This is a genomic window from Nocardia elegans NBRC 108235, assembly GCF_001612845.1.
GTDB classification, from domain to species: Bacteria; Actinomycetota; Actinomycetes; order Mycobacteriales; family Mycobacteriaceae; genus Nocardia; species Nocardia nova.
This window is the reverse complement of record NZ_BDBF01000039.1, coordinates 1-56,539: the sequence shown is the minus strand read 5'-3', so window position 1 is coordinate 56,539 and position 56,539 is coordinate 1. Positions and strand designations below refer to the sequence as shown.

At 68.2% G+C, this 56,539-nt stretch carries 54 protein-coding genes, 1 tRNA gene and 1 pseudogene (1 of these 56 cut by a window edge); 27 read left to right on the top strand and 29 right to left on the bottom strand.

Annotated elements, in window-relative coordinates; translation table 11 throughout:
* The 4 genes from NE2_RS25345 to mnhG form a co-directional block, all read left to right on the top strand.
* A protein-coding gene (locus tag NE2_RS25345; RefSeq protein WP_063030053.1) for a Na+/H+ antiporter subunit D crosses the window boundary here: on the top strand, positions 1–1,152 show its 3' portion. The gene continues 465 nt to the left of window position 1, outside the view; 1,152 of the gene's 1,617 nt are visible here — the last part of the coding sequence; its start codon lies off the left edge, out of view; the stop codon is at positions 1,150–1,152.
* On the top strand, positions 1,149–1,664 hold the full coding sequence (locus NE2_RS25340; protein ID WP_063030051.1) for a Na+/H+ antiporter subunit E: 516 nt from the start codon (positions 1,149–1,151) through the stop codon (positions 1,662–1,664). The genes NE2_RS25345 and NE2_RS25340 overlap by 4 nt, the downstream gene beginning before the upstream one ends.
* Positions 1,665–1,734: 70 nt before the next feature.
* Positions 1,735–1,995, top strand: a complete 261-nt coding sequence (locus NE2_RS25335; protein ID WP_063030049.1) for a monovalent cation/H+ antiporter complex subunit F — start codon at positions 1,735–1,737, stop codon at positions 1,993–1,995.
* A complete protein-coding gene (mnhG, locus tag NE2_RS25330) occupies positions 1,992–2,348 on the top strand; it encodes a monovalent cation/H(+) antiporter subunit G (RefSeq protein ID WP_063030047.1) in 357 nt (118 codons plus the stop codon). Before NE2_RS25335 ends, mnhG begins: the two co-directional genes overlap by 4 nt.
* 9 nt (positions 2,349–2,357) lie before the next feature.
* Here mnhG and NE2_RS25325 read toward each other — a convergent pair whose 3' ends face one another.
* Entirely contained in the window at positions 2,358–3,704 is a 1,347-nt protein-coding gene (locus NE2_RS25325) for a phosphatase PAP2 family protein (protein WP_084494325.1), read from the bottom strand.
* Positions 3,705–3,852: 148 nt separating this feature from the next.
* Between NE2_RS25325 and NE2_RS25320 the strand changes: the two genes are divergently transcribed.
* The 3 genes from NE2_RS25320 (at position 3,853) to NE2_RS25310 (ending at position 5,557) form a co-directional block, all read left to right on the top strand.
* Complete coding sequence (locus tag NE2_RS25320; RefSeq protein ID WP_030516580.1) at positions 3,853–4,143, top strand: hypothetical protein; 291 nt, start codon at positions 3,853–3,855, stop codon at positions 4,141–4,143.
* 93 nt (positions 4,144–4,236) lie between these two features.
* Complete coding sequence (locus NE2_RS25315) at positions 4,237–5,013, top strand: alpha/beta fold hydrolase (RefSeq protein WP_063030045.1); 777 nt, start codon at positions 4,237–4,239, stop codon at positions 5,011–5,013.
* Between the two features lie 139 nt (positions 5,014–5,152).
* Positions 5,153–5,557, top strand: coding sequence for a hypothetical protein (locus NE2_RS25310; RefSeq protein WP_063030043.1), 405 nt, complete (start codon positions 5,153–5,155; stop codon positions 5,555–5,557).
* A 1-nt stretch (position 5,558) separates the two neighbouring features.
* On the opposite strand, the gene NE2_RS25305 is transcribed toward NE2_RS25310, so the two are convergent.
* From NE2_RS25305 to napA, 4 genes are all read right to left on the bottom strand, one after another.
* Positions 5,559–6,704 (bottom strand): glutamate--cysteine ligase, encoded by a 1,146-nt coding sequence (locus NE2_RS25305; protein WP_063030041.1) that lies wholly within the window; start codon positions 6,702–6,704, stop codon positions 5,559–5,561.
* A gap of 13 nt (positions 6,705–6,717) precedes the next feature.
* Positions 6,718–7,407, bottom strand: coding sequence for a superoxide dismutase[Cu-Zn] (sodC, locus tag NE2_RS25300; RefSeq protein WP_030516585.1), 690 nt, complete (start codon positions 7,405–7,407; stop codon positions 6,718–6,720).
* Between the two features lie 116 nt (positions 7,408–7,523).
* Positions 7,524–8,081, bottom strand: a complete 558-nt coding sequence (locus tag NE2_RS25295; RefSeq protein WP_063030039.1) for a LytR C-terminal domain-containing protein — start codon at positions 8,079–8,081, stop codon at positions 7,524–7,526.
* 54 nt (positions 8,082–8,135) lie between these two features.
* Complete coding sequence (gene napA / locus NE2_RS25290) at positions 8,136–8,513, bottom strand: nucleoid-associated protein NapA (RefSeq protein WP_030516587.1); 378 nt, start codon at positions 8,511–8,513, stop codon at positions 8,136–8,138.
* 126 nt (positions 8,514–8,639) lie between these two features.
* Here napA and NE2_RS25285 point away from each other — a divergent pair, with 126 nt between their 5' ends.
* From NE2_RS25285 to NE2_RS25275, 3 genes are read left to right on the top strand one after another with little or no spacing between them, the layout of a single operon-like run.
* Entirely contained in the window at positions 8,640–9,230 is a 591-nt protein-coding gene (locus tag NE2_RS25285; protein WP_063015231.1) for a peptide deformylase, read from the top strand.
* Complete coding sequence (locus NE2_RS25280) at positions 9,220–10,209, top strand: N-acetylglutamate synthase, CG3035 family (RefSeq protein WP_063030037.1); 990 nt, start codon at positions 9,220–9,222, stop codon at positions 10,207–10,209. Before NE2_RS25285 ends, NE2_RS25280 begins: the two co-directional genes overlap by 11 nt.
* 22 nt (positions 10,210–10,231) lie before the next feature.
* Positions 10,232–11,098, top strand: a complete 867-nt coding sequence (locus tag NE2_RS25275; protein ID WP_063030035.1) for an exodeoxyribonuclease III — start codon at positions 10,232–10,234, stop codon at positions 11,096–11,098.
* On the opposite strand, the gene NE2_RS25270 is transcribed toward NE2_RS25275, so the two are convergent.
* Together NE2_RS25270 and NE2_RS25265 are read right to left on the bottom strand one after the other, a co-directional pair.
* Positions 11,079–11,717, bottom strand: a complete 639-nt coding sequence (locus NE2_RS25270; RefSeq protein ID WP_063030033.1) for a hypothetical protein — start codon at positions 11,715–11,717, stop codon at positions 11,079–11,081. The genes NE2_RS25275 and NE2_RS25270 overlap by 20 nt on opposite strands.
* 111 nt (positions 11,718–11,828) lie before the next feature.
* A complete protein-coding gene (locus NE2_RS25265) occupies positions 11,829–13,655 on the bottom strand; it encodes an acyl-CoA dehydrogenase (RefSeq protein WP_063030031.1) in 1,827 nt (608 codons plus the stop codon).
* A gap of 300 nt (positions 13,656–13,955) precedes the next feature.
* Here NE2_RS25265 and NE2_RS25260 point away from each other — a divergent pair, with 300 nt between their 5' ends.
* The 5 genes from NE2_RS25260 (at position 13,956) to thiC (ending at position 20,882) form a co-directional block, all read left to right on the top strand.
* Positions 13,956–14,582 carry a TetR/AcrR family transcriptional regulator gene (locus NE2_RS25260; RefSeq protein ID WP_063030029.1) on the top strand — a complete coding sequence of 209 codons (627 nt, stop codon included), beginning with the start codon at positions 13,956–13,958 and terminating at the stop codon, positions 14,580–14,582.
* A gap of 124 nt (positions 14,583–14,706) precedes the next feature.
* The gene (locus tag NE2_RS25255) at positions 14,707–15,915 is read left to right on the top strand and encodes a homogentisate 1,2-dioxygenase (protein WP_063030028.1); all 1,209 of its coding nucleotides are present in this window, start codon (positions 14,707–14,709) and stop codon (positions 15,913–15,915) included.
* Positions 15,873–17,093, top strand: coding sequence for a fumarylacetoacetate hydrolase family protein (locus NE2_RS25250; RefSeq protein WP_084494324.1), 1,221 nt, complete (start codon positions 15,873–15,875; stop codon positions 17,091–17,093). Before NE2_RS25255 ends, NE2_RS25250 begins: the two co-directional genes overlap by 43 nt.
* Before the next feature lie 8 nt (positions 17,094–17,101).
* Positions 17,102–19,033, top strand: coding sequence for an AMP-dependent synthetase/ligase (locus NE2_RS25245; protein ID WP_307617956.1), 1,932 nt, complete (start codon positions 17,102–17,104; stop codon positions 19,031–19,033).
* Between the two features lie 217 nt (positions 19,034–19,250).
* Entirely contained in the window at positions 19,251–20,882 is a 1,632-nt protein-coding gene (thiC, locus tag NE2_RS25240; protein ID WP_030516597.1) for a phosphomethylpyrimidine synthase ThiC, read from the top strand.
* Between the two features lie 112 nt (positions 20,883–20,994).
* Here the strand turns inward: thiC and NE2_RS25235 are convergent, their stop codons facing one another.
* Positions 20,995–21,633, bottom strand: a complete 639-nt coding sequence (locus NE2_RS25235; RefSeq protein WP_063030024.1) for a TetR/AcrR family transcriptional regulator C-terminal domain-containing protein — start codon at positions 21,631–21,633, stop codon at positions 20,995–20,997.
* An 88-nt stretch (positions 21,634–21,721) separates the two neighbouring features.
* Between NE2_RS25235 and NE2_RS25230 the strand changes: the two genes are divergently transcribed.
* Positions 21,722–23,209, top strand: a complete 1,488-nt coding sequence (locus NE2_RS25230) for an FAD-dependent monooxygenase (protein ID WP_106958683.1) — start codon at positions 21,722–21,724, stop codon at positions 23,207–23,209.
* Between the two features lie 9 nt (positions 23,210–23,218).
* On the opposite strand, the gene NE2_RS25225 is transcribed toward NE2_RS25230, so the two are convergent.
* Entirely contained in the window at positions 23,219–23,866 is a 648-nt protein-coding gene (locus NE2_RS25225; protein WP_063030020.1) for a TetR/AcrR family transcriptional regulator, read from the bottom strand.
* Between the two features lie 86 nt (positions 23,867–23,952).
* Here NE2_RS25225 and NE2_RS25220 point away from each other — a divergent pair, with 86 nt between their 5' ends.
* On the top strand, positions 23,953–25,086 hold the full coding sequence (locus tag NE2_RS25220) for an epoxide hydrolase family protein (RefSeq protein ID WP_063030018.1): 1,134 nt from the start codon (positions 23,953–23,955) through the stop codon (positions 25,084–25,086).
* 44 nt (positions 25,087–25,130) lie between these two features.
* Here the strand turns inward: NE2_RS25220 and NE2_RS36440 are convergent, their stop codons facing one another.
* Positions 25,131–25,268, bottom strand: coding sequence for a hypothetical protein (locus NE2_RS36440; protein WP_167356779.1), 138 nt, complete (start codon positions 25,266–25,268; stop codon positions 25,131–25,133).
* A 90-nt stretch (positions 25,269–25,358) separates the two neighbouring features.
* Here NE2_RS36440 and thiD point away from each other — a divergent pair, with 90 nt between their 5' ends.
* The 3 genes and pseudogenes from thiD to NE2_RS25205 all read left to right on the top strand — a co-directional run.
* Positions 25,359–26,204 (top strand): bifunctional hydroxymethylpyrimidine kinase/phosphomethylpyrimidine kinase, encoded by an 846-nt coding sequence (gene thiD, locus NE2_RS25215; RefSeq protein WP_030516602.1) that lies wholly within the window; start codon positions 25,359–25,361, stop codon positions 26,202–26,204.
* A 112-nt stretch (positions 26,205–26,316) separates the two neighbouring features.
* Positions 26,317–27,588, top strand: coding sequence for a bifunctional glycosyltransferase family 2/GtrA family protein (locus NE2_RS25210; RefSeq protein WP_233429877.1), 1,272 nt, complete (start codon positions 26,317–26,319; stop codon positions 27,586–27,588).
* Between the two features lie 20 nt (positions 27,589–27,608).
* Positions 27,609–28,072: pseudogene (locus tag NE2_RS25205) on the top strand (glycosyltransferase family 39 protein); the annotation flags it as partial.
* A gap of 57 nt (positions 28,073–28,129) precedes the next feature.
* On the opposite strand, the gene NE2_RS25200 reads toward NE2_RS25205, so the two are convergent.
* The 9 genes from NE2_RS25200 to NE2_RS25165 all read right to left on the bottom strand — a co-directional run bounded on the left by NE2_RS25200 (position 28,130) and on the right by NE2_RS25165 (position 37,712).
* Positions 28,130–28,202, bottom strand: a tRNA-Glu gene (locus tag NE2_RS25200).
* An 86-nt stretch (positions 28,203–28,288) separates the two neighbouring features.
* Positions 28,289–28,426, bottom strand: a complete 138-nt coding sequence (locus NE2_RS36435) for a hypothetical protein (protein ID WP_167355071.1) — start codon at positions 28,424–28,426, stop codon at positions 28,289–28,291.
* A gap of 84 nt (positions 28,427–28,510) precedes the next feature.
* The gene (locus tag NE2_RS25195) at positions 28,511–29,125 is read right to left on the bottom strand and encodes a TetR/AcrR family transcriptional regulator (RefSeq protein WP_063030014.1); all 615 of its coding nucleotides are present in this window, start codon (positions 29,123–29,125) and stop codon (positions 28,511–28,513) included.
* 7 nt (positions 29,126–29,132) lie between these two features.
* Complete coding sequence (locus tag NE2_RS25190; protein WP_063030083.1) at positions 29,133–29,921, bottom strand: enoyl-CoA hydratase family protein; 789 nt, start codon at positions 29,919–29,921, stop codon at positions 29,133–29,135.
* 112 nt (positions 29,922–30,033) lie between these two features.
* Positions 30,034–31,194 (bottom strand): acyl-CoA dehydrogenase family protein, encoded by a 1,161-nt coding sequence (locus tag NE2_RS25185; protein WP_030516607.1) that lies wholly within the window; start codon positions 31,192–31,194, stop codon positions 30,034–30,036.
* Between the two features lie 23 nt (positions 31,195–31,217).
* Positions 31,218–33,239: an acetyl/propionyl/methylcrotonyl-CoA carboxylase subunit alpha gene (locus tag NE2_RS25180; protein WP_063030012.1), complete on the bottom strand. Its 2,022-nt coding sequence runs from the start codon at positions 33,237–33,239 to the stop codon at positions 31,218–31,220.
* An 8-nt stretch (positions 33,240–33,247) separates the two neighbouring features.
* Positions 33,248–34,852: an acyl-CoA carboxylase subunit beta gene (locus NE2_RS25175; RefSeq protein ID WP_063030010.1), complete on the bottom strand. Its 1,605-nt coding sequence runs from the start codon at positions 34,850–34,852 to the stop codon at positions 33,248–33,250.
* Positions 34,849–36,045 carry an acyl-CoA dehydrogenase family protein gene (locus NE2_RS25170; RefSeq protein ID WP_063030008.1) on the bottom strand — a complete coding sequence of 399 codons (1,197 nt, stop codon included), beginning with the start codon at positions 36,043–36,045 and terminating at the stop codon, positions 34,849–34,851. Before NE2_RS25170 ends, NE2_RS25175 begins: the two co-directional genes overlap by 4 nt.
* A complete protein-coding gene (locus tag NE2_RS25165) occupies positions 35,997–37,712 on the bottom strand; it encodes an acyclic terpene utilization AtuA family protein (protein ID WP_063030006.1) in 1,716 nt (571 codons plus the stop codon). The genes NE2_RS25170 and NE2_RS25165 overlap by 49 nt, the downstream gene beginning before the upstream one ends.
* 269 nt (positions 37,713–37,981) lie before the next feature.
* On the opposite strand from NE2_RS25165, the gene NE2_RS36430 reads away from it, so the two are divergent.
* Positions 37,982–38,134, top strand: a complete 153-nt coding sequence (locus NE2_RS36430) for a CG2302 family histidine operon protein (protein ID WP_167332006.1) — start codon at positions 37,982–37,984, stop codon at positions 38,132–38,134.
* Between the two features lie 12 nt (positions 38,135–38,146).
* Here the strand turns inward: NE2_RS36430 and NE2_RS37280 are convergent, their stop codons facing one another.
* From NE2_RS37280 to thiO, 7 genes are all read right to left on the bottom strand, one after another.
* A complete protein-coding gene (locus NE2_RS37280; RefSeq protein WP_036525326.1) occupies positions 38,147–38,911 on the bottom strand; it encodes an adenylate/guanylate cyclase domain-containing protein in 765 nt (254 codons plus the stop codon).
* Positions 38,912–39,314: 403 nt separating this feature from the next.
* Positions 39,315–40,505: an RNA-guided endonuclease InsQ/TnpB family protein gene (locus NE2_RS25155; protein WP_233429874.1), complete on the bottom strand. Its 1,191-nt coding sequence runs from the start codon at positions 40,503–40,505 to the stop codon at positions 39,315–39,317.
* Positions 40,506–40,812: 307 nt separating this feature from the next.
* The gene (locus tag NE2_RS25150; RefSeq protein ID WP_063030002.1) at positions 40,813–41,574 is read right to left on the bottom strand and encodes an ABC transporter permease; all 762 of its coding nucleotides are present in this window, start codon (positions 41,572–41,574) and stop codon (positions 40,813–40,815) included.
* Positions 41,574–42,539, bottom strand: coding sequence for an ABC transporter ATP-binding protein (locus tag NE2_RS25145; RefSeq protein WP_030516614.1), 966 nt, complete (start codon positions 42,537–42,539; stop codon positions 41,574–41,576). Before NE2_RS25145 ends, NE2_RS25150 begins: the two co-directional genes overlap by 1 nt.
* Positions 42,540–42,673: 134 nt before the next feature.
* A complete protein-coding gene (locus tag NE2_RS25140) occupies positions 42,674–43,459 on the bottom strand; it encodes a thiazole synthase (protein ID WP_063030000.1) in 786 nt (261 codons plus the stop codon).
* Positions 43,452–43,688, bottom strand: coding sequence for a sulfur carrier protein ThiS (thiS, locus tag NE2_RS25135; protein WP_051756561.1), 237 nt, complete (start codon positions 43,686–43,688; stop codon positions 43,452–43,454). The genes NE2_RS25140 and thiS overlap by 8 nt, the downstream gene beginning before the upstream one ends.
* On the bottom strand, positions 43,685–44,779 hold the full coding sequence (thiO, locus tag NE2_RS25130; protein WP_063030081.1) for a glycine oxidase ThiO: 1,095 nt from the start codon (positions 44,777–44,779) through the stop codon (positions 43,685–43,687). Before thiO ends, thiS begins: the two co-directional genes overlap by 4 nt.
* Before the next feature lie 147 nt (positions 44,780–44,926).
* Between thiO and thiE the strand changes: the two genes are divergently transcribed.
* Entirely contained in the window at positions 44,927–45,631 is a 705-nt protein-coding gene (gene thiE, locus NE2_RS25125) for a thiamine phosphate synthase (protein ID WP_030516618.1), read from the top strand.
* A 47-nt stretch (positions 45,632–45,678) separates the two neighbouring features.
* On the opposite strand, the gene NE2_RS25120 is transcribed toward thiE, so the two are convergent.
* Entirely contained in the window at positions 45,679–46,350 is a 672-nt protein-coding gene (locus NE2_RS25120) for an NUDIX hydrolase (protein ID WP_063029998.1), read from the bottom strand.
* A 146-nt stretch (positions 46,351–46,496) separates the two neighbouring features.
* Between NE2_RS25120 and NE2_RS25115 the strand changes: the two genes are divergently transcribed.
* The 3 genes from NE2_RS25115 to NE2_RS25105 are packed head-to-tail and all read left to right on the top strand — an operon-like array spanning position 46,497 to position 51,418.
* Positions 46,497–47,846: a GlnX family signal transduction membrane protein gene (locus NE2_RS25115; RefSeq protein ID WP_063029996.1), complete on the top strand. Its 1,350-nt coding sequence runs from the start codon at positions 46,497–46,499 to the stop codon at positions 47,844–47,846.
* Positions 47,843–48,814 carry a glutamate ABC transporter substrate-binding protein gene (locus NE2_RS25110; protein WP_063029994.1) on the top strand — a complete coding sequence of 324 codons (972 nt, stop codon included), beginning with the start codon at positions 47,843–47,845 and terminating at the stop codon, positions 48,812–48,814. Before NE2_RS25115 ends, NE2_RS25110 begins: the two co-directional genes overlap by 4 nt.
* Positions 48,815–48,817: 3 nt before the next feature.
* Positions 48,818–51,418 (top strand): serine/threonine-protein kinase, encoded by a 2,601-nt coding sequence (locus tag NE2_RS25105; protein WP_084494320.1) that lies wholly within the window; start codon positions 48,818–48,820, stop codon positions 51,416–51,418.
* Positions 51,419–51,425: 7 nt separating this feature from the next.
* Here NE2_RS25105 and NE2_RS25100 read toward each other — a convergent pair whose 3' ends face one another.
* Together NE2_RS25100 and pta are read right to left on the bottom strand one after the other, a co-directional pair.
* Complete coding sequence (locus NE2_RS25100) at positions 51,426–52,622, bottom strand: acetate kinase (protein WP_063029992.1); 1,197 nt, start codon at positions 52,620–52,622, stop codon at positions 51,426–51,428.
* Positions 52,623–52,837: 215 nt separating this feature from the next.
* Entirely contained in the window at positions 52,838–54,919 is a 2,082-nt protein-coding gene (pta, locus tag NE2_RS25095) for a phosphate acetyltransferase (RefSeq protein ID WP_063030079.1), read from the bottom strand.
* A gap of 176 nt (positions 54,920–55,095) precedes the next feature.
* On the opposite strand from pta, the gene NE2_RS25090 reads away from it, so the two are divergent.
* Together NE2_RS25090 and NE2_RS25085 are read left to right on the top strand one after the other, a co-directional pair.
* Positions 55,096–55,887: an LLM class flavin-dependent oxidoreductase gene (locus tag NE2_RS25090; protein WP_063029990.1), complete on the top strand. Its 792-nt coding sequence runs from the start codon at positions 55,096–55,098 to the stop codon at positions 55,885–55,887.
* A 51-nt stretch (positions 55,888–55,938) separates the two neighbouring features.
* On the top strand, positions 55,939–56,448 hold the full coding sequence (locus tag NE2_RS25085; protein ID WP_063029988.1) for a nitroreductase/quinone reductase family protein: 510 nt from the start codon (positions 55,939–55,941) through the stop codon (positions 56,446–56,448).
* Positions 56,449–56,539: the final 91 nt, after the last annotated feature.

The window sequence follows — 56,539 nt, the reverse complement described above, 5'->3', positions numbered from 1 at the left end:
GTCCTGCTCACGCTGGGCGCGAGCGCCGACCGGGTCCGGGCCGGGGTGTCGTATGTGATGGTGTCGATGGTGTCGTCGCTGATCTTCCTCACCGGCATCGCCCTGGCGTACGCGGCGACGGGCACCCTGAATCTGGCCGATATGTCGGTGCGGATGGGCACCGTGCCGCTGGGCGTGCGCAGCGCGATCTGCGCGGTGCTGCTGGTGGCGTTCGGCATCAAGGCCGCGGTGTTCCCGCTGTCGAACTGGCTGCCGGATTCGTATCCGACCGCCCCCGCACCCGTCACCGCGGTCTTCGCGGGTCTGCTGACGAAAGTCGGTGTGTACGCCATCATCCGGGTGCACGCGCTGCTGCTGCCGGCCGGCACCTTCGACAACGTGCTGCTGGTGTGCGGTCTGCTCACCATGGTGATCGGCATCCTGGGTGCGATCGCGCAGAGCGATATCAAACGTCTGCTGTCGTTCACCCTGGTCAGCCATATCGGCTATCTGATGTTCGGGGTGGGGCTGGGTTCGGTCGGCGGCACCACCGGCACGGTTTTCTATGTGGTGCACCACATTCTGGTCCAGACCACCCTGTTCCTGGTGGTGGGCCTGATCGAGCGGCAGGCCGGGTCGGCGTCGCTGAGCCGATTGGGCGGATTGCTGGCGGCGAGTCCGGCGCTGGCCCTGCTGTTCGGCATTCCGGCGCTCAATCTCGGTGGTATTCCGCCGTTTTCCGGCTATATCGGCAAGGTGCGGCTGTTGCAGGCGGGCGCCGCCGACGGGAGCGTGCTGTCCTGGATGCTGATCGCCGGCGCGGTGACGACCAGCCTGCTCACGCTGTACGTCATGGCGCGAGTGTGGAGTAAAGCGTTCTGGCGCCCGCGCGTACAGGCCCCGGAGGGCGAACTGGCCGATGCCGCCCCCTCGGCGCTGATCGACGAATCCACCGATGTGCTGTTCGACGACCGCGTCGATCCCGGCCGCATGCCCCGGCTGATGGTGGCTCCGACGGCGGCGTTGATCGTGGTAGCGCTCGCGCTGACGGTATTCGCCGGGCCGATCCTGGGTATCTGCCAACGCGCGGCCGAAGATCTCAACGATCCGCACCGATATCTGGGCACCGTGCTCGGCCCGCCGGAGACGTGGCAGTCGGGAGGAAACCGATGACGCGGGAACGACTGGTTCGCATCGGCGTGCTGATCTGGCTGGCCGTCCTCTACACCGCGCTGTGGGGTAATGCCAGCATCGCCAATCTGCTCGCCGGGCTGGTGGTCGGCATCCTGATCATGGTGCTGCTGCCGCTGCCCCGGGTTCCGGTCAAGGGCGGGCTGCGGGTGTTGCCGCTGATCGAATTGGTCGTGCTCACCGCCTATTACGCGATCGAATCCAGTCTTCAGATCGCGTGGTTCGCGGTGCGGCCCGCCGGTGCGCCGGTCTCGGGGGTGCTGCGGGTGCGGCTCGCGATCGACTCGGATCTGGTGATGGTGCTGTGCGCCGATGTGCTCAATCTGATCCCCGGCACGATGGTGCTGGAACTGGATCGGGTGGCCGGGGTCGCGTGGGTGCACGTACTCGATGTCGGCAGCGACGACGCGGTCGAGAAGTTCTACTACATCACCCGCCGGTTGGAAGGCCTGCTGATCAGGTCCTTCGAAGGCAACAAACAGGAGGCAGCGTGAGCGACCATCGCGTAGCGGCTCGCGCCGCCGACCGGGTGCGGGTGTCCCGCAAATTACAGGAGGCAGGTTCATGACCTTTGTCGCGATCGTGGCGGGCATACTCCTGGCGACCGCCGCGGCTTTCACTTCCTTCCGGGTGCTGACCGGTCCCGGCACCCTGGACCGGGTCGTCGGCATCGATTCGCTGGTCGGCATCGCGGCGGCGGGGTTGGCGGTGTGGGCCGCCTACAGCGACGACACCACGGTGGTGCCGGGCATCGTCGCGCTGTCGCTGGTCGGCTTCCTGGGATCGGCAGCGGTTACCCGTTTCCGGGTGCGGGACGACACATGAGCGGCATCTTCCATACCGCGCTGATCTGGTTGTCGTACGCGACCATCCTGCTCGGGGCGTTCCTCGCCGCCACCGCCGCGGTCGCGATCGTGCGCTTCCCCGACACCCTCTCGCGCATGCACGCGGCGACGAAACCTCAAGTCGTCGGCCTGGTTCTGATGCTGACCGGTTCGGCGATCCAGCTGCGCGGCCATCCCAACGTCTGGATGTTGGTGCTCGTCGGCCTGTTCACGCTCGTCACCGCACCGGCCATCGCCCATCTGGTCGGCCGGACGGCCTATCGGGAGCAGCGCCACCGCGACGGACTGCTGCTGATCAACGAGATGGGTGACGAGGACCTTCCCGACGACTGACCGTACCCGCTACACCGCGACCGGTTCGGGCACATCCGCGGCCGTGCGCGCGAACCAGGTGCGATAGAACGCCGACACGAATCCGGCGAACAGACCGAGCGCGATGATCCCCGCGGGCAGCGGATATTCGGCCATCCACACCGCCAGATACCGGTAGGCGAGCAGCAATCCGATCAGCAGCGTGAATCCGGCGGCGACCAGCAGTGCGCGCGCCCGGTCCCAGCCGCGCTCGGGGGCGCGAAGCACCGATTCGAGGGTCAGGGCCAGCACCGCACCCGCCAGCAGGTCGGCGCCGTAGTGATAGCCGAAACCCAGAGTCGCCGACAGCGTCGCGAGCAACCAGAACGTCCCGGCCCAGCGCACCCAGCGGGGTGCGGGCGCACCGTCGTTGTCGCGGCGGGTGTGCAGGAAAACCGCGGTCGCCCAGGCGGTGTGCATGGAGGGCATGCAGTTGCGCGGCGTGTAGCGGTCGAACGGCATGGGCTTCGGGTGGTAGTCGGTCGGTGGCACGACGTGGGGCCAATAGTCGCCGATCTGCAGACCGTGCCCATCCGGTCCGTAGGCGAACATCGGCCCGACCACCGGGAAGATCAGGTAGATCACCGGGCCGACCAGGCCCAGCACCAGGAAGGTGCGCACCAGATAGTGCCGGGGCCACACCCCGGTGCGCACCACCTTGCGCAGCTGCCAGACCGCCACCACCATCGCGGCCACCGGCAATTCGATGTAGACCCAATGCAATACGCCGTAGACCACCGGCCCCAGGGCGTCGATCACCCGGCCCATCACCCATGCGGGCTCACCGAAGGCGTGATCGGCCAGCACCAGATAGCGGTCGCGGACCTCCGGCCCGGCCACCACCGTGAAGTGCAGCCACACGTCACCGACCTTGGTGGCGATGATCAGCAGCGATCCCAGCGCCGCCGCGTGCAGGGCGTTGCGTTTGGGCACACCCTCCCAGCCGAGCCAGGCGATCAGCACCACCGCGGTGAGGGCGATGACCGCACCGTTACCGATGGTGAGCGGGCCGCCGAGAAGCACCCGGATCGACGCACCGACGGCATCGACGATCACCGCCACGCCCACGGTGATGAACCGCCACCGCCACGACAACCCGACCAGCGCCAGTGCCAGCCCCGCCCACGGCACGGAGACCGATTTGGGTGTCCCGGCGAAATCCTCCCAGAGGCTGTGCAGCGGGCCCTCGAAGTTGTTGCGCACGGCCACTGTCTGCAACACGACCAGCAGCGCCGGCACCGCGGTGACCAGCACCCAGGCCGCGTAGTGCGGCGACAGGTTCCGGAACCGTCCACGGCGAGCGTCACCGAAGTCGGAACGCGGATCATCGAGCAGCACCCGATCATCGTAAACAGGCGATGAACGCCGCCCCTCGCACAGCGGAAACGTCGGCGACGGATGTGATCTGCGCCATTGTCGCGGCGGGCCCGGCCGCGACAACCTTTCCGTAAGCGATCACCAGGGGCGCGCTGCCAGAGTTCGAGCCATGTTCACTTGGTATGTCGCACTGCTCGCGATCAGCGGGATCGTCATGATCGCCATGGCGTCGGTGAAGCAGGGGCAGAGCAGCGCGTCACGATCCTTCAACGGCATCTTCGGCGGCATCTTCCTCGGCTACGCCTTCTACCTCGCCTTTCTCTTCGACGGCGGCTCGTACCTGATCTTCTTTCACGCGTTCATCGTTCCGGTGACGATGGTGGTGAACTTCTTCCGCAACCGCACGCCCCGCCCGAAGCTCACCGACACCCAGAAGGCCTGGCGCGAATTCCACCGCTGACCGAAAGGCGTTGCCGTGGCTCCGAACCGGTGAGATACGTCGCAAGCTGGGCAGGCGCGAGACGCGCGCGGGCCCTCGGGCCAGACTGCACGCATGGGTGAATACATCGACGCGGGCGGGTTGCGGACCTACTACGAGGTGCACGGGGACGGTGAGCCGGTGGTGTTGTTGCACGGTGGGCTCGGGACGGCCGAATCGTGGGGACAGCAGGTGGGCGAGCTGGCTCGGCACTATCGGGTGTACGTGCCGGAGCGGCGCGGACACGGCAGGACCGCCGATGTGCCCGGGCCGATCACCTATGCGGCGATGGCCGAGGATACGACCGCCTGGCTGGACGCCATGGCGCTGCGCGGTGCCCATCTGATCGGGTGGAGCGACGGGGGCGCGGTGGCGGCGCTGGTTGCCATCGCGCGACCGGAGCTGGTCGGCAAATTGGTGGTGATCGGCCAGTATTTGTCACTGGACGGCGAGTGGCCGTCGTCGCGGGCGGCATTGGACGATCTTGCCGAGGACGCCGGCACCCGTGCCATGTTCGAAGGGTTGCACGCACCGCTGTCCCCGGACGGCCCGGACCACTTCCCCGTGGTCTACGACAAGATCATGCGAATGTGGCGCGAGGAGCCGGAGATTCCCCTCGGCGACATCGCCCGCATCACGGCACCGACACTTTTCCTGCAGGGTGACGGCGATTGGGTGCGAGTCGAGCACAGCGCACTGCTCGCCCGCACCGTCGCCGATGCGCAACTGGCCGTCGTTCCCGGGACTTCGCACGCTCTACCTCTGGAAAAGCCCGAGCTGGTGAACCGGTTGCTGCTCGACTTTCTCGCCGACGAGCAGGTCGCCCGCTTCCTACCGGTCGGACACGAATAGCTGCTGTCTCGAAAGGTGCTGTCGGGGAGGCGATTCGAGGGCAGGAATTGGTCAGCGTCGGGCGGATATCAGGTCTGGAGCGAACGAATTCAGGCCCATTCCTTTGTATTTCGAGACCAGCTTGCGGTAGCGGCGCCGGTTGCGCGCCAAGGCTGTATCGGTCACCGCGGGACCGGATCTGCACGAACAGGTCCGTGCCGCCGCCGATGCCGCGCTCGGATTCCTCGCCGCGGACCCGCGACGCCAAGCGCTGGTGCTGGCGTCCCATTCCGATGCCGCATTGCAGAGCGGCCGGCTCAGCACTCAGCGCGACATCGCGGCCGCCATGGCCGCGGTGGTGCGGGAACTACGCCCGCCCGACCCGGCCGCCGCCCCGCTCGACCTGGATATGACCGCCTACGCCGTCGTCAGCGGCACGCTGGAGCTGGTAGCGGCGTGGATTCGTGGCGAATTCCGCGCCACCCGTACCCATCTCACCGAATTGATCGCCGCCCTGCTGCTGGCCGGCACCGCCATCACCCCGGCCGCGCCGGAGGACCGCTGACTCAGCTGTTCAATTCCTTGACCAGCGCGTCCACCACCGCGACCAGATCGCCCTGCGCGGCCGCCGCCACTCGCCGCTGCCGCTGATACGACGCCCCGCGTTCGACGATATCGGGCACCCGCGCGAGCTCGTTCTCACACTGCAGCAGCTTCGCGGTGGGCTGCAACCGATCCAGCAGATCCATCAGATCGTCGGTGACCAGCCGCTCGTTGCTGTCGGAGTCGGTGATGATGATCGCGTCCAGGCCGTAACGCGCTGCGCGCCACTTGTTCTCCTGCACATGCCACGGCGGCAGGGTGGGCATGGTCTCCCCCGCCTCCACCCTGCGATCCAGATCCACGATCAGGCAGTGGATCAGGGCGACGAGTGCGGAAAGTTCGAAGCGACTGGGGATGCCGTCGCAGACGCGGACCTCGATGGTCCCCCATTTCGGCGCGGGGCGGATATCCCAGTGCATCCCGCCGAGTTGTTCGAACACACCGGTTTTCATCTGGTCGTGCACGAAAGACTCGAACTGCGACCAGTTCTCGAACTGGAACGGCAAGCCGGCGGTCGGCAGCTGCTGGAACATCAGCGCGCGATTGCTCGCGTACCCGGTATCGATGCCGGCCCACATCGGTGAGGACGCCGACAGCGCCAGCAGATGCGGATACGAGAGCAGCAGCGTGTTGAGAATCGGAAAGACCTTCTCCGGGTGCGAGACTCCCACGTGCACGTGCACGCCCCAGATCAGCATCTGGCGGCCCCACCACTGGGTGCGGCTGATCAGCTCGTCGTAATGCTCGGAGCGAGTCAGCTGTTGCGTCGACCACTGGGCGAACGGATGGGTGCCCGCGCAGAACAGGTCCACACCGACCCTGTCGGCGGCCGCGCGCACGGTGTCCATCGTGGCGTGCATCTCGTCGACCACCTCGCCGACGGTGTCATGGACACCGCTGACGAGTTCGACCGTATTCTTCAGCAGCTCCTTGGTGACATGCGGCGGGCCGTTGGGCGCCCGCAGATCACCGATCTGATCGAAGACCGCGGCGGCCGTATTGGAGAGATTGCGCGTCTGCTTGTCGACGAGCGCGATCTCCCATTCGACGCCCAGCGTCGGGCGGGGCGAGCCGTTCCAGGGAACCGTTCGAGAGCCAGCCCCACCCATGACGAATCCGCTCTTACCCGATGACGCCGCAGGCGACCCGGCCGCCCGCGTCGCCGGTTGCCAGAGTCTCGGCATCGGGTCCGGGCGCGCCACCGTTGGCCTGCAGGTAGCGGTTCGGGATGTTGCCGAAGTTGTCGGCGCCGGCGTGGATCATCAGCGCCTTGCCCTTGACCTGGTCCAGCGTCACGGAGTCGGTGGTGGTCACCAGCTTCGCGGTGCCGTCCTTGCCGACCTCGAGCGAGGTCAGATCGCCGCTGGAGGGATGAGCGTTCGACTCGCCCACCTGGAGGTGGCCACCGGCGGACAGGAAGTTGCCCGGCGCGCCGCCGGACGGGGCGGTGGAGTTCGGCTCGCACTTGCCGTTCTGGTGGATGTGCAGGCCGTGGAAGCCCGGCTGCAGGCCGTGCGCGTCGACGGTGATCTGCAGCTTGTCGCCGGACTTGGCGATGGTGGCGGTGCCGACCTGCGCGCCGGAGGGGTCCTTCAACTGCACCGAGACCGAATCGCCGGAGGGCGGGTTCTGCTCGGCGCCGGTGCCGGAGTTCTCCGCCGGACCGGCGCTACCGGTCCATACCGGCGGGGTGGTCCCCTTGACGTCGCTCGACTCCTGGCTGTTGCTGCACGCGACCAGGCCGAAAGCCGCGATCGCCAGCATCGGGGTCACAGTCCGCCAGGAGGGGCGACGGGTTGCGGAGGGGGCCATCGGAGAACTCCTTTACGAGTACCGAGTTTACGAGTAGTGCTGGTTGAACAGATTCCTTACCGGACAAGATGATGCCAGAGCCGTTATGCACCGCACTGGTGGGGCTCGGTTGGGTTCTAGTTACCGGTGACGATGACGATGATGCCCGGCGGCGAGTCCGCGATTCCGGCGAAACGCGGTTCGGCCGATACTCCCAGTTCATTCGCGATCGCCTGGGCAGTCTCCCGTTCGTGCGGGGAATTTCCGTAATAGACAGTTGTTTTCGCGATCACACCGCCGGGATAGTTACCGGTCTCGGTGACGTCGAAGCCCGCCGCGGTGAGCTGGCTCCCGGTGCGGGAGGCCAGGCCGGCGACGGTGCTGTTGTTCAGCACCCGGACCGGGACGGTCTTGTCCACACCGGCCGTCGTGCTGGTCGCCGCCGCGGTGGTCGTGGTGAGCGTGGTCGTCGGCGCCGCGGTGGTCGTGGCCGCCGCCGTCGTGGCGGCGCGGGTGGTGGTGACCGGGGCGGCCGTCGTTTCGGTATCCGACGAGGTCTCCGCGGCAGCGGAGTCGGAACTCGAGTTCGACAGCGCCATCGCGCCGAGGCCCGCGAAGACGATGGCCAGCGCGATCAGCACCATCGCGAGTGCTCGCAGCGGCGGTCCACCGGAGGGCGGATTCGGGTTGCTCACGGTGTCGACCCTAGTCGCAGGAATGAGCGGGCGCGCGCATCGGACATCCGCCGATCAGACCTGAAAGCCCAGCCGCCGCGCCGCCCGCGATTTCTGCCGGCTGGCCCGCAACCGGCGCAGCCGTTTCACCAGCATCGGATCGGCGGCCAGCGCCTCGGGCTTGTCGACGACGGCGTTGAGGACCTGGTAGTAGCGGGTGGCGGACATGGCGAACAGCTCCCGGATGGCTTCTTCCTTGGCACCGGCGTACTTCCACCACTTGCGCTCGAAATCGAGGATGTCGAGTTCGCGACGGGTGAGACCGTCGACCGCAACCCCCTCGGGGGCGCCCTCGACCACCGCGCCGGAGGCGCCTTCGACCACTGCCACGATCTCTTCGCTCGCGGAGCTGTCCTCGCTTGCGGATAGATTCCGGGCCGCTGCGCTGTCCATATCGCTCCCTCGCCGAATCAACAACGGACGACAGTCGTCGTCATTCAACCACGCGGCACACCCGTTCACCGAGGCGTCGTACGGCGTGTCGGGCCGTACACGCGGCGCCGCGTAAAGTGTGCCACCATGGCGATTCTCCCGATCCGCATCGTCGGCGATCCGGTGCTGCACAACCCGACCCGGCAGGTGTCGCAGTCGCCGGACGAGCTCGCCGGCCTGATCGCGGACATGTACGAAACCCTCGATGCCGCCAACGGAGTCGGGCTGGCCGCCAATCAGGTCGGTGAATCGCTGCGCCTGTTCGTCTACGACTGCCCCGACGTGCAGCCCGACGGTTCGGTGCAGCGGCGGCGCGGCGCGGTGATCAACCCGGTGCTGGAAACCTCCGAGATCCCCGAAACCATGCCCGATCCCGACGACGACGAGGAGGGCTGCCTCTCCGTTCCGGGTGAGCAGTTCCCCACCGGCCGCGCGGACTGGGCGCGGGTCACCGGCACCGACGAACACGGCGAGCCGGTCACCATCGAGGGCAAGGGTTTCTTCGCCCGCATGCTCCAGCACGAGGTCGGCCACCTCGACGGCTTCCTCTATGTGGATGTGCTGATCGGCCGCAACGCCCGCGCCGCGAAGAAGGCGATCAAGCGCAACGGCTGGGGCACACCGGGTCTGAGCTGGGTGCCGGGCGAGGTGCCGGATCCGTTCGGGCATGACGACTGACCGTCCCGATATCCCGCTCGGGCGCCGCGTGGTGGTGCGGTACCGCCTGCCCGAGGGTTATCCGCAGCAGTTCACGGACGTGATCGGCGAACTCGTCTCACCGGATCCGGTGCAGCTCCGCACCGCCGACGGCACCACGGTGACCATCGCACCCGATCGGGTGGTGGCGATGAAAGCACTGGGGCCGCGCCCGATCCGGATCGGTGAGATCCGCGCGCTGGAAGCGGCGGCGATCGACGGCTGGCCCGGCCTCGAGCGGGCCTGGTTCGACGGCTGGTTGTGCAGTGCCGGCAACGGATACAGCCATCGCGCGAATTCCGCTGTGCCACTGGGCGAATCCGGTCGCAACGCCGCCCTCGACATGCGCACGTTGCAACGCATCGGCGAGTGGTACACCGAACACGGTCTGCCGCTGCAGCTTCGGCTCCCCGACCGCCTGGCGCCGGTGCCGCCGGGCTGGCGCACCTGGGGCGAGACGAGGATGCTCGGCATCGATATCGCCACTTTCGTACTGCCGCAGGGTCCGTCGATGGTCCGCATCGACGAGCGGCCGCACCCGGCCTGGCTGGAACTGCACCGGCACCGCGGGGAGGACACCGTCGACGTGGCCGCGCCGCTGCCCGATACCGACGTGCTCACCGCGGTCCGCGACGGTGAACTCGGTTTCGCCGCGCTGGGCCTGCCGACTCCGCTGGCGATCGGCCGCGGCGCCCTGACCACCGCCCCCGACGGCCGCCACTGGATCGGCCTGAGTTGTCTCGCGGTCGCCGCACCCCACCGCCGCCACGGCCTGGGCACCCTCGTGTGCGCCGAGCTGATCAACTGGGGCTACAAGCGCGGCGCCACGCACGCCTACGTCCAGGTGGAGGCGAACAACGACGCCGCCCTCGCGATGTACCGGGAAATGGGCTTCGTGGACCACCACAACTACCGCTACGCCGCCCCGGACCCCGACGCGGGCCGCCACCGCCGCGAGTGAACCCGCCGACTAACCTCGTTTCATGCGGTTGGCCACCTGGAATGTGAATTCGATTCGATCCCGAGTGGATCGGGTCGTGTCGTGGCTGGACCGCGCCGATATCGATGTGCTGGCCATCCAGGAAACCAAATGCCGCGACGACCAGTTCCCGGCCGAGCGGTTCGAAGAGGCCGGCTACGAGGTCGTGCACACCGGCTTCAGTCAGTGGAACGGGGTGGCGATCGCCTCCCGGGTGGGCATCGACGAGGTCGAGGTCACCTTCCCGGGCCAGCCCGGATTCGACAAGGACGCCGGGGCCTCGCTGATCAGCGCGCCGGTGGTGGAGGCACGGGCGATCGGCGCCACCTGCGGTGGCGTCCGGGTGTGGAGTCTGTACGTACCCAACGGGCGCACACTGACCGATCCGCACTACACCTACAAGCTGGAATGGCTTGCGGCCCTGCGTGATTCCGGTATGGCCTGGTTGGGGGCCGACCCGTCGGCGCAGATCGCGCTGTGCGGCGACTGGAATATCGCACCCACCGACGACGACGTGTGGTCGCCGGAATTCTTCGCGCACAAGACGCACACCTCGGCCCCGGAGCGGGCCGCGTTCGACGCCGTCGTGGCGGCGGGATTCACCGATGTGATGCGCCCGTTCGCCCCGGGTCCGGGTGTCTACACCTACTGGGACTACACCCAGCTGCGCTTTCCGCGCAAGGAGGGTATGCGCATCGATTTCGTCCTCGCCTCACCCGCGCTGAGCGCCCGCGCCGTCGATGCCGGGGTCGATCGCGAGGAACGAAAAGGTAAGGGCGCCAGCGATCATGCGCCCGTGGTGGTCGAATTCTCGAACTCTCCGGCGCTTTCGGAGCAGCCGGGACCGGAGGTCAGCTCTGCCGGGTCTTGATGGCGTCGTGGGAGATGTAGACGTCGTAGCTGCCGGGCATCGCGATCACCGCATTGCCGTAGGCCGAGCGGATGAACGGTTCGGTGTACCAGCTGTGATCGCGCATATCAGTGAAGAAGTCGCCGTCGCCGCCGCCCAGCATGGTCTGGTGCTGACTCACCGCGGCACCGTCGAGCCGCTGGCCGTAGAGCCGGGTCACCTTGTAGCCGGAATGGAATCCGAGCGCGTTGACCCACGGCTCCAATTCCACGATATCGGCCTGTAGCACCCACAGATCGCCCTCGATCCGATAGGTCTGATGCGTCTCGTCGTGATGGCCGTCGCCGTAGAGGGTGAGCTCGATATCGAGGGTATGGTCTTTGCCCGCAACGCTTTTCGCGACGACGTGCGCGGCCTTCACCTCGCCGGTCAGCCCGAGGTAGGTCTGCAGCAGGGTCACCGCCCACAGCAGGACGACCGCCACCAGCAGCACCACCAGCCCGCTCGCGCCGCGCCCGATATGGCCGCGCCAGCCCGCTTTCCGGGCGCGCAGCACGGCCGTGACCAGCATCGCGATCGCGACGACGAAGAGCACCGCCAGCAATGCCTGGATCCAGCCGAAGGCCATCGGGAACACCATGCCGACAGTTGTACCCGCATTCGGGTACCGCACGCGGGCGAGTCGGACACGAATACGCCACGGCCGGCCGGGATTTCCCGGCCGGCCGTGTGCGCGGTGTGGGCTTCGAGCCTAGAAGGCGCCCTCCTCCAGCTGCATGATGTCGGTGTCGAGGTTTTCCACCACGGCCCGCACACCACTCAGCAGCGGCAGCTGGTTCTTGGCGAACCACGATGCGACGCCGACCTTTCCGGCGTAGAACAGCCGATCCTTCTCCGCCGGCTGTCCGGCCAGCGCGGCCTGCGCGACCTGCGCCTGCGCCAGCAGCCGCCAGCCGATGACGAGATCGCCCACGGCGTGCAGGAAGCGCACGGAACCGAGTCCGACCTTGTAGATCTCCTCCGACGTCTGCGCCGCGGCCACCAGATAGCCGGTGAGCGCGGTCGCCATCGCCTGCACATCCGCGAGCGCGGCGCCCAGCAGCGTCTTCTCCGCCTTCAGGGAGTCGGGCTCGCTCTCGACGAACTGCTGCACCAGTCCGGCGACATGGGCGAGCGCCACGCCCTTGTCGCGAACGATCTTGCGGAAGAAGAAGTCCTGCGCCTGGATCGCGGTCGTACCCTGGTACAGCGAGTCGATCTTGACGTCGCGGATGTACTGCTCGATCGGGTAGTCCTGCAGATATCCCGATCCACCGAAGGTCTGCAGCGACTCGGTGAGGGTTTCGTACGCCCGTTCCGAGGCGACGCCCTTGACGATCGGCAGCAGCAGGTCGTTGACCCGCGCCGCGGTATCGGGGTCGGCGCCGAAATTCGCCTGTGCCACATCGTCGTTCTGATACGACGCGCAATACAGATACAGCGCCCGCAGACCCTCGGCATAGGACTTCTGCAGCGCCAGGCTGCGCCGGACGTCCGGGTGGTGGGTGATGGTGACGCGCGGAGCGGTCTTGTCGGCCATCTGGGTCAGATCGGCGCCCTGTACGCGAGACTTCGCGTACTCCAGCGCGTTCAGGTATCCGGTGGACAGGGTTCCCGCCGACAGCACGCCGACCATCATGCGAGCGTTCTCGATGACCTTGAACATCTGGGCGATGCCGTTGTGCACGTCGCCGACCAGGTAACCGATCGCGGGCTTGTCGCCACCGTAGGTCAGCTCACAGGTCGGCGAGGACTTGATGCCCATCTTGTGTTCGAGGTTGGTCACCAGCACGCCGTTGCGCTCGCCCAATTCCATTGTCTGCGAATCGAACAGGTACTTCGGCACCACGAACAGCGACAGGCCCTTGGTACCCGGGCCCGCGCCCTCGGGCCGCGCCAGGGTGAGGTGGAAGATGTTGTCGGCGGTATCGCCGACGTCACCACCGGAGATGAAGCGCTTCACCCCTTCGATGTGCCAGGTCCCGTCGGGCTGCTGAACGGCCTTGGTGCGGCCCATACCGACATCCGATCCGGCGTCGGGTTCGGTGAGGACCATCGTTCCGCCCCAGCGGTTTTCCCAGGCGTGCTCGGCCCACCGCCGCTGTTCCTCGGTGCCCTCGCGGTACAGCACCTGGTGCATGAGCGGGCCCATATTGAAGAAGCTCGCCGAATTGTTCGCCGCCACGAGCATTTCCTGAATGGCCCAGATCAGCGGCGACGGGGCGTCGACACCGCCCATGTCCTCGGGCATACCCAGTCCGGACCAGCCGGCCTCGTTGACCGCCGCGACCGTCTTGCGCAGCGGGTCCGGCACGATGACCTCGTGCTTGGCCGCGTCGAACGAGATCGGATTGCGATCGGCGTCGACGAACGACTCGGCTACCGGCCCCTCCGCCAACCGCTGCACCTCGGTGAGCATTCCGCGTGCGGTTTCGGTATCCAGATCGCCGTACGCGCCGGCCTCCAGCAGCGCACCGATTCCCAACACCTCGAACAAGTTGAACTCGATATCCCGAAGGTTCGCCTTGTAGTGCGACACGCTCAGGGCCTCCTCGCCATCGTGGGATGTTCTCCGTCGGAGGTTGCCGTACCCGCGTTCACTTACGCAACCGTAACCGGCCGAGACTAGAGAATTCGGGGTAACTTATGCGGCGGACCAGTCCATCCGCGATTCACTTTTCCCAATCGCGGTAAGCCTCGCGGCAATTTGCTCGGAATGTGCTCGCGTTCGATATCCCGTTCGGCATCCCCGATCGGCCGAGACTCGCCCCCGCGGCTGCCCTCCGCCGGCGCGATGCGACCGGCATAACCGCCCTCTACCACTGCTATCTTGTTCGCCATGGCTTCGGAATCCGCGGTACGACCGCGTCAACGGGCCCAGCATCTCGGCCCCGAACGCCGCCGCCCGCAGGTTCTGGATGCGGCGCTGCGCATCGCGGCGGACGAGGGGATCGCGGCCGTCACCATCGCCGCCGTGGCCGAACGCCTGACCGTGACCCGGCCGGTGGTCTACGCCTGCTTCGCCGATCGCGTCGAACTCATCAACGCCCTCATCCAGCGTGAGGAGGGGCTGCTGCTGGCCGGCATCATGGACGCCCTGCCGCCGCGCCGGGTGGAGGCCGACGAAGAGGTTTTCGTCGAGGGCTTCCGCGCCCTGCTGGAGACGGTCTCCAAACGCCCCGACACCTGGAAACTGCTGCACGGCAACCCCGATCCGGCGGTGGCGGGTTCGTTCGGACGCGGGCGCAACTTCGCGGTCGAGCGCTGTACCCGCCGGTTGCGGCCCACGCTGGAGGCGTGGGGAACCGTCGACGCGGAACGCAAACTGCCCGCACTGGTCGAGTTGTGGGTTTCGGCCGGTGAGGGCGCGGTGCGAACGCTGGTGACCGAGGGCGACAAGTGGACCCCGCAGGATCTGGGCGCCTTCGTCGGCGCGGCGGTCTACCGGGCGCTGCGCTCGGCCTGAGAGCGGTCGCGAAACCGCCGATCGACTGGTATTTCTGCCGACCGAAGTTCGCCCTCTCCGGCAATCGGTCTAGCTAAAATGGAAATCGGCGTCCATTCGACCAGCGACCCGGCGGGAGAGCGGTATGGCGTTCTATCGGCAACTGGGATCCCTACCGGCGAAGCGGCACACCCAGCATCGTGACGAACGGGGGCACCTGCTCTACGAGGAGCTGATGGGCGAGGAAGGCTTCTCCGGCGACTCGTCGCTGCTGTATCACCGCGGACTGCCGCCGGCGATCGTCGACTCCTCGGTCTGGCGGCCGCCGAATCCCCGGACCGTGCCGAACCATCCGCTGCGGCACCGGCACCTGCGGCTGCACGAACTGTTCCCCGAGTCCGCGCTCGCACAGACCGACGTCGTGACGGGCCGCCGCCTGATCCTCGGCAACGACGACGTGCGCATCTCCTATGTTGCGGCGCTGCGCGAATCACCCTTGTACCGCAACGCGATCGGTGACGAGCTGGTCTACGTCGAATCCGGATCGGGCGTGGTGGATACCGTCTTCGGGCGGCTGCCGGTGCACGCCGGCGATCACGTGCTGCTGCCGCGCGCGACCACGCATCGCTGGCGGCCGGAGGGCCCGGAACCACTGCGCGGCTACATCATCGAGGCGACCGGACATATCACCGCACCGAAGCGGTATCTGTCCGCATTCGGTCAGTTCCTGGAGAATTCGCCGTACTGCGAGCGGGATCTGCACGGTCCGGCCGAGCCGCTGCAGGAGTCCGGCACCGAGGTCGAGGTGCTGGTGAAACATCGGCCCGGCGCCGAAATACTCGGCACCCGAATGGTGTACGCCGATCATCCGTTCGACGTGGTGGGCTGGGACGGCTGCCTGTACCCGTACACCTTCGATATCGCCGATTTCGAGCCGATCACCGGCCGCGTCCATCAGCCGCCCCCTGTGCACCAGGCCTTCGCGGGGACGAACTTCGTGATCTGCGATTTCGTACCCCGCAAGGTCGACTACCACCCGCTGTCGATTCCGGTGCCCTATTACCACTCCAACGTCGACTCCGACGAGATCCTGTTCTACTGCGGCGGAAACTACGAGGCGCGGCGCGGTTCCGGTATCGGACCGGGATCGGTCTCGGTACACCCGGGCGGATATGCGCACGGTCCGCAGCCGGGCGCCTACGAGCGCAGTATCGGCGTGGACTATTCCGACGAACTGGCGGTGATGGTCGACACCTTCCGCCCGCTGGGGCTCGGCGAGGGCGCCCTGGCGTGCGAGGACCCGGATTACGCGTGGACCTGGTCGGGCCGCGGGCCGAGTTCGGGGCGGGCGTGACCGCCACGGTCCGGCTGGAGGTGTCCGACGATGCCCCGTTCGGGCCGGACAACCTGCCCTACGGGGTGTTCGCGCCGTCCGGCGGCGATTTCCGAGTCGGCGTCCGGGTCGGCTCGAATGTCGTGGATCTGGCTGTGTTGCTGGATGATTCGGCGTTCGCGCGACCCGATCTGAACGCTTTCCTGGCCCAGGGGCCACGGCGTTGGCACACGGTGCGCGAACGGCTGCGGGAGGCGGTGCGTGGGCCACTGCCCGCGGCGGTGATCCATCCGCTCGCGTCGGTGCGATCGAAGCTCCCGATCGCGATCGGCGACTATGTGGACTTCTACGCGAGTATCGACCACGCCACCCGGCTCGGGCGGTTCCTGCGTCCCGACGGCGAACCGCTGCTGCCGAATTGGCGACACCTGCCGGTGGGGTATCACGGGCGCGCGGGCAGCGTGGTGGTCTCCGGCACCCCGGTGATCCGGCCCTGCGGACAGCGCCGGACCGGCTCGGGCGCGACGGAATTCGCGCCGTCCGCCCGGCTGGACATCGAGGCGGAACTCGGCTTCGTCGTCGGCGCCGGTTCCGAGCTCGGGACATCGATCGCGGTGGACGCGTTCCCCGATCATGTTTTCGGCGTGGCGCTGGTCAACGACTGGTCGGCCCGCGACATACAGGCCTGGGAGGGACAGCCGCTCGGCCCGTTCCTCGGCAAATCGTTCGCGACCTCACTGGCGGCGTGGATCACTCCGCTCGCCGCGCTGGAATCCGCCCGGATCGCGCTGCCGGAACAAACCCCGGAGCCGCTTCCCTATCTACGGGGACGACAGGATTGGGGATTCGACATCGACGTGCGCGTGCACTGGAACGGTGTCCCGGTGAGTGCGCCACCGTATCGGGCGATGTACTGGTCGGGGGCGCAGATGCTGGCCCATCTGACGGCCAACGGCGCCGGCACCCGGCCCGGCGACCTGTTCGCCTCCGGCACCATCTCCGGTCCCCGCCGGGATCAGAGCGGATCGTTCATCGAACTCTCCGGCAACGGCGCCGAACCCGTCGAAGTCGGTGGCGCCGAGCGGACCTTCCTCGCCGACGGGGATACGGTCCTGCTGACCGCGACGGCCCCTGGCCCCGGCGGCTCACCTATGGCGTTAGGCGAGGTCAGCGGCCAGATCCTGCCCGCTCGCCGCTGATCGGCAGCGTGTCACCGTCCTGGCGGACACAACCCGATAATTGTGCAACGCGACTACAATGTGAGAGGCGTCACAGCGCACGGAACGCGTCTTCATCCGTTCGGTGCGGTGAACACCATCGGCAGCGTGGCTTACGAGGAGCACCTATGCGCGAATACAGCCTGCCGGCCCTACAGGAAGTTCCCCCCGGCGCCACCCTCGGCGACCTTGTTCACCGCAACGCCGAAGAATGTCCCGACGTCGCGGTCATCGCTCGAAAACGCGACTCCCGATGGGAGGATCTGACCGCGGTCGAATTCCTCGCCGAGGTGCGAGCGGCGGCCAAGGGCCTGATCGCCAGTGGTATCGAGCCGGGCGATCGGGTGGCGATCATGTCCCGCACCCGGTACGAGTGGACACTGCTCGATTTCGCCGTCTGGTGCGCCGCGGCCGTCACCGTTCCGGTGTACGAGACGTCCTCCGCCGAACAGGTGCAATGGATACTCTCCGATTCCGGAGCCGTCGCGGTGATCACGGAAACCGCCGCGCACACGGCCGTCGTGGGCAAGGTGCAGGAACAGGTGCCCGATCTCGCGCACATCTGGGAGATCGAGGCGGACGCGGTCGCCACCCTCGTGCGAACCGGCGCCGATGTCACCGACGTCGCGCTGGACGAACGGCGCTCCGCGATCGCCGGGGACTCTCTCGCGACCATCGTCTACACCTCCGGCACCACCGGCCGGCCCAAGGGATGCCGGATCACCCACGGCAACTTCCTCGGCGAACTGAGCAACGCGACCGCACGCCTGCCGCAGCTGTTCCGCACGGGCGAGTCGTCGGTCCTGCTGTTTCTGCCGCTGGCCCATGTGTTCGGGCGGCTCGTCGAGGTGGCCGCCGCGCTCGCGCCGATCAAGATCGGTCATGTCGGCGACGTCAAGAACGTCACCGAAGAGCTGGGAACCTTCCGGCCGACGCTGATCCTCGGCGTACCACGGGTGTTCGAAAAGGTCTTCAACACGGCACGCACGCAGGCGCAGTTGACGCACCGGGGCCGGATTTTCGACATCGCCGCCGATACGGCGATCGCCTACAGCCGCGCCTTGGATACCGACCACGTCCCGCTGGGGCTGCGCTTACGCCATCAGCTGTTCGACCGTTTGGTGTACCGCAAGCTGCGAGCCGCACTCGGTGGCCGGGCCACGCACGCCCTCTCCGGCGGTGCTCCACTCGGCGAACGGCTGGGGCACTTCTTCCGCGGCGTCGGCTTCACGGTGCTGGAGGGTTACGGGCTGACCGAAACCTCCGGAATCGCCACTTTCAACCCGGACGACCGGCCGAAGATCGGAACCGTAGGCCAGCCGGTGCCGGGCACGACGGTTCGCATCGATGAAGACGGCGAGATCCTGCTGCGAGGCCCCCAGATGTTCCCCGGCTATTGGAACAACCCCGTGGCCACCGCGAACACCTTCCGCGACGACTGGTTCGCCACCGGCGACATCGGCTCACTCGACGACGAGGGTTACCTCACCATCACCGGCCGCAAGAAAGAACTCATCGTGACCGCCGGCGGCAAGAACGTCGCCCCAGCGGTGATCGAAGACCGCATTCGAGGCCACGCCATCATCGGTGAAGTTGTTGTCGTCGGCGACGCCAAACCCTTCGTCACCTGTCTGGTCACCGTCGACAGCGAGCACTTCCCGATCTGGAAGCAGCTGCACGGAAAACCCTCCGAGGCCACCCTCGAAGACCTCGATTCCGACCCGGAGCTGCTGAGCGCGATCCAGGCCGCCGTCGACGACGGCAACGCGGCCGTATCCCGAGCCGAGGCGGTCCGGAAGTTCAGGCTGCTGCGTACCGAATTCACCGAGGCCAACGGCTATCTCACCCCGTCACTCAAGCTCAAGCGCAACGTGGTCCTGCGCGACTTCGCCGACGAGATCGACGCACTGTATTCGACGTAGCACGGCCGGTTCGATCACCGAGTCCGATTCAGGGTCCGATCGCTGGGGCAGTGACGCGCCCCACGGTCGCGCGGTACCCTCGGCCGGGTACCACATCGTGCCAACGGGGGCTCGCACCAGCGGGCTGAGAGGACGGCTAGCCCATTCGAGCGGATCGAGGGCCGTCGACCGTACGAACCTGACCGGGTAATGCCGGCGTAGGGAGGATTGAGCTCACATGTCGTCGAACCATGTCACCACCGGCCCCATTGCGGGCAGCGCAAAGCACTACGAGCAGATCGACGCCGACGGGACGACGTTGCGCATCCCGGTCCGCCGGATCAACCTGACCAACGGCGAACACTTCGACGTCTACGACACCTCCGGGCCGTACACCGACGATTCGGCGACGATCGACCTGGAGGCCGGACTTCCGAAGCTCCGCGCCGGCTGGACCGAACCGGACGTGCCGGGCCCGCGCACTCAGCTGGCCTGGGCCAGAGCCGGCGCGATCACCGCCGAGATGCGGTATATCGCTGCGCGCGAAGGTGTTTCGCCGGAATTGGTTCGCGACGAGGTGGCCGCCGGCCGGGCCGTGATCCCCGCCAACCACAACCATCCCGAATGCGAGCCGATGATCATCGGCAAGAAGTTCGCGGTGAAGATCAACGCCAACATCGGCAACTCCGCGGTCACCTCCTCGATCGCCGAAGAGGTGGAGAAGATGGTATGGGCCACCCGCTGGGGCGCCGACACCATCATGGACCTGTCCACCGGTAAGAACATCCACGAGACCCGCGAGTGGATCCTGCGGAATTCGCCGGTACCGGTCGGCACCGTGCCGATCTATCAGGCGCTGGAGAAGGTGAACGGCGATCCGACCGAGCTGACCTGGGAAATCTATCGCGACACCGTGATCGAGCAGGCCGAGCAGGGCGTGGACTACATGACCGTGCACGCCGGGGTGCTGCTGCGGTACGTACCGCTGACCGCCAAGCGCGTCACCGGCATCGTCTCGCGCGGCGGTTCGATCATGGCGGCGTGGTGTCTGGCCCACCACCAGGAATCGTTCCTGTACACGAACTTCGCGGAGCTGTGCGAGATCCTCGCGAAATACGACATCACCTTCTCGCTCGGCGACGGACTGCGGCCCGGTTCCATCGCGGATGCCAACGACGAGGCGCAGTTCGCCGAACTGCGCACCCTCGGCGAGCTGACCAAGATCGCGAAATCCCATGGCGTGCAGGTGATGATCGAGGGCCCGGGCCACGTCCCGATGCACAAGATCGTGGAGAACGTGCGGCTGGAGGAGGAGCTGTGCGAGGAGGCGCCGTTCTACACCCTGGGCCCGCTCGCCACCGACATCGCACCGGCCTACGACCACATCACCTCGGCGATCGGCGCGGCGATCATCGCCCAGGCCGGCACCGCGATGCTCTGCTACGTCACCCCGAAGGAACATCTGGGGCTGCCCAACCGCGACGATGTGAAGACCGGCGTGATCACCTACAAGATCGCCGCGCATTCCGCCGATCTCGCCAAGGGGCATCCGCGGGCGCAGGAACGCGACGACGCATTGTCCAAGGCGCGCTTCGAATTCCGCTGGCACGACCAGTTCGCGCTGTCGCTGGATCCCGACACCGCGCGGGAGTACCACGACGAAACGCTGCCCGCCGAACCCGCCAAGACCGCTCACTTCTGCTCGATGTGCGGTCCGAAGTTCTGCTCGATGCGGATCTCCGCCGATGTGCGCGAGTACGCGGAGAAGCAGGGACTCACCGACGTGGAGGCGATCGAGGCCGGTATGGCCGAGAAGTCGGCCGAGTTCGCCGAGGCCGGTGGAAAGGTCTATCTGCCGGTCGTGTCCTGACAGCGAAAGCTGTTGTGCCGTAACGGTCCGGCCGTTGCGCTGCGCGCGCCGACGCCCGCCTGCCGCCAGGGCGTGCGTCGGCGCCGCAGATGTGCCGCACGCTCGCGGCTCATCACTCGACGTTCGCGAGCGTCCGGATTCCGGTGAGGATCACGCGAACGCCGTGCTCGAATTCGTCGTTCGGGTCGATCGCGGACAGCGTGGTGACCAGGTGGGCCGTACGCGGATAGCGATCGGGGTCCACCGCCCGGTCGAGGTGGGCGTAGGGATTGTCGCCACCGTAGTCCGCACCCGTACGCGCCTGCTCCTCGATCACGAAGCCGACCGTGTAATGCAGGACGATCGGGAAGACCCACCCGGCCTGATCGGCGGAGAAACCCGCGTCCTCCAGTGTGCGTAGCGTCAATTCCATTGTGCGCCACATCGATTCGTCGCTGACGTAGGTGCCGGCGAGCAGTCTGCCGCCGTCGCGGTGGCGCAGCATCGAACGCCGCAGCCGGCCGGCCAGTTCGGTGATCCAGTCCTGCCAGGGCTCGCCCCGGCGCGGCCCCTCCACGCGGTCGACCGCGGCGGTGAAGACCGCGCGCGCCATCACATCGAGCAATTCCTGCTTGTTCTTGACATGCCAGTACAGCGCCGGCGCCTGCACGTTCAGCGCCGACGCCACCTTGCGCATGGTCAGCCCGTCGAGCCCGGTCTCGTCCAGCAGCTCCAGCGCGGCCGCGCCGATGACGTTGGCGTCGAGTTTCATCGCACCTCCCAGTCGATTGCTTGACAGCTTAACAATGTTCTGGTGTCCTTAACGGCGTTAAGGATTTAACAACGTTAAGGAGCGGGTCGTGCACACAACCGAGGTAGTCGTCGCAGGTGGCGGGCCTACCGGCCTGATGCTGGCGTACGAATTGCGGCTGGCCGGGGTCGAAGTGGCACTGCTGGACGCGCTGCCGGCCCGCACCGGCGAATCCCGGGCCGGAGGTATTCACGCGCGCACCATGGAGATCCTCGACCAGCGCGGCCTGCTCGACGAGCTGCTGCGTCAGGGACGCACTCTGCCGCGGGGGCATTTCGGCGGACTTCCGCTCGACTTCAGCGACTTCCACACCCGCTTCCCGTACACGCTCGCGGTGTTGCAGTCGGTGATCGAGCGCGAGTTGGACCGTCACGCGACGGCGGCCGGCGCGCCCGTCCAGTGGGATTCGCCGGTCACGGGATTTCGTCAGGACGATTCCGGGGTGGAGGTCGAGGTCGGCGGGACCCACCCCCGCCTTATCCGCGCCGCTTACCTGGTCGGCTGCGACGGCGGGCGCAGTGCGGTGCGCAAGCTCGCGGGCATCGGCTTCGACGGCACCGACGCGACGGTGACGGGAATGATCGCCGATGTCGAACTCGCCGCTCCTCCTGCCGAGTTGTTCTTCGGCGCTCGGGGCGCGACCGGCGACTATTCTGTGATCCAGTTCGAGCCAGGGTGGTACCGGCTGATCGCCCAGTGCCACGACCGGGTGCGCGAGCGGGGCAGCGAGTTGACCTTCGACGAATTTCGCGACGCATTCACCGAACTCGCCGGCACCGATTTCGGTATGCACAGCCCGCGGTGGGTCACCCACTACAGCGACGCCGCCCGGCAGGCCGATCGCTACCGCGTCGGCCGCGTGTTCCTGGCCGGCGATGCCGCGCACATCCATTTCCCGGCCGGTGGCCAAGGCCAGAATCTGGGTCTGCAGGATGCGGCCAACCTGGGCTGGAAGCTGGCCGCCGTCCTGCGCGGCAATGCCTCCGACGCGCTGCTGGACACCTACGAGTCCGAACGCCGGCCGATCGCCGCACGGGTACTGCAGAACACGCGTGCCCAGACGGCGCTGTCACGACCTGGCGCACACGTGGACGCGTTGCGCGACAGCATGTCCGACCTCCTCGCGATCGACGGGGTCCGTCATCGCCTCGGCCTCATGATCACCGCGCTCGACATCCGCTACGACTGCGGTGACCACCATCCGCTGTGCGGCCGGCGTGTTCCGGATTCCGACATCGTGACTGCCGACGGCCCGGCCCGCGTCCATGAACTGCTGCGCCCGGGGCGCCCGATACTGTTGGTGCGCAATGCAGCCGAGGTGCCCGATATCAGCGACTGGAAGGATCGGGTGGACATCGTGTGCGCACAGGATCAGGGCGCCGAATGGACCGTTCCCGGCCTCGGGCCCGTTCCGGCACCCACGCATACCCTCATCCGCCCGGATGGCTATATCGCCTGGGCCGCAGTCGATTCCACCACCGACGGGTTGAACGCGGCGCTCACCACCTGGGTCGGCCCGAATACCGCACCGCGGTGAATTCGACGGCTACTTCCGGGGCTGCCAGCGCGCGGCGAAATCCTCGGGTTGCGGTGCGGGACCGGGGAGTTCGCCCGGGGTGCGCAGACCGTCGAGCAGCAGGGCGAGCATGCGATGACGCAGTTGCGTGGTCCGGGTGGGATCGGGGAGGACGATCGCCGCGCACGCCTCCAGCACCAGACTGAGGTCGGCGACCGTCACCCCGTCGCGCACGGCGCCGGAAACCGTTGCCCGGCGCAGTATCTCCTCGTTCAATTCCGCCGAGCGCCGCACCTGAGGGGCGAAAGATTCGTCCGGCGTGAAGGTCCCGGCCAGTCGCACGGTCAGCGAATGTACATCGGCGTCGACCACCCGGCGCAGGAATTCCGCCAGCACGTCCGCATCCGCCGGCAACTCCAGCGCGGCCTCGCCCTCGGCGTTGTAACGGCACAGCCCCTGGTAGCAGAGCGTGCGCAGCAGCGCCTCCTTACTCGGATAGCGGCGATACAGCGCGCTGATCCCCACCCCGGCCCGTTCGGCGACGGCCGAGATCGGCGCGGTCGCATCGGCGAGGAAGACCGCGCGGGCGGCGTCGAGGATGATCCCGTCGTTGCGCGCGGCCTGCGCCTTGCGGCCGGGAAGCGCCTGGTGAGCTGGGGCGTCGGCTGATTTCGACATGATCGCAGCGTAGCACTTGAAACGGAATGATCCGTTCTGATACGGTCTAAACAGAACGAAACATTCCGTTCCAGAGGGAGACGATCATGACCATCCACCCGTTCCACATCGACATCCCGCAGGACCGCCTCGACGACCTCGCCGATCGGCTGCGCCGGGCGCTGTGGCCGAACGAGCTGCCCGGCGTCGGTGACGCCTACGGTGTGCCGGGCGAGCGGGTGCGCGCGCTGGCCGAGTACTGGCTGAACGAATTCGACTGGCGTGCAACGGAAGCCCGGCTGAACGCGTATCCTCAGTTCCGCGCGGAGATCGACGGCGAGGACATCCACTTCCTGCACGTCCGCTCATCGCGGCCGGATGCCCTGCCGGTGATCCTCACCCACGGCTGGCCCGGTTCGGTCCTGGAGTACCTGGACGTGATCGAGGCGCTCACCGAACCGGAATCCCCCGACCATCCGGCCTTCCACGTGGTCGTGCCGTCGCTGCCTGGTTTCGGCTTCTCCGGCCCGACCCGCAGCACCGGCTGGGACACCCAGCGCACCGCCCGGGCCTGGGTGGAGCTGATGGATCGGCTCGGCTACCAGCGCTTCGGCGCGATCGGCAACGACGGCGGGTCGATGATCTCCCCGGAGATCGGCCGGCTGGCCGGTGATCGCGTGGTGGGGGTCCACGTGACGCAGTTGTTCTCCTTCCCCTCCGGCGATCCGGCGGAATTCGAGGGACTGTCCGAAGAGGACCTGGGGGCGCTGGCACACCTGCAGTGGTTCCAGGACAACAAGATGGCGTTCAACATCCTGTGCAGCCAGCAACCGCAGACACTGGCCTACGCGCTCAGTGACTCCCCGCTGGGGCTCTTGGGCTGGAACGCACAGCTTTTCGGTGAAAGCCTCGATCCGGAATTCGTGATCGCCAATATCGCGCTGTACTGGCTCACCGGCACCGCGGCCTCCTCGATCCGGTTCTACTACGAGAACGCCCACGCCACCGCGCATCCGGACGGGCCGACCACCACCCCGACCGCGCTGGCCATGTTCGCCGGCGATTTCCGCTCGATCCGCCGGTTCGCCGAGCGTGACCACAAGAACATCGTGAGCTGGAATTCCTACGACGCGGGATCGGTGACCGGCGGCCCCAACGACGCGGCCGGACATTACGCCGCGCACGAGGCGCCGGATGTGCTGGTCGGCGATATCCGGCAGTTCTTCGCCCGAGTGCGGTGAGTCCGGGCTGCTGAGCAGTCGCACCGGACTGCTCAGCGCGGGCCCTACCGGCGCTTCTTCCCTTCGAAGGTGGTCTCGACCCCTGACTGGGTGACACCCTTGGCTTTCTTCTCCGCTCGCTTCTCCTTGAGCGACTTTCCGGACTTCTTGGACATCGTGCTACGCGGAGATTTGTCGGACATAAGCTCCTTTTGTTTGCAGGAACTGAATGATCCTGATACTCCGACCGTACGCGCTGCGCGTCCGATCGGAGTGCGTCGTAGGGTCTTCTGGTGAAACTGCTGCCGTTGCCGGAACCGGGTGCTACCCCGGTCCGGGTGCTGACGATCGCCGGAACCGACTCCGGGGGCGGGGCCGGAATTCAGGCCGATTCGCGGACCATGGCACTGCTGGGGGTGCACGCCTGCGTGGCGGTGGCCGCGGTGACGGTGCAGAACTCGGTGGGGGTCAGCGGCTTCCACGAGATCCCGCCGCAGACCGTCGCCGATCAGGTGCGGGTGGTGACGGGCGACATCGGGGTCGCAGCGGCCAAGACGGGCATGCTGGCCTCGACCGCCATCATCGAGGCGGTGGCGCAGGTCTGTGACGAGGTCGGCATCGGACGCGACGGCACGGTGCCGCTGGTGGTCGATCCGGTGGCGGCCTCCATGCACGGCGACCCACTGCTGCATGCGGAAGCCCTGGACGCACTGCGCTCGGTTCTCATTCCGCGCGCCACGCTGGTGACCCCGAATCTGGACGAGGTGCGGCTGCTCACCGGCATCGCCGTCACCGACGACCGCACCGCCCGCAAGGCCGCCGAGGCGCTGATCGCACTCGGCCCGCGCTGGGCCGTCGTCAAGGGCGGCCACCTGCGCTCCTCCGAATTCAGCACCGATCTGCTGTTCGACGGCGAGCGCTTCCACGAGCTCACCGCGCCCCGCATCACGACCGGTAACGATCACGGCGGCGGCGACACCCTGGCCGCCGCCTCCGCCTGCGCCCTGGCACACGGCTACCGGGTGCCGGAGGCGGTGGCCTTCGCCAAGGAGTGGACCACGCGCTGCCTGAAGGATGCCTACGACCTCGGCGCCGGCCACGGTCCGGTGTCGCCGCTGTGGCGGCTGCGCGAGAACTGAATTCGCCTCACGACCAGGCCGGACGAACCGGCGCGCTCCCAGGAAGCTCACAGGTCGGACGCAGCGCTGCCCAAGGCTGATCCCCGAGATTGGGATCATGACCGAGACAGCGATGGCGTTCCAGGCGGCCACCACCCCCGACTCGACGCGCACACCGGTGCTCGAGGTCGTGATCCCGGTGTACAACGAGGAGCGCGATCTCGCCGGATGTGTCCGCCGGCTGCACGCCTTCCTGCGTGACGGATTTCCCTTCTCGACCCGAATCACGGTGGCGGACAACGCCTCCACCGATTCCACGCTCGCCGTGGCGCGCGCACTCGCCGAGGAGCTGCCCGAGGTCGAGGTCGTCCACCTCGACCGCAAGGGCCGCGGGCGCGCGCTGCGTGCGGTGTGGGAGGCCTCGAAGGCACAGGTCGTCGCGTATATGGACGTCGACCTGTCCACCGACCTCAACGCCCTGCTGCCGCTGGTGGCCCCGCTGGTCTCCGGACATTCCGATCTGGCGATCGGCACCCGGCTGGCGAAATCCTCACGCGTGGTGCGCGGCCCCAAACGTGAGATCATCTCCCGCTGCTACAACCTGATCCTGCGAGCCTCGCTGCAGGCCCGGTTCTCCGACGCCCAGTGCGGATTCAAGGCGATGCGCACCGATGTGGCGCGCCGGATCCTGCCGCTGGTCGAGGACGGGGAATGGTTCTTCGACACCGAATTGCTGGTGATCGCCGAACGCGCCGGGCTGCGCATCCACGAGGTGCCGGTGGACTGGATCGACGATCCGGACAGCCGCGTGGACATCGTCGACACCGCCCGCAAGGATCTGCTCGGCGTGTGGCGGGTGGGCCGCGGCCTGGCCACCGGCGCGCTGCCGATCAACGAGCTGCGCGCCGCCATCGGGCGGGAACCGCTGGTGGACGGGGTGCCGCTGGGCATGGTCGGGCAGCTGGTGCGCTTCGGCATCATCGGTGTGCTCTCCACCCTGGCCTACATGCTCCTGTACGTGATGTTGCAGGCCGTGGTGGGCGCCCAGCCCGCGAACTTCGCCGCCCTGCTGATCACCGCGGTCGCCAACACCGCGGCGAACCGCGCCTTCACCTTCGGCGTGCGCGGCTCGGGCAACGCGGTCTCCCATCACTTCCAGGGCCTGCTGATCTTCACCTTCGCCTGGGGGCTGACCAGTGGTTCGCTGTTCGCCCTGCACCGGTGGGCGCCGGACGCGTCCGTGCACGTGGAATTGCTGGTGCTGGTGGTCGCGAACCTGGTGGCGACGCTGACCCGATTCGTGGGACTGCGCTGGGTTTTCCGCAACGCGGTCGCCGGCAGCGCCGTCGAGGACATCGCGGTCGAGGACATCCCGACGGCACAGGCCTCGCCGGAACCGCGGTGACCACCACCCTCATCCGGCCGATGTCCCCGGACGCGTCGGCCGCCCCGCCCTCGCCGGCTCCGGACCGGCCTGGGTGGAGCGGCCGGCGCTGACCGCGCTCCTGCTCACGACAGCCGTCGCCTACCTGTGCAACCTGAGTGCCAACGGGTGGGCGAATTCCTTCTATACCGCTGCGGCACAAGCGGGTTCGGTGTCGTGGAAGGCCTTCCTCTTCGGTTCCTCGGATGCCGCGAACGCGATCACCGTGGACAAGACCCCGGCCGCCCTGTGGCCGATGGATCTGGCGGTGCGGGTGTTCGGGCTGTCCAGTTGGAGCCTGCTGGTGCCGCAGGTGCTGATGGGCGTGGGCGCGGTCGCGCTGCTGTGGGCGACGGTGCGCCGGCCGTTCGGGCCGGCGGCCGGTCTGCTCGCGGGCGCGGTGCTCGCCGTGACACCGGTGGCGGCGCTGATGTTCCGGTTCGACAATCCGGATGCGCTGCTGGTCCTGTGCTCCGGAAACGACAATGCCCGCCCTCGAAAGAGGGCGGGCATCGCGTTGTTGTAGCCCCGACGGGATTTGAACCCGCGCTACCGCCTTGAGAGGGCGGCGTCCTAGGCCGCTAGACGACGGGGCCGAGAACTTCGCTCCGGGAACCGGAGCCCGGTCAGCTTATCGGTCCCGGGCGGCGGCACCAAATCCGGTGTTCACATACCGTCGATCTCAGAACGGCTTGCCCTGGATGAGTCCGAAGATTCCGGCGATGAAGAACAACGGAATGAACAGCGCGGTCGCCACCGGGTCGCCGTTGAGATATCCCTGCCGAATACCTTCCAGAGCTGCCGCAGAACCCGAATCCATGATCGATTCCCCTCGCTCGATATCCGATGAATTTGTCCGGTTACGGTAGCGCGGCGCGGCGCTGTTCCCACCGGCGGGCATGGGTCAGTGCGGGGTGTGCAACCCCATGTGCAGGGTCGCCGCCCATTGGTGCACGATCTGCTTGCGACGGACCGAGTCGTCGGTGAGGACGTCGGCCAGGCCCAGGCCGCGTGCCATGTCGAGGGTGGCCTGCACGAGGTGGTGGGCGACCGGGTCGGAATCGTCGACGCCGAGGGCCTCGACCGCCAGGCGATGCGAGATGCGGCCGAAGTGGGCCTCCAGCGGCACGATGCGTTCGCGCAACACCGGATCCGCCGCGGCGTGGGTCCACACCTGAAGCGCCGCCTTGAACAGCGGAGTCGTATAGGACTCGACCAGCTGCGCCACCACCGCCTCGGTGCGGCCGACGCCCTGCGCCACCTCGGTCACGGCCGCCGCCTCGGCCTTGGACTGCGCCATCCGGGTGTCGAACATGTACTCGAGGGCGGCGGTGATCAAATCCTCCCGGGTGGGGAAATGATGTTGGGCCGCCCCGCGCGAGACCCCGGCCCGTTCGGCGACCACCGCGACAGTGGCCGCCGCCCAGCCCATTTCGGCCAGACAGTCGATGGTCGCCTCGAGCAATCGCTGACGGGTGGCCCGGCTGCGGTCCTGCTTGGGTTCGTGCGATGCGGTCATGATCGGTTCATTCTGCCCAGCTGGGTGGGCGACGCTGGAAGAAGGCCGTCATCCCCTCGATCACCTCGGGTGTGCCGAAGAAACTGCCGGAACGTTTGGCCAGCTCATCGGCGGTGCGATCGAATTCCGCGACGATGGACGCATTCACCAGCCGCTTACTTTCGACCAGCCCCTGCGGGGACCCCTTGCGCAGTTCGCCGCACAGGCGGGCCACCTCGGCGGCGGCATCGGCGGCCGCGACGGTGATCAACCCGATCCGCTCGGCCTCGGCCGCGTCGAAGGTCTCTCCGGTCTGGTAGTAGCGGGCGGCGGCCCGGGAGGTCAGCCGCGGCAGCAGTGTGAGCGAGATCATGAACGGCGCCAGGCCCAGCCGTGCCTCGGTGAGCGCGAAACTGCTCGACGGTCCGGCGACCGCGATATCGCAGGCGCCGACGATACCCATCCCACCCGCACGTACATTGCCGTCGACCTGCGCGACCACCGGCTTGTGCAGTTCGACGATGCCGCGCAGCACGTCGATCATCCACCCGGTGCGGATATCGGCGGCCGCGGCCGGATCGGCGTCGAGCGCCTCCTTGAGATCCGCGCCGGCGCAGAACGTATTACCGGTGTGGGCGAGGATCACCCCGCGGGCCTGCTCGTCGGCGCCGGCCTTGCGCAGTCCGTCGAGCAGCTCCCGAACCAGCTTCGAGGACAACGCATTCCGATTGTGCGGTGAATCCAGCGTGAGCACCGCGAAGCCGTCGCGCACCTCGTATCGCACGAAAGGCGTTTCGGTGCCGCCGGTTTCGGTGATCTCGGTACCGGTTTCGGTGCCGGTGGTTTCGCTCACGTGCGTTCCTCCTCGTCCGGTTCGGGTGGGTATGTCTCCGCCGGGCCGCGCAGGGGCGGCCCGGACAGGGCGCCGCTCAGTACGACTTCGGCAGGCCCAGCGAATGCTGGGAGACGAAGTTCAGGATCATTTCCCGGCTCACCGGCGCTACCCGCGCGATCCGGGCGGCGCCGAGCATGCCCGCGAGGCCGATATCCGCGGTCAGGCCCGAACCACCGTGCGTCTGGATGGACTGATCCAGGGCCTTGATGCTCGCCTCCGCCGCGGCGTATTTCGCCATGTTGGCGGCCTCCGCGGCACCGAAGTCGTCGCCGGAATCGTAGAGGACCGCGGCCTTCTGCATCATCAGCTTGGCCAGTTCGAGTTCGATCTTCACCTGGGCCAGCGGATGCGAAATGCCCTGGTGCGCCGCGATCGGCGTCTTCCAGACCTGCCGCTCCCGGGCGTATTCGACGGCCCGGTCGATGGCGTAGCGGCCCATGCCCACCGCCATCGCCGCACCCATGATGCGCTCGGGATTCAGACCGGCGAACAGCTGCGCGATGGCGGCGTCCTCCTGGCCCACCAGTGCGCTGCCGGGCAGCCGCACATCGTCGAGGAACAGCGTGAACTGGTTGTCCGGCTCGATGATGTCCATCTCCTGGCGGTTCTTCTGGAAGCCGGGAGTATCGGTCGGGACGATGAACAGGGCCGGCTTCAACTTGCCGGTCTTGGAATCCTCGGTGCGCGAGACGATTAGCACCGCCTCGGCCTGATCCACACCGGAGATGAAGATCTTGCGGCCGTTCAGGATCCAGTCACCGCCGTCGCGCCGCGCGGTGGTGGTGATGTTGTGCGAGTTGGAGCCGGCGTCGGGTTCGGTGATGCCGAACACCATCTTCGACGAGCCGTCGGCCAGCTTGGTCAGCCAGTACTGCTTCTGCTCCTCGGTGCCGTACTTGGTGATGATGGTGCCGCAGATCGCGGGCGAGACCACCATCAGCAGCAGGCCGGCGCCCTGGGCGGCCAGTTCCTCCATCACCAGCGCCAGCTCGTAGATTCCAGCGCCACCGCCGCCGTACTCCTCCGGCAGGTTCACGCCGAGGAAGCCGAGTTTGCCGGCCTCGTCCCACAATTCGTCCAGCGGTTCGTTGCGGCGCGCCTTCGCGGAGACGTAGTCGCGGTAGTTGTACTTCGCGGCGAGCTTGGCGACGGCGGCCCGCAACTGCTTCTGTTCGTCGGTTTCGATGAAACTCATGGAAATTCTCCTGTTGTGGGCGGCTATCCGGCGGTGACTTCGGCCGGTGCGGAGGTGGTTTCGGCGTGGACGACCGCCAGCACGGCGCCGACGTCGACCTGTTGTCCGGCAACCACATTCAGTTCGGTGAGCACACCGGCCGCCGGGGCGGCGATGGTGTGTTCCATCTTCATGGCCTCGAGCCAGAGAATCGGCTGTCCCTTCTCGACGGCGGCGCCGACCTCGGCGCCCAGCCGGATCACCGAACCCGGCATCGGCGCCAGCAACGACCCCTCGGCGACCTGGTCGGCCGGGTCCGAGAAGCGCGGGAGCCGGCGCACCGCGACCGGGCCGAGCGGCGAATCGACGGACACCAGGTCGCCGTAGCGAGCGACCTCGAACCGTCGCCGCACCGAGCCACGCTCGCCGGGCACACCCAGGACCACGACATCCGGTGTGGCCTCGATCAGTTCGAGTCCCGCATGGCTCTCGACCTCGAGCCCGGAGCGGGTCAGGCGGTAGCGCACCTCGTGCGTCCCCGACACCCGGCTCTCGTAGGACTTGCTCTGCGCCTGCGAGGGCAGATTGCGCCATCCGCTGGGCAGCCCCGCGCCGACGCGCGCCCGCGCTCGGTTGGCGGCCGCGTCCGCCAGCGCCGCCGCGACGATGGACAGCGCCTCGTCGTCCGCCGAAACCAGCGGCGCGGCAAGGTTTTCCAGTCCGTGCGTGGCGAAGAACGCGGTATCGGTATCACCGGCGAGGAAGGCCGGATGGCGCAGTACCCGGACCAGCAGGTCGCGGTTGGTGACCAGACCGTGAATGCGGGCCCGCTGCAAGGCGGTCGCCAGCAGATGCGCCGCTTCCTCGCGGGTGTCGGCGTAGGAGATGACCTTGGCCAGCATCGGGTCGTAGAACACCCCGACCGCCGAACCGTCCACCACACCGGAGTCCAGCCGCAGACCGGGCTCGGACAGCACGGCGAATTCGACTGTACCCGGGGCGAATTCGATGCGATGCACCGTGCCGCTCTGCGGCTGCCAGTCGTGCGCCGGATCCTCCGCGTACAGCCGCACCTCGATGGAGTGGCCGCGCAGGGGCGGCGGGTCCTGCGGCAGCCGGTAGCCCTGCGCCACCTGTAGCTGCAGCCGGACCAGATCCAGCCCGGTGGTGCATTCGGTGACCGGATGTTCCACCTGCAGGCGGGTGTTCATCTCCAGGAAGAAGAAATCGCCCTGCTCGTCGGCGAGGAATTCGACCGTGCCCGCACCCTCGTAGCCGATCGCCTCGGCGGCGAGACGAGCCGCCTCGAACAACCGCTCCCGCATCCCGTCGACCCGCTCCACCAGCGGCGACGGCGCTTCCTCGACGACCTTCTGATGCCGCCGCTGAATGGAACATTCGCGCTCGCCCACCGCCCAGACCCGGCCGTGGGTGTCGGCCATCACCTGCACCTCGATATGGCGGCCGGTTTCCAGGTAGCGCTCGCAGAACACCGTCGGATCGCCGAAGGCCGATTCGGCCTCGCGCCGGGCGGCCTCGAGCTGTTCCGGCAGGTCCGCCGGCGAGCGGACCACACGCATACCGCGCCCGCCACCTCCGGCCGACGCCTTGATCAGCACGGGCAGCATGTCCGCGGTGACCTCGGCCGGATCGAGTTCGGCCAGCACCGGAACGCCCGCGGCGTCCATCATCTTCTTGGATTCGACCTTCGAACCCATCTGCTCGATGGCCGCGACCGGCGGGCCCACCCATGCCAGGCCCGCATCGATCACCTGACGCGCGAATTCCGCGTTCTCGGAGAGGAAGCCGTAGCCGGGATGGATCGCGTCGGCGCCCGCGGCACGGGCGGCTTCGATGATCAGATCGCCGCGCAGATAGGTCTCGGCGGGGGTGTTGCCGGGCAGCCGGATCGCCGCATCGGCCTCGGCCACATGCGGTGCGTTCGCATCCGCGTCGGAATACACCGCGGTCGTGGCGACGCCCATGCGCCGGCAGGTCGCGAACACCCGACGGGCGATCTCCCCGCGGTTGGCGACCAGGACGTTCGTGATCGGCCCTACTGTCATCTCAGACCTCACATCCGGAAGACGCCGAAGCCCTCGGCGCCCTTGATCGGGGCATTGTGGATGGCCGACAACGCCATTCCCAATACCGTGCGGGTGTCGCGGGGGTCGATGACGCCGTCGTCGTAGAGCCGGCCCGACATGAACATCGGCAGCGATTCGGCCTCGATCTGGGCCTCGATCATCGCGCGCATGCCCTTGTCGGCCTCCTCGTCGAACGCCTGGCCGCGTGCTTCGGCGGCGGCCCGGCCCACGATGGAGATCACGCCCGCGAGCTGCGCACCGCCCATGACGGCGGATTTCGCACTGGGCCAGGCGAAGACGAAGCGCGGATCGTAGGCGCGCCCGCACATGCCGTAGTGCCCGGCCCCGTAGGAGGCGCCCATCAGGAGCGAGATATGCGGCACCTTCGAATTGGAGACGGCGTTGATCATCATCGCGCCGTGTTTGATGATGCCCTTCTGCTCGTATTCCTTACCCACCATGTAGCCGGTGGTGTTGTGCAGGAACAGCAGTGGGGTGTTCGACTGATTCGCCAGCTGGATGAACTGCGCGGCCTTCTGCGCCTCCTCGGAGAACAGCACACCGCGGGCGTTGGCGAGAATGCCGACCGGATAGCCGTGCAGCTCCGCCCAGCCGGTCACCAGGCTGGAACCGTAGAGCGGTTTGAATTCGTCGAAATCGGATCCGTCCACCACCCGGGCGATGACCTCGCGCGGGTCGAACGGAATCTTCAGGTCGGTGGGCACGATGCCGAGCAGTTCCTCGGAATCGTAGAGCGGTTCGATCACCTCGGCGCGCGGTCGCGGGGCGGGTCCGGTCTTGCGCCAGTTCAGCCGTCGCACGATGGAACGGCCGATCCGGATGGCGTCCTGTTCGTCGGCGGCGAGATAGTCGGCCAGACCCGAGGTGCGGGCGTGCATCTCGGCTCCGCCAAGCGATTCGTCGTCGGACTCCTCACCGGTCGCCATCTTGACCAGCGGCGGACCGCCGAGGAACACCTTGGAGCGTTCCTTGATCATGACGGTGTAGTCGGACATGCCGGGAATGTAGGCGCCGCCGGCGGTAGAGTTGCCGAAAACCAATGCGATGGTGGGGATTCCGGCCGCGGAGAGTCGGGTGAGGTCACGGAACATGCGACCGCCCGGGACGAACACCTCCTTCTGCGTCGGCAGATCGGCGCCGCCGGATTCCACCAGGCCGATCACCGGAAGCCGGTTCTCCAGCGCGATGTCGTTCATGCGCAGGTTCTTCCGCAGCGTCCACGGATTCGACGTGCCGCCGCGCACGGTCGGATCCGGGGCGACGATCATGCATTCGACGCCCTCCACGATGCCGATTCCGGCGATCACCGAGGCGCCCACGTGGAATTCGCTGCCCCAGGCGGCCAGCGGCGCCAGTTCCAGGAACGGCGAATCCTCGTCGATGAGCAGTTCGATGCGCTCGCGCGCGGTGAGCTTGCCGCGCTTGCGGTGGCGCGCCATCTTGTCCGGGCCACCGCCCGCGATGTTCTTGGCGTATTCGGCTTCGACCTCGGCCAATTTCTCGGTCATGGCGTCGGCGGCGGCGCGGTAGTCCGCCGAATCCGGGTCGATGGCTGTACGGAGAGTGCTCAAGATCGGTACCCCAATCGCTTGGCCGCGAGGCTGGTCAGGATTTCGTTGGTGCCGCCGCCGATGCCGAGGATGCGCACATCGCGGTAGTGGCGCTCCACCTCGGATTCGCGCATGTAGCCCAGGCCGCCGAACAACTGAACCGCTTGGTGGGCAACCCATTCCGCGGTCTCCACCGCGGTGTTCTTGGCGAAGCACACCTCGGCGATCAGATCGGTTTCCCCGTCCGCCGCGCGTTCGGCCACATGCCGGGTGTAGACGCGGGCGACGTCGATGCGGCGCGCCATCTCCGACAGCGTGTTCTGCACCGCCTGCCGGCTGATGAGCGGACGGCCGAAGGTCTCGCGGTCGCGGCACCACCGCAGGGTCAGATCCAGGCAGCGCTGCGCATGCCCGTAGGCCTGCACCGCCAGCCCTACCCGCTCGCTGACGAAAGCCTGTGCGATCTGGGCGAATCCGGAGTTCTCCGCGCCCACCAGATTCGACACCGGCACGCGTACGTCGACATAGGACAATTCGGCGGTATCGGAGGCCAGCCAGCCCATCTTCTCCAGCTTGCGGCTGACGGTGAAGCCGGGCCGGTCCTTCTCCACCAGCAGCAGCGAGACACCGGAGGCGCCGGGCCCGCCCGTGCGCACGGCCGTCACAACGTAGTCGGCGCGCACGCCGGAGGTGATGAAGGTCTTCGACCCGTTGACCACGTACTCGTCGCCGTCGCGGACCGCGCTGGTGGTGAGGTGGCCGACGTCGGAGCCGCCACCGGGTTCGGTGATGGCCAGTGAGCCGATCTTCTCCCCCGCCAGGGTGGGCTTCACCCAGCGTTCGATCAGTTCGGCGTTGCCGGACGCGGCCATGTGCGGCACCGCGATACCGCAGGTGAACAGGGATGCGAACAGTCCGCCCGAGCAGCCGGCGTAGTGCATCTCCTCGGCCACGATCGCGGCGTCGATGCCGTCGCCGCCCGCGCCGCCGACCGCCTCCGGAAACTGGATCCCGAGCAGTCCGAGCGCGCCCGCCTTTTTGTGCAGTTCGCGGGGGATCTCGCCGGCCCGCTCCCACTCGTCCAGGAAGGGCAGCACCTCGCGCTCGGCGAAACCTCGTACGGTAGCGCGTAATTCACGCCGCTCCGGCGTCTCCCAGACACTGGTCACGGTAGTAACTCCACAGGTATGTCGAGGTGGCGGGACCGCAGCCATTCGCCGAGTCCCTTGGCTTGCGGATCGAATCGGGCCTGGTAGGCGACGCCGAGGCCGAGCAGGTCCTCGACGATGAAGTTCACCGCGCGCAGATTCGGCAGGACGTGCCGGGTGACGGTGAGCTTCGCGGTCTCCGGCAGCAGCGCCCGCAGCGTGTCGACGGTGAGGGTGTGCACCAGCCAGCGCCACTGGTCGTCGGTGCGTACCCAGACCCCGATATTGGCGTTTCCGCCCTTGTCACCGCTGCGGGCGAGAGCGATGGAACCCAGTGGGACCCGGCGGGTTTCACCGGGCGGCAGGGGCTGCGGCAGCTCGGGTTCGGCCACCTCGTCCAGTTCCCGGGTCTGCGCGGGCGGGGCGATCGCCACGCGCGAGCCGTCGGGGAGCACCGCCGTGTGCGCGACCTCGGCCGCGTCGACATAGCCCGCGGTGTAGACGCCGTAGGGCGCACCGTTTCCGGGCGGTGTGGTCATGGTGAAGCCGGGATAGCTGGCCAGCGCCAATTCGACTGCGACGCTGGAGAACGCGCGTCCCACCTTGTTCGGGTCGGGATCGCGGACCACGCAGCGCAGCAGCGCGCTGGCCTGCTCCTCGGTCTCGGCATCGGGACGATCCAGCCGCGACAGCGACCAGTCGAGTTCGGCCGGACGCACCGGCAGCCAGCTTTCCAACTGCCGTTGCGCCAGTGCGGCTTTGGCCTCGATGTCGAGTCCGGTCAGCACGAACGTCATCTCGTTGCGGAAGCCGCCCAGGGTGTTCAGCGAGACCTTCAGCCGCGGCGGCGGCGCCTCACCGGTCACGCCGCTGATCAGCACTCGGTCGTCACCGTCGGCGGCGAGCCGGATGCTGTCGAGGCGGGCGGTAACGTCGGGTCCGGCGTAGCGCGCGCTCTGGATCTCGTACATCAGCTGCGCTTCGACGGTGTCGACGGTGACCGCGCCACCGGTGTTCGCGTGTTTGGTGATGACGCTGCTGCCGTCGCGGCGTACCTCGGCGATCGGGAAGCCGGGCCGGTCGAGATTTTCGATCTCGGTGAAGAACGCGAAGTTGCCGCCGGTGGCCTGCGTGCCGCATTCGATGACGTGCCCGGCGACCACCGCACCGGCGAGGGCGTCGAAATCGTCTCGGGCCCAGCCGAAGTGGGCGGCCGCCGGTCCGACGACCACGGAGGCGTCGGTGACCCGGCCGGTGACGACGATATCGGCCCCCGCGTTCAGCGCCTCGGCGATACCCCACGCGCCGAGGTAGGCGTTGGCGGTGAGCGGTGCGCCCAAGCCCAGTTCCTGGGCGCGCGGCAACAGGTCGTCACCTTCGACGTAGGCGATCTTCGGTGTGAGGCCGAGCTTGTCGGCCACCTCAGCGATCCGCTGCGCCGATCCGGCCGGATTGAGTCCGCCCGCGTTCGCGACGATGCGCACGCCGCGTTCGAGAGCCAGGCCCATGCAGTCCTCGAGTTGCCGCACGAAGGTCTTGGCATAGCCGAGGGCCGGATCCTTCATCCGGTCGCGGCCGAGGATCAGCATGGTCAGTTCGGCGAGATAGTCACCGGTGAGCACGTCGAGTTGCCCGCCCTCGAGCATCTCGCGCATCGCGCTCAACCGGTCGCCGTAGAAGCCGGAACAGTTGCCGATCCGGAGGACCTCCGGGTCGGCGCCGAGACTCGTCATCTGCGCGGCGCCTCCTCATGCGACGTGCCTGCCGCAGCGCCTTCGCTGCGTCGGGTTCCAGGGTCACATCGGGTATGGAAAAAATCAAGCCTGCGTGCTTGTTAATTGGGGAAACCGCAGGTAGACACGGCGCGGCGCCGCGCGACCGGCCCGAACGTGGCCCGATCGGGTACACCGCGAACCGTACCGCCGGCTTGCCCGGCGGCTACCGCGGACCGGCGGAACCGGCCGGTGCCCGAGGTCCGCGAGCCGCCGGGCAAGATGGCAGGGTGTCCAATTCCGTGATCGTCGTACTCCTGCTGGCCGTGGCCGGATTCCTGGTCGGCGGCGCCTTCACCATGTGGAAGAACTCTCGGGTGCTGTCGGTGATGCTGGGCGTCTGCGCGGTCCTCGCGGTCGTCGGCGTGGTCACATGGTGGTAGACCGCCCGGCGTCTAATCTCCGGCGAGCCGGAAGATGCGCATCCCCTCCGGAACGCCGTTGAGCGGTGCGGCGAACATGCTGCGCCGATAGGGCTTGGCCGCGACCTCGAGTTCCTCGAGTGTGCTCGGCTCCAGCGCTTCGAGCGTGGTCTCCGAGATCATCGTATTGCCGTTGCCGCCGGCTTCCATCACCCGCGCGGCGATGGTGACGTCCACGCCCAGCCAGTCGCCGCCGATCTCGCGCGGCGTCCCGGTGTGCAGGCCCGCCCGCATGCGCGGCCGATATCCCGCCACCTCGACCCGGTCCAGATTCTTCTTCGCGGTCAGCACCGCGCGCACGGCACTGTCCGGGGAGGCGAAGACCGCCATCACCCCGTCGCCCATGCGCTTGACGACCTGACCGCCCCGATCGACGATCGGCGGTTCGATGGCCCTCGCCACCCGCCGCAACAGCTCCAGCGTCGCCTCGTCACCGGCAGACAGCGACCAACGGGAGAACGCCACGAGGTCGGTGAAGACCACCGTGATCTCCGCATTGCCCTTACCGCGGCCGACACGCTCCAGCATCGCCTGCCAGACCTGCAGCGCGCCCAGACCCAGTTCCTTGGCCGCACTGGGATTGTCGCCCACGATCTTGTCGGCCGCGCGAGCCACCGCCCGCGCGCCGCCGGGGCCGGACAGCGACAGCGGGTCGCCGAATGCGGGATCGCCGGGCAGGCTCTCGCGCGCCTTGCGAATCACGCCGATGACGTCGGCCCGCTGATTGGCCGCGGCCATCAACGAGGACAGCTGATCGGTTCGACGCCGGCCGAACGAGCGCAGGCGAGATTCGGCCTCGTCGGCCGACGTGAGCGGAATCACAATCTCGACATCCGGATCGAGCCCGGGATCGACCCCGGATTCGGGCCGGTCGACCGGCAGCACCGTATCGGCTCGTGTCGTGTCGCCGGCCTCGGCCTCAGCGTTTCGACGATCGGCCTGGGCGTTTCGACGATCTGCCTCGCCGTTTCGACGGTTGTCCGCACCGGAACCGGTCCCCCTTTTGCCCCGCCTACCGGCGGTGCCGTTGCGACGCGACCCCGAACCGCCCGTGCGGTCTCGCGCATCTCCGGGACGGGCTGCGCGGGACGCGTTTTCGCCGTCGCCGGAAGGTCTTTCGCTCACATCCCGAGCGTAGCCATTAACTCTTCCCCACGGTCGAGGCCGGGGGATTTTCAGCTCGGACAGCATCGCTGACCTCGAAGGGAGGACACCAACGTCTTACATCGTCATCACTGGCACGGTCGAGCTCTACCGTGGCCGCCAGAATCACTCGGGCGGCGTTGCGGTCCCGGTCGGCGATGTGCCCGCAAGCACCGCACCGGAACACACGTTCATCCAACGCGAGCCGCTGCTTGGCTCTCGCACCACAGCTCCCGCAGGTCATCGTCGTATAGGCAGGCGGAACCAGCACCACCTTCCGGCCCGCCCGCTTGCCACGCTCGATCACCTCCCGTTTCGCGATCCCGATCGCGGCATCAGCCGCCTTTCGCGCCATCGTGGAGCGGGACAGAAAATTGGGCCTGAAATCCTCAACTGCGATCGTGTGGTGGTCAGCAACAATCCGCCGAGCCCACACCCGCGCTGCATGCACATTCTGCCGCGCCGCCTTCTTGTGCAGACGGGCCGCCTCCCGCCGCGCCCGCTGATAGCCATTGCTCGGGCTGTGGCCGCGCGGCCGTCGGCGCCGAGCCATTTTGCGTTGCGCACGAGCGAGTTCAGCGGCGCACCGCTTTCGGTGGCCGCCGTAAGGCAGATCATAGGCGGCATCGGTTGTGGTCGCGGTTGTGGAGACTCCCCAATCGATACCGATCGTGCCCGTCGCGGACGGCATGGGCCTGACCTCACGGCGCACCACGAACGAGGCGTACCAGTGCCCCAGCGAGTCGCAATAGACCCGGACCGACGTCGGCTCGGACGGCAGCTCACGCGACCATACGATCGGAATCAACACCTTGCCAGGCAATCGGAGCCGACCGTCGGTGACCGAGAAACCGCGCGTGGTGTACTCCAGCGACGGCAATGAATGCTTGCGGGACTTACGCACCGGCCTACCGCGCCCATTCACAGTGAACGAGTGACCAAGAGCACGCGCGAAATCTCGCAGAGTTTGCTGCTGCGCGACCTGAGAGCCTTCCCTCAGCCAGGTGTTACGGGCACGCGCCTCGGTTAGCATCCTCGACAACCGGCCGAAAGTCGGTTTCGAGCCGGTTCTCTGTTGGTGCACCGCCTCGTTCCACAGGAATCGGCACCGATGCCACTCAGAGATCAGCACCCGCTCCGCGACGGCGCCGGGGCGCAACCGATACGTGTACCGCACGACCTCCGCCACACGAAATACAATACAGCACAAGGTAATACACCTTCGGTGCATCGCTGCGCCGGCCCGTCGTGCCGCCCTCCCCACTAATCACCGGCCCCCAACACGACAGTGCGTATTCACAGGCAACGAAGGCTTTGCACACAGCACACCGGCCCGATGCACAGCGCGAAACGGCTGCACATCGGGCCGGTGATCGTCACATTCGCCGGGCAGTGGCGGCTGTGACCGGGATAGCAGTCCCCCGACAGGACCGCCCTCCCGTTCCCGGGCTACGCGAGGGTGAACGCCCGGGAGCGGGCAGGTATGAGGTTGTGGATCAGGCGTCGCGGCGATCGACCACGATCAGCGCGGCACCGAAGACGACCAGCACGAAGACGACGAAGTAGACCAGTCCGCCCCACGGCCCCCAGTGCCAGTGCGCCGCGGAGGAGGTGTCCTCGCCGAGGAACCGGTTGATGTTGGCGAAGGGCAGGAACGGCTGCACGGTGCGGCCGAAGCTGCCGAAACTACCCAGCAACGTCTCGATCAGCAAGGGCCACAACACGATCAGCGAGATCGCCGCGGCCGACTGCCGCACCAGGGCGCCGATGCCGACCGACAGGACCACCGCCAGGAAGGCATAGATCGCCAGTCCGTAGAGCGCGCGCCAATCGGCGTCCGAGCTCAGACTCATCTGCCGCCCCGCATCGCCGGCCAGCGGCTTCGCGATGAGATAGGCCAGCATGCCCAGCACGAAGGTCAGCACCGCCGCGTAGGCGCCGGTCAGCAGGGCCTTGGTGGTGAGGACCAGCGATCGGTTCGGGGTCGCCTGGAACGTGGTCCGGATGATGCCGAAACGGTATTCACTGGTCACGGTGAGGGCGGCCATGATCATCAGGACCATGACGCCGAATCCGGAGACACCGACCGTGGCGCCGGCGGTGGTCAGCGTGGTTTCGTTCTCGTGGCCCATACTCGCCCGCGATACGGCCGCGAACAGAGCGGCCATGCCCAGGCCCAGCGCCACGACGATCGCCGAACACCACCACGGCGACCGGGTCGAGGTGAGTTTGATCCGCTCCGCGGTGACGACACCCATCAGAGCGCACCTCCCATCGCCTGCTCGATGCCCTCACCGTGGTACTGCACCGCACCTCCGGTCATCCGCATGAACGCCTCCTCGAGCGAAGCCTGTTGCGGCGCAAGCTCATACAGGGTGATGCTGTTCGCGCCCGCCAATTTGCCGATGGCGTCGCTGGTTTCCCCGACCACCACCAGGGCGGGGGCGGTGTCGATCGCCCCTTCCCGGTCGGCCGCGCTGCCGTCCTCGCGCACGGTCATCCCGTTCGAGGTGAGCAGGCTGCGCAGCTCGTCCAGCTGCGGACTGCGCACCCGCACGGTCGATTCCGACGACTTCGCGATGAAATCCTTGGTGTCGGTGTCGGCGATCAGCCTGCCGCGCCCGATCACGACCAGATGGTCGGCGGTCTGCGCCATTTCCGACAGCAGATGGCTCGACACCAGCACGGTGCGCCCCTCGGCGGCCAACCGCTGCATGAACCGCCGGATCCACAGAATGCCCTCGGGGTCCAAGCCGTTGACCGGTTCGTCGAACAGCAGTACCGGCGGATCGCCGAGCAGCGCCCCGGCCAGGCCGAGCCGCTGCGACATGCCGAGTGAGAAGCCACCGGCCTTCTTGTTGGCCACCTCGGTCAGGCCCACCAGCCGCAGCACCTCTTCGACCCGGCCGGCCGGAATGTCGTTGGTGGCGGCCATCCAGCGCAGATGCGAGCGAGCCGACCGGTTCGGATGGACCCACTTGGCATCCAGCAGGGCACCGACCGTGCGCAACGGATGATCCAGCTCGCGGTAGCGCTTGCCCTGGATGAACGCCGTCCCGGCGGTGGGCTGATCCAGGCCGAGGATCATCCGCATGGTGGTCGACTTACCGGCGCCGTTCGGGCCGAGGAACCCGGTCACCTTGCCGGGGGTGACGGTGAACGACAGGTTCTCGACGGCAACGGTCGCACCGAAGCGCTTGGTAAGACCTCTGCATTCGATCATGGGCACCAGTCTTCCCGAGAAAACGGCACGCGACCATCGCTCACAGGTCGCGAGTCCGGTCATCCTCGAGGATGAGGGGGACCCCTAGGGTCCCGGTGGGCTCACCCAGCCGCGACCTGGGGACATCCCCGTGTTCACACCGCGGGTGAGGACGCCTGGGCCCAGAACCGCTTGGGGATACGCCCGGCGTGGCGCGCCAGATGACCGGCCTGCACCGCGGCGGCCATCGCCCTCGCCATCCGAGCCGGATGCCGGGCCCGGGTGACGGCGGTCGCGAGCAACACCGCCGAACAGCCGAGTTCCATCGCCAGCGCCGCGTCACTCGCCGTGCCGATTCCCGCGTCCAGCACGACCGGAACCCCGGCGGCCTCGACGATCATCTCGATATTGTGCGGATTGCCGATACCGAGGCCGGTGCCGATCGGCGAACCGAGCGGCATGACCGCCGCGCAGCCGGCATCCTCCAGGCGTCGCGCGAGCACCGGATCGTCGGTGGTGTAGGGCAGCACCACGAAGCCGTCGTCGACCAATTGCTCTGCGGCCGAGACCAATTCGATGGCGTCGGGCAGCAGCGTGCGTTCGTCGGCGATGACCTCGAGTTTCACCCAGTCGGTCTCCAGCGCCTCGCGCGCCAGCTGCGCGGTGAGCACCGCCTCGGCCGCGGTGCGGCAGCCGGCGGTATTCGGCAGCGGGGCGATGTCGAGGCGTTTGAGCAGGTCGAGCACGCCCGTTCCGCCCGCGGCGTCGATGCGGCGCATGGCGACCGTGGTCAATTCGGTGCCGGAGGCGACCAGCGCCTCCTCGAGCACCGCTAGATTCTCCGCCCCGCCGGTGCCCATGATCAGCCGGGAGCCGAATTCGCGATCCGCGATCCGCAGCGGCTCGGCCGGTAGCGGTCCGGTACCCGACCTGTCAGCCACCCTGCACCGCCGTCAGGACCTCGATCTCCCAGCCGCGGCCGACCGGCTCGTCCCACCGCGACTTCGGGAACAGCGCACCGTCGACCGCCAGGGCGACGCCGCGGCACGGCAGTTCGAGCCGCTCGAGCAGTTCCCGGACGGTGAGCGGCTCCGCGAAGACGTGTTCGGTGCCGTTCACCGTGACGCCGATGGGGATCGATGTGGACGCGGAACTCGGTTGCGCGGTCACTGGTTACCTCCTGATGATGATGCGGGAGTAGCGGTCTCGGCGGTGGCGAAGCGGTGCGGATCGGCGGCCTTCGCCTCGGCGAGGACGTCTCCGGCCAGCAGCGCCGCCACCGCGTCGACGGTGATCGGTACACCGAGGATGCCGTTGCGGCCGTGCCCGGTGGCGGCGATCACCCGATCCGAGAGCCATCCGATCAGCGGCAGATTGTCGGGAGTGCCGGGACGTCCGCCCGCGGCGGCCTCCGCCAGTTCGTATTCGCCGAGGGCCGGCCACACCGCCTCCGCGTCGGCGATCAGATCGCGGACCCCCGCGACGGTCACGGTGGTGTCGAATCCGGCCTCGTACTGGGTGGCGCCGACCACCAGGCCGTCGGCGCGCGGGACCAGATAGACCGGCCGGCCGTGCACCCGCGCGCGGATCACCGAGGACGGCGGCGGCGGGGTGCCCGGGCGCCGGCGCAACCGCAGGATCTCGCCCTTGACCGGCCGCACCGGCAGATCCCACAGCCGGGCGCTGGCCGAACCCGCGGCCAGCACGATCCGGTCGTGGTCGAGTTCGTCCACCGCCGCCACCGACACGGGCTCGATGCGCACACCGGCCTGTGCACAACCGCGACGGAGGGCGTCGAGGAGCAGGCGGTTGTCCACCGCGGGTTCGTCCACGGCGAGCAGGCCGGCCCGGACGGTGCGCGACAGACCGGCCTCGATCGCGCGGACCCCGGCCCGGTCGAGCACGCGCATCGGATATCCGTGGGTGCCGCAGAAGTCGGCGATCGTGCGCAGGTCGGCGGCGTCGGCCGCGTCCAGCGCGAGGGTGAGGGTCTGTTCGGCCACGAAGACGTCGACCCCGGTGGCCTCGCGCAGCCGCGCGCCGAATTCCGGCCACCGCCGCAGCGAGGCCGCACCGAATTCGAGCAGATCGTCCTCGCCGGGCCAGCCCTCCGAGAGCGGGGCGAGCATGCCGCCCGCGACCCAGGACGCGCCGGACCCCACGCCGGGATCGAGAATCGTCACCGACCAGCCCTGTTCGGCGGCCCGCCAGGCCACCGCCAGACCGATCACACCCCCACCCACGACGGCCAGACTTCGCATCACTCCACCTCGCTCGGGTCCCGGACTCGCACGCACCGCGCCGTGCACGGCCGACACCGGGAAATCGGCGTTCCCGCGCGGCCGCCATCGCTGCGGGAATGCCCTCTTGTTTCGCCTCTCCACGGTAGCGCGGCTACGGTCGAAGCCGTGCAACCGTCCCAACCGCAACGCCCGATGGCACCGCGCGAACGCCTGGCCTCGGCCCGGCTCTACCTGTGCACCGACGCCCGGCGCGATACCGGTGATCTGGCCGCGTTCGCCGAGGCGGCGCTCTCCGGCGGCGTCGACATCATCCAGCTGCGTGACAAGGGTTCGGCCGGCGAGGCGAAGTTCGGGCCGCTCGAGGCCGGTGCCGAACTCGGTGCGCTGGCCGAACTGAAGGCCGCCGCCCGCCGCCACGGCGCGCTCGTCGCCGTCAACGATCGCGCCGATATCGCGCTGGCCGCCGGCGCCGACGTGCTGCATCTGGGCCAGGGCGACCTGCCGCCCTGGTACGCCCGCCGGATCGTCGGACCCGATGTGGTGATCGGCCGGTCCACCCACAATCGCAATCAGGCCGGACTCGCGGTCGTCGACGAACACATCGACTACTTCTGCACCGGGCCGGTGTGGAATACCCCGACGAAACCGGGCCGCACCGCGGCGGGTATCGAGCTGGTGCGGTCGACCGCGGAGTCGCATCCGACCCGGCCGTGGTTCGCGATCGGCGGTATCGATCGCGACCGCCTGCCGGAGGTGCTCGCGGCCGGCGCCGACCGGGTGGTCGTGGTGCGTGCCATCACCGCGGCGCGCGACCCCCAGGCCGCCGCCCGCGAACTCAAACAGCGGCTGCTGGAGAACGCGGCGAACTGATCCACAGCCGTACACATGGGGAGGACACGGCTATTCACACACGGCGTTCAGCCAAGCACCTGGTCCAGGGTCAGGACCAGCGTTTCCTGGTACCGCACGAATCCGCCGGATCCGTTCTCGCGCTGGGCGATCCGGGCGGTCGGCGCGGCGAAGTCGTGGGCGTCCAGCCACAGGAATCCGCGTTCGGCGAGGTCGACCGTGCGCGGCAGCGCTGCCGCGATGGCGGCCGCCTCGGCGAGGCCGTCGAGTTCGAGCCGGGCCGCGGCCGCCCGCAACCCGGGCCATGCGGCGGCGAATCCGGGATGCAGCGGCCGGGCGTCGACCTCCTCCTCCGGAACCCACGCCAGCTCCGCACTTTCGCGATTTGCCGTGGTAGCCAAGGTTTCCGACACATCGGCCACCACGGTGGTGTAGGTCCAGCCCGAGTCCGCGGTACTTGTCACCCGGCTGCCGCGCACCCGCACCGCGTCCGGATCGATTCCGGCTTCTTCCTGCGCCTCGCGCACCGCAGCGTGCACGCTGGTCTCATGACTGTCGCGTGCACCACCGGGCAGCGCCCACGTTCCGCCCTGATGGCTCCACGGCGCCCGATGTTGCAGCAGCACCAGCGCGCCGCCGCCCTGCCGGGGTGCCCGCAGCAGCAGTCCGGCGGCCCCGAACAGGCCCCACTGCCGCGTCCCATCGGGGCTTTCCAAGAAGCCGTCTCCGTCACCGCGCATGCTCCGCCTCGTCCCGATCCGCGCCGGCGTCCTGATCACCGGCCTCCGGATACCGCCGTCGTGACCGACACATATCGGGCGGTACCGGTACGACCACAATAAGCTCAGTCCGCACAATGCAACCCGCTGAACGAACGGAGGTGGGCATGGCTCGAATCGGGCATTCGCAGCTCGACGAGCTGTCCCCGCGGGCCGCGGCTGCCGCCGTGCGCAGCCGGCTCGACGCGACCGATGTCCGGGCGTTCGCGCGCTCGTCCCCCGCCCGGCTGATCGCGCTGGGCCTGCTGCTGCTCGGGCTGTGCCTGGTCGCGGGCGCCGTCACCTCGGGCGAGGTGGGCAACCGCCAGCACGCCCTGGACTATCTGCTCGACGAGGCCGAACCCGACGCCAATTCCGCCCAGCATCTCTACACCTCGCTGTCGGTGGCCGACGCGGCCGCGGGCACCGCCTTCATCTCGGGCGGGCTGGAGCCGAAACCGGTGCGCGATCGCTACGACCAGGCGGTCGGTGAGGCCGCGGCGGAACTGGTGGCCCAGTCCGACAACGCCGGGACGCCCGGCTCGGCCACGCCCGACGCCGACACCCGCCTGCGCACCGGTGTGGCCACCGAACTGCCGGTCTACACCGGGCTGATCGAGACCGCACGCGCCAACAATCGCGAAGGCCATCCCGTCGGCGCCGCCTATCTGAGTGAGGCGTCGAATCTCATGCAGACCACCATGCTCCCGACCGCACAGGAGTTGCAGGAGCACCGGTCCGCCGCGATCGCGGCGACTCAGCGCCGGCACGTGCGGCCGCCGTGGGCGGCGATCGTACTGCCGATCCTGACCCTCGCCGCACTGGTGGCGGCGCAGTTCTATCTGGCCCGGCGCTGGCATCGGGTGCTCAATCCGGGGCTGCTGGTGGCCTCGGGCATTCTGCTGATCCTGCTGGCCTGGACGGTGATCGCCGGATCGTTCTCGGCGGTGGCGACCAGCTCGGGACGCGACGACGGCGCGGTCCCGGGCGCACAGCTCACCGAGAGCCGCATCCTCGCCCAGCAGGCGCGAGCGGCGGAGACGCTGAAACTGGTGCGCCGCGATGCCAGCGGCGACTACGACCACATCTACGACACCGCCACCGCGCGGCTCGACGATCTGCTCACCCACTATCGCGGCGACGCACCGGGGGCCGACGATGTGCGCAATGCCCATGCGGCACTGGGCCGTTGGCGCTCGGCACATCAGCGGATGAACGACGCGCTGGGCCGCGGCGATTTCCCGGCGGCCACCGTGGTGGCGATCGGCGCGGATCCGGCACAGGCCAGCGCCGCCGTCGACACCCTCGACACCGCGCTCGCCGCCGGCATGGGGGAAACGCGAAATACGTTGCGCGGGGAGATATCCGATGCCGCGCGTGCGCTGGATTTCCTGGCGCCGGGCGCACTCACGCTGGCCGCGCTGGCGGCGGTGTTCGTGGTGGCCGGGTTGTGGCCGCGTTTGAGGGAGTACCGATGAGGGCGAGGCGGGTCGCGGCAGCGGCATTGGCGGCATCGGCTCTGCTGGCCGGGGGCTGCGGCGGTGCGCCGGCCACCACGCGCACCGGCGGCAGCGGCAATTACACCGAACCGCCGCTGCCCGCCAATGCCGTTGTGACACAACCGCAGTCGGCCCCCGCGTCCGATCTCGAACCACAATGCGGCAATCCCACCGCCAGCCTGCGTCCCGGCGCCGACCACGGGCCGGCCCTCGACGCCGTCCGCGCGCGCGGGCGCTTGCTGGTCGGCCTGGACCCGGGCAGCAATCTGTTCAGCTTCCGCGATCCGATCAGCGGCACCCTGGCCGGATTCGACGTCGACGTCGCCGCCGAGATCGCGCGCGATCTGTTCGGCGATCCGCGCCGCATCGAATATCGGATCCTCGGCTCGGCGGATCGCGAACGGGCACTGCAGGATCACAGCGTGGACGTCGTGGTGAAGACCATGACCATCACCTGCGATCGACGGCAGCGCGTGGACTTCTCCACCGCGTATCTGATGTCGCATCAGCGCGTGCTGGCCGTGAAGGGCTCCGGCATCGGCTCGATGGCGGATCTGGCCGGGAAGCGCGTATGCGCGGTGGGCGGCACCACCTCCCTCGACCGGATTCGGCACATCCAGCCGACGGCCGCGATCATGACGGTCCCGACCTGGGCGGACTGTCTGGTGGTGTTGCAGCAGCGCCAGGTCGACGCGGTCAGCACCGACGACGCGCTGCTCGCCGGGCTGGCGGCGCAGGATCCCTACGCCGAGGTGGTGGGTCCCGCCCTCAGCGACGAACCCTACGGCGTCGGCGTGCCGAAGGGGAACGACGATATGGTCCGATTCGTGAATGCCACCCTGCAGCGGTTGCGCACCGACGGCACCTGGGATCGGCTCTATCAGCATTGGCTGGCGCCCGCGCTGGGTCCCGCGGCCGGACCGCCGGAACCGACCTATCGGGACTGATCGATGTCCGAACACCACGCATTCTCCGAATCCGATCCCCCGCCGACGTCGCTCACGTCCACCCCGGATACCGGCGACAATCCGACGACACCGCAGCCTCGGCATGCCCCGGAACCGCCGCCAACCCAGCGAACTCCCGGGACACGGCACCACCTCCAGACCCAGCGCACCCCGGGAACTCAGCACCCCCCAGGGCCGCGGAACACCCCCGGCACGCAACGCACCCCAGGGCCCCAACGCACCCCGGAGGTCCAGCGCACCTCCGGGACAGAAAACGTCCCCGGCACGCAGCGCGCCGACACATCCACGGCCGCACTGCCTTTCACCGGCCCCGACACCGCTGCCGCCGCGACCGGCACCGGAGGTTCCGACACCTCGTCGGATGCGAGCGAGCCGAGTCGCCCCACCGGGCGCAGCGGGCGCACGGTCCGCTCCCGCCCGACCGTGCGCCGCCTGGGCGCCGGCCTGGTGCCGATTCCCACTGTGCCGCAGATGGATCCGATGGTGGCCGTCCTCGCCGATCCGGTGGTGGCCGAGGGGCGGCGGTACTGCTGGCGCTGCGGCCGGCCGGTCGGGCGCACGACGCCTGCCCACGCCGCCACTGCCGTCGGAGTCTGCGACAACTGCGGGGCCCCTTATGATTTCCGTCCCTATCTGCGCGCCGGCGATCGCGTCGCCGGACAGTACGAGATCCAGGGCTGTATCGCGCACGGCGGACTCGGCTGGATCTATCTCGCGATCGATCGCAATGTCAGCGACCGCTGGGTCGTGTTGAAGGGCCTGCTGCACGGCGGCGATGCCGAGGCCCAGGCGGTCGCCGTCGCCGAACGGCAATATCTGGCCGAACTGGCCCATCCGAGCATCGTCAAAATTCACAACTTCGTCGAACATCCGGGGCCCGGCGGCTCGCCGATCGGCTACATCGTCATGGAGTACGTGGGCGGACGTTCGCTGCGCGATCTGCTCGACACACATCCGCGGCCGGAGCGGATGCCGGTGCCGGAGGCGATCGCCTACATCCTGGAGATCCTGCCCGCGCTGGAATATCTGCACGCGCTCGAGCTGGCCTACAACGACCTCAAGCCCGACAACATCATGGTCACCGAGGACCAGGTGAAACTGATCGACCTGGGTGCGACAGCTCCCTTCGACTCGTACGGAAATCTCTACGGCACCAAGGGTTTCCAGGCGCCCGAGATCGCCACCACCGGCCCCACCGCGGCCACCGACATCTACACGGTCGGCCGGACTCTGGCGGTGCTGACCGTGAACATCCCGATGGTCGCCGGCCGCTACACCGACGGCATCCCGCATCCGGACATCGAACCGGTGCTGGCTCGCTACGAATTCCTGCATCGGCTGTTGCTGACCGCGACCGATCCCGATCCGGCCCGCCGTTTCCCCTCGGCCCGGGTGATGACCACACAGCTCGCGGGTGTGCTGCGCGAAATCCTGGCCACCGACACCGGTACCGAACATCCACAGCTCTCGACGGTGTTCAGCCCGCCGCGTACCAGTTTCGGCACCGACGAGCTGATCGGGCAGACCGACGTCTACGCCGACGGTGTGGTCCGCGACAAGAGTCTCGCCGCCCGCGATATCGCCGCCGCCCTGCCGGTGCCTCTGATCGATCCGGCCGATCCCTCGGCCGCGCTGCTGGCCGGGACCGTGCACTCCGAACCGGAACATGCCCTCGACGCGGTGCGGGCCGCGCGGCGCCGAGCCGAGACCGCGCCGGGTGGTGCGCCGGACAGTTTCGCCACCGAGGCCACCCTGGCCGAGGTGCGTATCCACCTCGATCTCGACCAGCCGGCCGCGGCCCGTGAGCTGCTCGGTGACCTGGGCGTACAGGATTGGCGCACCGACTGGTTCCAGGGCCTGATCGCGTTGCGTGAGCAGGATTACGAACGCGCCTACGACTGTTTCGACGCGGTGTTGTGCGCGCTGCCCGGTGAGATCGCACCCAAACTCGCCATCGCCGCGACCGCGGAACTGGTTCTGCAACAGTGGGATTCGCCGGACCCCGCGCAGTGGCGGCACTGCGCCGAGAAGTTCTACGCGACGGTGTGGCGGACCGACCGCGGCGTGGTCAGTGCGGCCTTCGGGCTCGCCCGGCAGTTGGCCGCCGACGGCCGGGTCACCGCGGCGGTGGCGGCCCTGGACGAGGTCCCCTCCGCCTCCCGCCACTACACCGAGGCACGGCTGACCGCGGTCCTGTTACTCCTCACCGCACACCCCACCGAGCCCGGCGACACGGAGTCCGACGGCGGCGGCGATCGTCGGCAGGCGCACGTCGGCACCGATCGGCCGGCGGAGTCGACCCTGCACGTCGCCGCGGCGCGGTTGCAGGCGCTGCCCGCCGCGGAACGCCGGGTCGCGCAGCTGCGGGTCCTGGTCCTGGGCACCGCCCTGGCGTGGTTGCAGGCCGGAAACCGCCCCCAGGCGTCCGACCGCACCCTGCTCGGACAACCGTTCACCGAACGCGGGCTGCGGCGGGGGATCGAATCGGGCCTGCGCGCACTGGCCCGCACCGCCCCCGGCCGGACGCACCGGTACGCGCTGGTGGATCTGGCGAACGCGATTCGCGCCAAGAGCTGGTTCTGAGCCCCGTTCAGCCCACCAGCGCGGCTGCCGCGCGGGCGATGGCCAGTTCCTCGTCGGTCGGCACCACCAGCACGGCCACCTCCGCGTCCGGCGGCGAAATACGGCGCGCCGCACGGTCTTTCGCGGTGTTGCGCACCGGATCCACCGCGATGCCGAAGCGTTCCAGCCCGGCCAGCGCGTCGGCGCGCACCTGCGCGTTGTTCTCCCCGACTCCGGCGGTGAAGGTGATCGCGTCGACCCGGCCCAGATCCACCAGATAGGCGCCGATGTAATGGCGCAACCGATGCACGTAGACGTCATACGCCAAACGCGCCGCGGCATCGCCGGATTCGATCAGCCCGAACAACTGCCGGAAGTCGTTGACCCCGGACAACCCCTTGATGCCGGAGCGGCGGTTGAGCAGTTCATCGATGCCGTCGATGTCCAGCCCCGCGGTCCGCGCCAGATGCAGCGGAATACCCGGATCGATATCGCCGGACCGGGTGCCCATCACCAGTCCCTCCAGCGGCGTCAGTCCCATGCTGGTGTCCACGGCCCGGCCGCCGCGAATCGCCGAGGCCGAGGCGCCGTTGCCCAGATGCAGGACGATCTGGTTGTGCCCGGCCGGGTCGCCGCCGAGCAGTTCGGACACCCGCCCGGACACGTACTCGTGCGAGGTGCCGTGAAACCCGTAGCGCCGGACGCCGTGCGCGGCGGCGACACCGGCGTCGATGGCATAGGTCTTCGCGGCGTCGGGCAGTCCGTGGAAGAAGGCGGTGTCGAAAACCGCGACCTGCGGAAGATCGGGCAGCAGGGCACGCGCGGAACGGATACCGGTGACGTTGGCCGGATTGTGCAGTGGCGCCAGGGTGGAGAGTTTGTCGATGGATTCCACCACGGCGTCGGTGATCAGGGTCGGTTCGTAGAAAACCTCCCCACCGTGCACGACCCGATGTCCGACCGCCGAGAGCCCCTCGCCGCTCAGATCGTGACCGCTGCGCGCGAACAGGTCGAACACCACCCGCAGCCCGGCGGCGTGATCGGAGATCTGGCCGGTGTGCTCGAAATTCTTTCCGTCACTGTGATGCTCGACGGTGACCTCGTCCTCGGAGACCGGCTCCCCGATACGCGACACCAGCCCGGACGCCGCCACATGCGCCGTAACCGGGTCCAGCAGTTGATATTTGATCGACGACGACCCCGAATTGATCACCAATACCTGCATCAGCCCCGCGCCTCCTGTGTCTTGCGGGCCACCCGCACCCGGTCGGCACAGCGAGCCGCTGCGCGATTGTCGCTCACCGTGCCTCCTGTGTCTTGCGGGCCACCCGCACCCGGTCGGCACAGCGAGCCGCTGCGCGATTGTCGCTCACCGTGCCTCCTGTGTCCTGCGGGCCACCCGCACCCGGTCGGCACAGCGAGCCGCTGCGCGATTGTCGCTCACCGTGCCTCCTGCTGCTGCGCCTGAATCGCCGTAATAGCCACAGTGTTCACGATGTCGGCCACCAGGGCGCCGCGTGACAGGTCGTTGACCGGTTTGCGTAACCCCTGGAGCACCGGTCCGATCGCCACCGCGCCCGCGCTGCGCTGCACGGCCTTGTAGGTGTTGTTACCGGTATTGAGGTCCGGGAAGATGAACACCGTCGCGCGCCCGGCGACATCGGAATGCGGGAGTTTGGCGCTGGCGACCGTCGGTTCGATCGCGGCGTCGTACTGGATCGGCCCCTCCACCGGCAGCTGCGGCGCGCGCCGGTGCACCAGTTCGGTTGCGGCCCTGACCTTGTCGACGTCGGCACCCGACCCGGACTCGCCCGTCGAATACGACAGCATCGCCACCCGGGGCTCGATCCCGAACTGCTGCGCGGTGCGGGCGGAGGAGATCGCGATATCGGAGAGCTGTTCGGAGGTCGGATCCGGCACCACCGCGCAGTCGCCGTAGGCCAGTACCCGATCGGCCAGGCACATCAGGAACACACTGGACACCGTCGAGACGCCGGGTTCGGTCTTGATGATCTCGAACGAGGGCCGAATCGTATGCGCGGTGGTGTGCGCGGCGCCGGAGACCATGCCGTCGGCGATGCCCCGGTGCACCATCATGGTGCCGAAATACGAGATATCGGCCATGTATTCGCGGGCCCGCTCGACCGTCATTCCCTTGTGCGCGCGCAGCCGCGCGAACTCTTCGGCGAACTCCGCGCGCAACTCGCTGGTCCGCGGATCGAGTACCTGGGCGGCCTCGATATCGACGCCGAGTTCGGCCGCACGGGCACGCACGGTGGCCTCGTCACCGAGGATCGTCAGCTCCGCGATCTTGCGTTGCAGCACGCGGCCGGCGGCCCGCAGGATGCGATCGTCGTCGCCCTCCGGCAACACGATCCGGCGCGGATCGGCACGAGCCCGTTCCACCAGCTGATATTCGAACATCTGCGGCGTGACCACCGACGGCACCGGAACTTCGATGAGATCCAACAGCTTCCGGCTGTCCACCCGCTGCTCCATCAGCGCCAGCGCGGTGTCGACCTTGCGCATACTGCTGAGCGAGACCCGCCCGCGGGTGTGGGCGGCGGCGCTGGCGGTGTCGAATGTGCCCAGCTGCGTGGTGAGGATGGGCAGTTTCGGCTTGAGGCCCTCCATCAGGCGCGCGATCGCCGGATCCGGCAACATGCCACCGTTCATGATGATGCCCGACAGCGACGGAAATCCCTCCGCCTCGTGCGCGTTCACCAGCGACAGCAGGACGTCGGAGCGGTCGCCCGGCACGATCACCGCGACGCCGTCGCTGAGCCGCTCGAGAATGTGCTCGGCGGTCATCCCGCCGACCATCACCTTCAGCGCCTCGCGCTGCAGCAGTTCCGGATCGCCCGAGTAGACGGTGCCGTCGATGGCCTCGCAGAGTTCATTCATGGTCGGCGCGGTCAGCAGCGGCACCTCCGGCATCGTCCACGACGGGCAGGGCAGCACCCCCATGGCCTTCCGCACGTCCTCGAGCCGCTCGGGATCGCAGCGGTTGACGATGATCGCCATGAGCTGCGCGTGCTCGTGTTCGAGTTCGGCCTCGCAGACCCGGGCGACCTGCACGACCTCCTCGGGGCTGCGTCCGGCCCCGCGCAGCACCAGCAGGACCGGCGCGCCGAGGTTGACCGCGATCCGGGCGTTGTAGCGCAGTTCGCTGGGTCCGGCGACATCGGTGTAGTCGCTGCCGACCACCACCACGGCGTCGCAGACCTTGGCGACCTCGTGGAAGCGCATCACGATCTCACTGATCGCGGCGTCGGGATCGGCGTGCACCTGCTCGTAGGTCACCCCGACCGCCTGGTCGTAGTCGATATCGGCGGTGCAGTGTTCGAGCAGCAGCTCGAGAATGTAGTCGCGGCCGCGGTTGGACCGGGTGATCGGCCGGAAGACGCCCACCCGCGGCGTCGTCGCCGAGAGCATCTGCAACATGCCCAGCGCCACGGTGGATTTGCCGGTGTCACCTTCCAGTGACGCGATGTACACGATGGAGGGTGCGGGTTCGGCCATGGTCCCGAGCTTAGTGAGCGGATCCGCGCCCGCGGTCGTCCGCACGGGCGGTGCCGGTGAAATCACATTCGGGTGACTGTGGACTGGTTCTGCACGCGGGCTCGATGAGTGTTGCGGACATACTCGTGCGCTTCTCGACCATTCAACGGCTCACGATCAGCCCATAGTCTCGTCTCATGCGACTCGGAACCTTCCTCCCCACGTCCACTCCCGATCCCCAGCAGCCGATCCTCGGCGATGTCGGCGCCGCGGCGCGGTTCGCCGAGGAGGCCGGGCTCGATTCGGTGTGGTCGACCGACCACCTCGTGGCCAGCGCGCCGATCCTGGAGAGTTCGGTCACGCTGGCGACCGCGGCGGCGGTGACCGAACGGATTCAGATCGGCTACGGCGTGCTGCTGCTCGCACTGCGCCCGGCCGCGTGGGCGGCCAAGCAGATCGGCGCGCTGCAGTACGTGTCCTCGGATCGGCTGCTGCTGGGTGTCGGCACCGGCAATCCCGCCCACGGCGATATCGGCTGGCGAGCGGCCGGGCTGTCGTTCGCCGACCGGGGCCGGCGCACCGACGAGAATCTGCGCGTACTGCCCGACCTGATCGCGGGCCGGCCCGCCGTCCTGCCGGACGGTACCGAGGTCACGCTCGCACCCGGTGCGAAGGTTCCGCCGATTCTGGTGGCCGGCGACGGTCCGCGCGCCCGGCGCCGGGCGGCCGAATTCGCCGACGGCTGGCTCGCGATCGGCCTCGCGCCGCAGGAAGTAGCCACTGCCACAAAGGAATTGACCGAATTCGCCGCGGAGTTCGGCCGGAACACACCGACCGTCTCCGTCGTCACGCCGCTGCCCGCGCAGCTCGGCGAAGCCCGCGAACTGTTCGACGCCTATGCCGAGGCGGGTGTGGAACACCTGCTCACCGCGCCGCGCGACGGCGACTGGCGCCGGGGCTACGAATTCGCGGCCGCGATCCGGCGGTAAACGCTCTCACCCGCCCTCGCGACTGCGGCCGGAGCCTTAGGATCACTGTCCATGACGGCACAGTTTCCGGATCGGCAGTGGGGTTCGCGGACCGGTCTGCTCGGACGCACCGCGAGCGCGTTCGCCGCGACGAAGTTCGGTTCGCGGGTGGTCCGCACCCTCACCCCACTGGACCGGAAGGTGTTGCAGCGCACCGGCGCTCGCTATACCGTGCTCGGACCGATCGGCGCGCCGATCGTCCTGCTCACCACCACCGGCCGCAAGTCCGGGCAGCCCCGCACCTCACCGCTGTTGTACATCCACGACGGCGACACGCTGTACGTGATCGGCAGCAACTTCGGTCAGTCCCGCCATCCGGCGTGGACCGCCAACCTGCTGGCAGACCCCGAGGCGACCGTAACCCTTGCGGGACAGAGCATTCCGGTCCGCGCACAGCTGGTCGAGGATCCGGTGCGTAAGCAGCGGATCTTCGACCGATTCGTGGAGACGACCGAAGCCTATGCCGCCTACCGCAGCCGCACGACGCGCGATCTGCGCCTGTTCGCCCTGACCCGGAACTGAGCAGCGCAAGGCCGCTCCGAACGCACGGATGTCACGTCCGGTCCCGGGGGACCGGACGTGACATCCGGTGCGGCAGAGGCGGCGCTCAGAG

Excerpts from the sequence above, each read along its gene's own strand:
- NE2_RS25185 (WP_030516607.1), bottom strand. The coding sequence starts at position 31,194 with ATGAGTTTCATCGAAACCGACGAACAGAAGCAGTTGCGGGCCGCCGTC.
- NE2_RS25235 (WP_063030024.1), bottom strand. The coding sequence starts at position 21,633 with ATGAAACTCGACGCCAACGTCATCGGCGCGGCCGCGCTGGAGCTGCTG.
- thiO (WP_063030081.1), bottom strand. The coding sequence starts at position 44,779 with ATGCGAAGTCTGGCCGTCGTGGGTGGGGGTGTGATCGGTCTGGCGGTG.
- NE2_RS37280 (WP_036525326.1), bottom strand. The coding sequence starts at position 38,911 with ATGGCCGCGGCCAATCAGCGGGCCGACGTCATCGGCGTGATTCGCAAG.
- NE2_RS25305 (WP_063030041.1), bottom strand. The coding sequence starts at position 6,704 with ATGGGTGGGGCTGGCTCTCGAACGGTTCCCTGGAACGGCTCGCCCCGC.
- NE2_RS36435 (WP_167355071.1), bottom strand. The coding sequence starts at position 28,426 with ATGGATTCGGGTTCTGCGGCAGCTCTGGAAGGTATTCGGCAGGGATAT.
- NE2_RS25115 (WP_063029996.1), top strand. The coding sequence starts at position 46,497 with ATGGCTCGAATCGGGCATTCGCAGCTCGACGAGCTGTCCCCGCGGGCC.
- NE2_RS25195 (WP_063030014.1), bottom strand. The coding sequence starts at position 29,125 with ATGACCGCATCGCACGAACCCAAGCAGGACCGCAGCCGGGCCACCCGT.
- NE2_RS25320 (WP_030516580.1), top strand. The coding sequence starts at position 3,853 with ATGTTCACTTGGTATGTCGCACTGCTCGCGATCAGCGGGATCGTCATG.
- NE2_RS25120 (WP_063029998.1), bottom strand. The coding sequence starts at position 46,350 with ATGCGCGGTGACGGAGACGGCTTCTTGGAAAGCCCCGATGGGACGCGG.
- sodC (WP_030516585.1), bottom strand. The coding sequence starts at position 7,407 with ATGGCCCCCTCCGCAACCCGTCGCCCCTCCTGGCGGACTGTGACCCCG.
- thiC (WP_030516597.1), top strand. The coding sequence starts at position 19,251 with ATGTCGTCGAACCATGTCACCACCGGCCCCATTGCGGGCAGCGCAAAG.
- NE2_RS25255 (WP_063030028.1), top strand. The coding sequence starts at position 14,707 with ATGGCGTTCTATCGGCAACTGGGATCCCTACCGGCGAAGCGGCACACC.
- pta (WP_063030079.1), bottom strand. The coding sequence starts at position 54,919 with ATGGCCGAACCCGCACCCTCCATCGTGTACATCGCGTCACTGGAAGGT.
- NE2_RS25210 (WP_233429877.1), top strand. The coding sequence starts at position 26,317 with ATGGCGTTCCAGGCGGCCACCACCCCCGACTCGACGCGCACACCGGTG.
- NE2_RS25145 (WP_030516614.1), bottom strand. The coding sequence starts at position 42,539 with ATGATCGAATGCAGAGGTCTTACCAAGCGCTTCGGTGCGACCGTTGCC.
- NE2_RS25110 (WP_063029994.1), top strand. The coding sequence starts at position 47,843 with ATGAGGGCGAGGCGGGTCGCGGCAGCGGCATTGGCGGCATCGGCTCTG.
- NE2_RS25090 (WP_063029990.1), top strand. The coding sequence starts at position 55,096 with ATGCGACTCGGAACCTTCCTCCCCACGTCCACTCCCGATCCCCAGCAG.
- NE2_RS25220 (WP_063030018.1), top strand. The coding sequence starts at position 23,953 with ATGACCATCCACCCGTTCCACATCGACATCCCGCAGGACCGCCTCGAC.
- NE2_RS25260 (WP_063030029.1), top strand. The coding sequence starts at position 13,956 with ATGGCTTCGGAATCCGCGGTACGACCGCGTCAACGGGCCCAGCATCTC.
- NE2_RS25085 (WP_063029988.1), top strand. The coding sequence starts at position 55,939 with ATGACGGCACAGTTTCCGGATCGGCAGTGGGGTTCGCGGACCGGTCTG.
- NE2_RS25225 (WP_063030020.1), bottom strand. The coding sequence starts at position 23,866 with ATGTCGAAATCAGCCGACGCCCCAGCTCACCAGGCGCTTCCCGGCCGC.
- NE2_RS25285 (WP_063015231.1), top strand. The coding sequence starts at position 8,640 with ATGGCGATTCTCCCGATCCGCATCGTCGGCGATCCGGTGCTGCACAAC.
- NE2_RS25165 (WP_063030006.1), bottom strand. The coding sequence starts at position 37,712 with ATGACGAGTCTCGGCGCCGACCCGGAGGTCCTCCGGATCGGCAACTGT.
- mnhG (WP_063030047.1), top strand. The coding sequence starts at position 1,992 with ATGAGCGGCATCTTCCATACCGCGCTGATCTGGTTGTCGTACGCGACC.
- NE2_RS36440 (WP_167356779.1), bottom strand. The coding sequence starts at position 25,268 with ATGTCCGACAAATCTCCGCGTAGCACGATGTCCAAGAAGTCCGGAAAG.
- NE2_RS25180 (WP_063030012.1), bottom strand. The coding sequence starts at position 33,239 with ATGACAGTAGGGCCGATCACGAACGTCCTGGTCGCCAACCGCGGGGAG.
- NE2_RS25275 (WP_063030035.1), top strand. The coding sequence starts at position 10,232 with ATGCGGTTGGCCACCTGGAATGTGAATTCGATTCGATCCCGAGTGGAT.
- NE2_RS25315 (WP_063030045.1), top strand. The coding sequence starts at position 4,237 with ATGGGTGAATACATCGACGCGGGCGGGTTGCGGACCTACTACGAGGTG.
- napA (WP_030516587.1), bottom strand. The coding sequence starts at position 8,513 with ATGGACAGCGCAGCGGCCCGGAATCTATCCGCAAGCGAGGACAGCTCC.
- NE2_RS25280 (WP_063030037.1), top strand. The coding sequence starts at position 9,220 with ATGACGACTGACCGTCCCGATATCCCGCTCGGGCGCCGCGTGGTGGTG.
- NE2_RS25170 (WP_063030008.1), bottom strand. The coding sequence starts at position 36,045 with ATGGCTGCGGTCCCGCCACCTCGACATACCTGTGGAGTTACTACCGTG.
- NE2_RS25150 (WP_063030002.1), bottom strand. The coding sequence starts at position 41,574 with ATGGGTGTCGTCACCGCGGAGCGGATCAAACTCACCTCGACCCGGTCG.
- NE2_RS25335 (WP_063030049.1), top strand. The coding sequence starts at position 1,735 with ATGACCTTTGTCGCGATCGTGGCGGGCATACTCCTGGCGACCGCCGCG.
- NE2_RS25105 (WP_084494320.1), top strand. The coding sequence starts at position 48,818 with ATGTCCGAACACCACGCATTCTCCGAATCCGATCCCCCGCCGACGTCG.
- NE2_RS25340 (WP_063030051.1), top strand. The coding sequence starts at position 1,149 with ATGACGCGGGAACGACTGGTTCGCATCGGCGTGCTGATCTGGCTGGCC.
- NE2_RS25270 (WP_063030033.1), bottom strand. The coding sequence starts at position 11,717 with ATGGTGTTCCCGATGGCCTTCGGCTGGATCCAGGCATTGCTGGCGGTG.
- NE2_RS25100 (WP_063029992.1), bottom strand. The coding sequence starts at position 52,622 with ATGCAGGTATTGGTGATCAATTCGGGGTCGTCGTCGATCAAATATCAA.